This window comes from Pseudomonas sp. A014, assembly GCF_052378495.1.
Taxonomy (GTDB): Bacteria; Pseudomonadota; Gammaproteobacteria; order Pseudomonadales; family Pseudomonadaceae; genus Aquipseudomonas; species Aquipseudomonas machongensis.
In genome coordinates this window covers 901,002-955,656 of the sequence record NZ_CP199001.1, presented here as the reverse complement: position 1 = coordinate 955,656, position 54,655 = coordinate 901,002, and the positions used below count along the sequence as shown (strand labels likewise).

The following is a 54,655-nucleotide window of genomic DNA, read 5'->3' as shown; positions in this document are numbered from 1 at the left end:
CATGTAGACGTCGTTGGTGCTCAGCAGGCGCACGCTGTCGAGGCTGCCGAGCACCGACGTTTCGGCCAGGGTGTGCAGCACCAGTTGACGGTGGGTGAAGTACACGCCCTTGGGGTTGCCGGTGGTACCGGTGGTGTAGAAGGTGGTGGCCACCGAGTTCTCGTCGAAGTCGGGGAAGTCGTAATGCGGGCTGGCGGCGGCGAGCAGTTGCTCGTACTCACCGACCAGGTTCGGCAGCTCGGCGGTCTTGTCCGGGCCGTCAGTGATCAGCAGGGTCTTGTCGACCGTGGTCAGTTGCCCGGCGATGGCCTGGTAGAGGCCGACGAAATCGCTGTTGACCAGCACGAAGCGATCTTCGGCGTGGTTCATGGTGTAGAGGATCTGCTCGGGAGACAGGCGCACGTTGATGGTGTGCACCACCGCGCCGATCATCGGGATGGCGAACATGCATTCCAGATAGCGGTGGCTGTCCCAGTCCATCACCGCCACCGTGTCACCGGCCTTGACCCCGGCTTCAGTGAGCACGTTGGCCAGCCTGGCGATGCGCTCGCCGAGTTCGGGATAGGTCAGCCGCACCTTGTCGCGGTAGACGATTTCACGGGTCTTTTCGTAGCGGCTGCCAGACATCAGCAGGCGTTTGATCAGCAGCGGGTAGGTGTAGGCGCCGTCGGCGGGCTTGAGGAGGCGGGTCTGCAGCATGGGTATCCCTTTTCTGAAAAGCGTGCCGGATATTCAAGGATTTACTGTAGATCGGTGACGCGACGGTCAAATCAGCCGAAGGAATGATTTGGCGTCGCAAAGTATGAGTGGCAATGTGCGAACAGGGCGTTACAGCGCCGCAGAATCCGGAGCCGATGCGCTCCCCACCTCTGGCCTTTGCCGACGGAGCCGCCAATGTCGCGTCATGCAGTTTTTCTCGACCATCACTCCCTTGACCTGGGAGATCTCGACCTTTCTGCGCTCGAACAGCAGTTCGACAGCCTGCAACTGCATGCCGCCAGCGCAGCGGAACAGGTCAGCGAACGCCTGCAGGGCGCCAGCGTGGTGATCAGCAACAAGGTGATGCTCGATGCTGCGGCGCTTGCGGCCAATCCACAAGTGAAACTGATCCTGGTGGCCGCCACCGGCACCAACAACGTCGACCTCGCCGCCGCCCGCGCTCAGGGCGTTACCGTGTGCAACTGCCAGGGCTACGGCACACCTTCGGTAGCGCAGCACACACTGGCGCTGCTGCTGGCCCTGGCCACCCGGCTATGCGACTACCAGCAAGCGGTAAAGGACGGCGCATGGGCCAAGGCCAGCCAGTTCTGCCTGCTGGACTTCCCCATCGTCGAGCTGGAAGGCAAGACCCTGGGCCTGTTGGGGCACGGCGAGCTGGGCGGCGCGGTGGCGCGCCTGGCCGAGGCGTTCGGCATGCGTGTGCTGAGCGGGCAGATCCCCGGACGACCGGCGCGCGCCGACCGCCTGGCGCTGGATGAACTGCTGCCGCAAGTCGATGCCCTGACCCTGCACTGCCCGCTGAACGAGCAGACCCGCCACATGATCGGCGCCCGTGAACTGGCCTTGCTCAAGCCAGGTGCCCTGGTGGTGAACACCGCCCGCGGCGGCCTGATCGATGAACAGGCGCTGGCTGATGCCTTGCGCAGCGGTCACCTGGGCGGTGCGGCGACCGATGTGCTGAGCGTCGAGCCGCCGGTAAACGGCAACCCGCTGCTGGCGGCAGACATCCCGCGGCTGATCATCACCCCGCACAGCGCCTGGGGTGCGGTGGAGTCGCGCCAGCGTATCGTCGGGCAACTGGCCGAAAACGCCCAGGCGTTCTTCGCCGGTCAGCCACGGCGGGTGGTGGCCTGAAGCGCAAACCCACTCGGTCGCTACTGCCAACCCGTGCACGGTCCTCAGCACGGGTGCGGTCCCTGTAGGAGCGGGTTTACCCGCGAAAAAGACACCGCGCTGCCTGGCACGGGCTACGCCCGTGTTCGCGGGCAAGCCCGCTCCCACAGGGTGGACTGCCCCCAAGAAGCTGGACACAAATCCAACCCTTGGGGGATCGATGGGCAAATACACAGAGCAGTTCAAGCCCACGGCTATCACCGTCTACCTGGAAGGCAGTAACGGCTTTGGGCTGGCTTCTAGATTTTGAGCAAGACAGTTGCTCCTGCAGCGACCACGCCGCGTCCCGGTGCGCCAAGTGATACACTTCGCGCTTTTTCAGGAGGCGTCCGCCGATGGACCCGCGCAGTGAAGTGTTGCTCCGCCAGGCGGACCTGTTCCAGGGCCCGCTGCTGATCGCCGGCGCCGCCGCCGATGGCCTGCTCGGGCAACTGCCGCACGCGCACGCCTGGACCTGGCACGCCGGTGATCAGGCGCTGCTGGAGCAGCGTTTCACTGGCCGCAGCCACTACGGCGTGGAGGTGCCACAGGTTCCGTTCGACGCGGCGGTACTGTTCCTGCCCAAATCCCGCGACCTTGCCGCCTACCTACTCAATGCCCTGGCCTCGCGCCTGGGCGGGCGCGAGCTGTATCTGGTCGGCGAGAAACGTGGCGGAATCGAGGGCGCGGCCAAGCAACTGCAAGCCTTCGGCAAACCGCGCAAGCTCGACAGCGCCCGCCACTGCCAGCTGTGGCAGGTGACCGTGGACAATGCGCCCGAGGCCAAGCCCCTGGAGAGCCTGGCGGAGCGCTTCGAGCTGGCGCTCGAGGATGGCCCGCTGCAGGTGGTCAGCCTCCCGGGCGTGTTCAGCCACGGCCGCCTGGATCGCGGCACCGCGCTGCTGCTGCAGCATCTGGAGCAACTGCCGGTAGGCCATGTGCTGGACTTTGGCTGTGGCGCGGGCGTACTCGGCGCGACCATCAAGCGACGTTATCCACAAAGCAACGTCAGCCTGCTCGATGTCGATGCCTTCGCCGTGGCCGCCAGTCGACTGACCCTGGCTGCAAATGGTCTGCAAGGCGAGGTGATCAGCGGTGATGGCATTGATGCAGCACCCGATAATCTCACCGTGATCCTGAGCAATCCCCCGTTCCATACCGGGGTGCACACCGACTATCAGGCGGCGGAAAACCTGCTGAGAAAAAGCAGCAAAATTCTGCAAAAAGGCGGCGAAATACGCTTGGTTGCCAATAGCTTCCTGCGCTATCAACCCCTGCTCCAGGAGGCCTTGGGCAACTGCGAAATCCGCGCCGAAGCAGACGGCTTCCGGATCTACAGGGCAACACGCGGTTAAAAAATTAACGCTTGCCCAAACCGTTTCGGCTAGGCAGAATCCGCTCCGTCCTAGGGGAGTAGTCTCCCGCAAGCACCCTCTGCTTGCCCGGTACGCGTCAACACACTTGGCCCACAGGCCATGGCGCGTGCGACCTCACGGCTCACACAGATGAGCCCGGGGTTTGACAAGACCTATGACACGCACACCTTACCCGGGGCGGGGAGGCTGTACGTGTCATAGCCGTGTCGACCCGCCCCGTAGGAAGCCTGATGCTCGAATCCCTGCTCGTTCCCACCGCCATCGTTGCGCTCGCCGAAATCGGCGACAAGACGCAATTGCTCGCGCTCATTCTCGCGGCGCGCTTTCGTAAGCCGTGGCCGATCATCGCCGGCATCGTCGCCGCCACCCTCGCCAACCATGCAGCCGCCGGCGCCGTGGGGGCCTGGGTCAGCGGGTTCTTCACCGAAAGCGTGCTGCACTGGATCCTGGCTGCAAGCTTCACCGCCACCGCCCTGTGGACCCTGGTCCCGGACAAGATGGACGATGACGAAACCAGCAATGCACGCCGCTTCGGCCCGTTCCTGACCACGTTGATCGCGTTCTTCCTGGCGGAGATCGGTGACAAGACCCAGGTCGCCACGGTGATGCTGGCCGCGCAGTACCCGCACCTGATCATGGTCATCATCGGCACTACGCTGGGCATGTTGATTGCCAACGTACCAGTGGTCCTGGCGGGCAACTTCGCGGCCGACAAACTGCCGCTGGCGTTGATCCGTCGACTGGCGGCGGCAGCGTTCTTCGTGCTGGCAGCGGTCGCGGTGTATTCGGCGATGAAGACCAGTGGGTGGATTGGCTAGGGCAACGAAGACAGGGCAGGAAGGTGAGAGCGGTCCTGACTGTGGGAGCGGGCTCGTCCCGCGATCACCGGCAAAGCCGGTGCCAGACACCGCAGCACCTGGCACCGGCTTTGCCGGTGATCGCGGGACCAGCCCGCTCCCACAGGAATTGCTCCAGCCGCGGGATAGTTGAACCAGACAACTACCCCACCGCGCAGAGCGGGTTACTTCTTCGCCGCCTGGTACAGCGGCATCACCTTCGGAATCGCGGCCTGCAGCGACGCGATGCGGCTGGCCGAAGCCGGGTGAGTGCTCATGAACTCAGGCGGTGCGCCTTCGGACGCCTTGCTCATCTTGTTCCACAGGGTGATCGCCGCATTCGGGTCGTAACCGGCCCGTGCCGACAGTTCCAGGCCGATCAGGTCGGCCTCGTTCTCGTTGGCCCGGCTGTTGGGCAGGGTCATGGAGTAGTTCACCACAGTGTCGGCCAGCGCCATGCTGTCCTGGCCAAGGCCGAAGATCGCACCGGCGCCCTGGCGCGCCATCTCGATACCGTAGGCCTTGGACATCGCCTCGCGACCATGCTCACGCAGGGCGTGGGCGATTTCATGGCCCATGACCGCAGCCAGCTCAGCGTCGGTGAGCTTGAGCTGATCAATCAGCCCGGTGTAGACGATGATCTTGCCGCCCGGGCCGCAGTTGGCGTTGAGCTCATCGCTCTTGATCACGTTGACCTCCCACTTCCATTGCGCGGCATCCGGCCGGAATTGCGGGGCCTGGGCAATCAGGCGGTCGGCAATGACCTGCACACGCTTGGCATCGGCACTGCTCTTGTCCAGCACGCCCTTGCTCGACGCTTCACCGAGGGTCTGCTGGTACGACTGCGCATACATCTGGTTGACCTCATCGGTCGACAGCATGCTGAACATGTACTGCTTGCGCTCGACGCCAACCGCTCCGCCGCTGGTGGTATTGACCGCCTGGCAACCACCCAGCAGAACGCTGGCGCTCAACAGGCTGATCACGAAAGACTTACGCATGAAAACACTCCCTTTTTACATGCCGCGTATCCTAGGCCCACTCGCCTGACCCTGCCAGAGCCGCAGGGAAGATTTCTCTCATCTTCCCCTCATGCTTTCCCTCGACCACGCCGATAACAAAAGAAAACGACCTCCTTGCGTGGAGCTTTCCAGTAATGAAGTTCAAGTCGATCCAGTTTTCCGTGGCGGCCCTGGCCGGTGCCATTGTATTGAGCATTGTCGCGGCGCTGGTGCTGTACGCCGTGTACTCCGGGGCCCGCACCCAGGACCTGGTACAGCAGCGCACCCAGCAGCAGTTCGAAAGCGTGATCGAACAGCGCCTGTCGGCCCTGGCCCGCACCCAGGTGAGCGAGATCCAGCGCGGCCTGGAAGCGCCGCTGCTGATCAGTCGCAGCCTGGCCACGGTCAACGCCATGCTCGGCATGCAGGACGTCGACGGCAAACCGCTGATGCAGATCGACCGCGCCTACCTGAACAACCTGCTCAAGCGCACCGTGGAGGTCAACCCGACGGTGCTCGGTGCGTATCTGGGCTGGGAACCGAACGCACTGGATCACGCCGACATCAATGGCGAACGCTACCTGCCCTGGTGGTTCCGCAACGCCGACGGCAGTCTCGGCCAGGACCGCCTGGTGGACGTCAACGACCACACCGTGCTGTCGACCGGGGTACGCGCCAGTGAGTATTACCTTTGCCCGAAGGAAACCAAGAAGGCCTGCGTGATCGACCCGGCGCCCTACAAGGTTGGCGACAAGATGGTGATGCTCGCTTCGTTCGTCGAGCCGATCATGGTCAACGGTCAGTTCCAGGGCATCGCCGGGGCCGACCTGTCGGTGAACTTCATCCAGGACCTGCTCAACGCTGCCGACCGCCAGCTGTACAACGGCGCCGGCGAACTGGCACTGGTGTCGAGCAACGGTCGTCTGGTCGCCTATACCAAGGACGCCTCCAAGTTCGGCGAGAAGGCCAGCGACGTGCTGGACCCGGCCGAAGCCGCAACCCTGGCCAGTATCAGCGGCGAAGACCTGCAATATAAAGTCGACACCGCCAAGGACCGTATCGAGCTGTTCCTGCCGTTCAAGGTCGCCAGCACCGACGCGCGCTGGGTCCTGCTGCTGGAAATGCCGCTGAGCACGGTCATGGCCGACGTCAACCAGCTACAGAAAGACCTCGGCGAGCAGCGCCGTACCGACATCGCCGGCATGACCCTGGTCGGCCTGGGCATCGCCGCCCTCGGCCTGCTGGTTATCTGGCTGCTGGCCCATGGCATTGCCCGTCCGCTGAAACAGATGGTGGCGATGCTCGACGACATCGCCCAGGGCGAAGGCGACCTCACCCGCCGCCTGCAGAGTGACCGCGCCGACGAGCTGGGCGCCATCGCCAAAGGCTTCAACACCTTCCTGGCCAAGCTGCAGGCGATGATCAGCCAGGTGGTGACCTCGGTACAGAAAGTCAGCGACTCCTCGGAGCACACCGCCGACATCGCCATCCGCACCAACCAGGGCGTGCACAGGCAGATGGCCGAGATCGACCAGGTAGCCACCGCCGTGCAGGAGATGACCGCCACCGCCCAGGACGTGGCACGCAATGCCACCCACGCCGCGCACGCGGCCAGCAATGCCGACCAGGCTGCCAACCAGGGCATGCAGATCGTGCGCGACACCTCGCAGTCGATCAGCATCCTGGCCAGCGAGATCGGCCGTGCAGTGACCGTGGTGCAGACCTTGGCCCGCGACAGCGAGAACATCAATGCCATCCTGGTGACCATCCGCGCCATCGCCGAACAGACCAACCTGCTGGCGCTCAACGCTGCCATCGAGGCGGCCCGCGCCGGAGAGCAGGGCCGCGGCTTCGCCGTGGTCGCCGACGAGGTGCGCAACCTGGCGCAGAAGACCCAGCAGGCCACCCAGGAAATCCAGCAGATGATCCAGCAGTTGCAGCAGGGCACCCGCGATGTGGTCAAGGTGATGGAAGACAGCCAGGGCAAGACCGACGACAGCGTGCAGCAGGCCAGCCGTGCTGCCGAAGCGCTGGAGAGCATCACCGAGGCCGTGTCGGTGATCAACGACATGAACACCCAGATCGCCAGCGCCGCCGAACAGCAGAGCGCGGTGGCCGAGGACATCAACCGCAACGTCATCAACATCGGCCAGGTGGCCGGCGAAGTGGCCGGCGGGGCTGACGAATCGAGCCAGGCCAGTGCCGAGCTGACCAAGCTGGCCGAGCAGCAGCGGCGGTTGATCAATCAGTTCAGGGTTTGATTCAAATACCGAGTCGCTCTTTTCGCGGGCAAGCCCATCTCTGTGAGGAGTGGGCTTGCCCGCGAAATGCTCGCCATAAATCTCAAGCCGGAGTCAGGCACTCCGGCCCATCGAGCTTCGGATCATTGACCAGATGCGCCAGCGCCCGCTCGCGCAACGCCGCTGGAGGGCTGGCCAGCAGCTCGTGCAGGCGCGCCAGCGGTGTGTCGGGATCCAGCCAGGCGGCCTGCCCGGCCTCATCGAGAATCAATGGCCGACGCTGGTTCATCGCCGCCTGAGTGACCACCGCACAACTGAGCCAGACCTGCTCCTGCACCGGATACGCCTCCCACACCGCGGCATAGAACAACGACGCGCCCTCCCCCGGCGTAACCCAGTACGGGCGCTTGCGCGCCGTTCCGCGCCACTCGTAGAAGCCGTTGGCCGGCATCAGGCAACGGCGCTGGCGAAATGCATCACGAAACATCGGCTGCTCGGCGAGGGTCTCGGCGCGGGCATGGGCGGGGGTGCGGGACAGGTCGGTGAGCCAGGCCGGGGTCAGGCCCCAGCGTGCCCTGGTCAGCTGCAACTGGCCGTCGAGCCGGCGTTGAATCAGCACCGACGCCCCAGGCGAGATGTTCCATTGGGCCTGCTGGTCGGCGGGAAATCCGGGCAGGGCGGCAAAAGCCTGGGACCAGCGAAAGAGGGCGTAACGTCCACACATAAGACAGCAAACCTAGCAGATCAGGGTACCGGGGATACTCTCCGGCTCGTCCCCGGCAAGGGGCTGGGCGGCATTGTACTCATCGATCAGCTGCCGTGCGTACCCGGCCTGTTCATCGGCAACCGCCAGGGCCAGCAAGCCCTGCATCGGCAGATCGCCCATGGCGCCGACCAGATCGCCGCCGATCAGGTGCACCTGGACGCCTTCGCTGGCCAGCATGCCTACCAGCATCTGCGCCTCCATCAGGCTCTCGGGTTCGTAGATGCGGCGCATCAGGCATCGTCCTCGCGGCGTACTTCGAGCATCCATTCGTCACCATGCACCTGCAGGATGAACACGATGGGCTGGCAGCACACCTGGCAGTCCTCGGTGTAGTGCTGGTCGCCACCGGAAATATCGACCGTGGTTTCCACACGCTCACCGCAATAAGGACAGTCATAAAAGTCGATTTCGAGCATCGGGGGCCTGCGCAGTGACTTATGCGTATAATTGCCGGTCTGTTTACGGGGTCCGTGTGTGTCCGAGCCGTTTTTTTCGGCCCCGCCCCTACTTTATTACTCTAGCCGTTTCCAACAAGAGAGCATGATGGGCGAATTCGATGCCATCCGACCTTACGACGACGCTGAAGTGCCTGCCGTGCTGGCACGCCTGCTCAGCGACCCGGCATTCCTCGATATCCTCACCCACTTCCGTTTCCCGCGTATCGCGGGCGCCTTCGGCTGGCTGCTCAAGCCGCTGATCGCCCGGCGCCTGCGCAAGGAGTTCGCTGGCGTGACCAGCGTCTCGACCCTGCAGGACAAGGTCGAATACTACGTCGACCGCACCATCGACCGAGCCACCGACGGGGTCACCTACACTGGCGTCGAGCAGCTCAAGTCGGGCAGTGCCTACCTGTTCCTGGCCAATCACCGCGACATCGTCATGGACCCGGCGTTCGTCAACTATGCGGTCTATCACGCCGGCCTGCCGACGCCACGCATCGCCATCGGCGACAACCTGCTGCAAAAGCCGTTCGTCAGCGACATGATGCGTCTGAACAAGAGCTTCATCGTGCACCGCTCGATCAGTGGCCGACGCGAGAAGCTCGCGGCTTACCAACTGCTGTCGGCCTACATCAACCATTCGATCCGCAACGACAGCGCCTCGATCTGGATTGCCCAGGCCGAAGGCCGTGCCAAGGATGGTGACGATCGCACCGATTCGGCGATCCTCAAGATGTTCCACATGAGCCGCAAGGACGAGCCGTTCGGCGCAGTGATCCAGAGCCTGAACCTGATCCCGGTGTCGATCAGCTACGAATACGACCCCTGCGACCAGGCCAAGGCGCGCGAACTGTATATCCGCGCCACCACCGGCACCTACAAGAAAGTGCCCGGCGAAGACGACAACAGCATCGCCCAGGGCATCACCGGCTACAAAGGCCGGGTGCACATCAACTTCGCACCGCCGGTGACCGAGTACCACGAGGACACCAAGCAACTGGCCCTGGCCATCGACCGGCAGATTCTCGGCGGCTACCGGCTGTTCCCGGTCCACTACCTGGCCTATGCGATGTGGGACGGGCAGGACGCGGCGCTGGAAGTACCCGCCGCAGAGAAAGTGTTTGCGGCCGAGGAGCTGGCACGCGCCAAGGAGGAGTGGCAGCGTCGCCTGGAGGCCTGCCCTGCGGAGCACCGGCCATACCTGGTGCAGCAGTATGCGACGCCGGTGCGCAATCAGTACCAGGTCAAGCGCCAGGCCGAGGTGGTTTGAGACGAAGCCGCTCCCGCAGGAACACCGCCGCGTTCATGAACGGCGCCATACCTGCAGGAGCGGCCTTGTGCCGCAGAAAAGCTGTTCAGATCCAGGTGCTGAACCACGACAACAGCAGCGCCATCGCCAGGCACGAGAAGCCCAGGATGTAGTAGTAGCGCGGTACACGCAGGTCGAACGCATCGACCAGCCCTTCCTCGGCAGCCAGGCTTTCACGCACATCGCTCTGGCGACGCCGCGCACTGTGCAGCAGCAGGCCGCCGGGGCAGGTGATGAACAGCGCCAGGACATTGATCAGCTTGGCGGGATGGGCGGCCAGGAACCCCCAGAGGACTTGCAGGGACATCGCGCAACCTCGAAACGACGATAAGCAAAGCCCGGCATTCTACCCAAGCTCCACCCAACCTCCCGTTTTTTGCGACCAAGTGTCATTAAATTTCATCTGTCACACGCTCGTCATCCAGACAGGCCACCCTGTCGGCCTTTCCAGACCGGAGCTTGTCATGCTGCACGCCGAAAACCAGGACCGTCTCTACCTCGTCTCGCAGAGCGACGAGCAGCAGGCACTGATCGACGGATTCGCGATCAATGTCCACGACCAGCGCTGGCTGGTGTATTGCGCCCTGGGCGGACACGCGCACCAGGACCTGCCGGAGGTCGATATGGACACCGGGCTGAGTATGCTGGATTTCGGCATCGAGGCGGCCTGACCGCCCACTCGCGACCCAGTGGGAGCGGGCTTGCCCGCGAAAAGTACACCGCGGTGCATGGCACCGGCGAAGCCGGTGTTCGCGGGCAAGCCCGCTCCCACAGGGACCACGTCTACCAGGGGTTGGGCATCGTCCGACCAAAGAAAAACCCGCTGCCTGTCGCCAGGCAGCGGGTTTTGTTCATTCAGGCGGCGTGCTTATTCAGCCAGGACCTGACCGATGGTCGGGTCCTTGAACAGCCGGGTCAGCGCATCGCTGAGTACGTCACTGACCAGCTTGGTGTTGGTTTCCTGGTTCGGCGCCATGCCGAAGCGCTGGTCAAGCGAGGCGCCGTAACGGCCGCTGTAGCGACGGTTGGCGTTGGACACGTCGGCACGGAAGGTGGCACCGATGGTGGCCTCGGTCACGTACATCTTGTCCTTGGGCGACTGGTACTTCAGCTCGGCCAGGGTCACGGTCAGCTGTGGCGCGCTGCCGGCCCCCGAGGTGGGGGTGAAGCCGAGCAGGCGTACTGCCGCTTCGGCCTGGGCCTGCAGCTTGGGCACGACGTCATTGCCGTTGACGGTAATGGTGCTGGTCTCGGGGTACATGCCACCCCGCGTGCCCAGCGACTGCGAAGCACGGCCGTCGACCACCCGCACGACCACCGGCTGGCCACGACCTACCGGATTGAGCTGAGCGGTGAGCTTGGGTTGCGGGCTGAGTTGCTGCGGGCTGTGTGCACAGCCGACCAGGCTCAGGGTGGCCACCGCCATCAAACCGAACAACAGACGTTGCAGCATGCGCATTTCTCCAGAAAAAGCGGCAAAGGCCCACAGTATACCCAGCCTGGAGCAAGCCAGTCATCGGCCCGCAGCTGCTGTCACAATGGTTTCATGGCCCCGGCGTTATCCTTGCCCCAGCCCGATCAAACAGGACTCGCCGCCATGGCCTCGCTCTGGACCTTGCTCTTCCAACGCCCGCGCCACAACACCTACGCCCGCCTGGATGCCGATGGCAAATGCCTGGCCTTCAAGCAGTGCCACCAGGCACCGAGCGGCGTTGGCTGGGTCCAGGTCAGCGAAGCGCACCTGGGCTGGCTGGGCCATCCGTTGCCCAACAGTGCGCGGATTTGCGTACCTGCAAGCCGCCGTTGGCAGCAACGCATCCTCCCCGCCTGACAAACGCTGCAATAAAAACCCAAGAAGAACGACCTTTCTGCCCGCGACCTCGTTATAATCTCCCCCCGATTATAAGGACGTCTCCTGATCGGGCCCCGCACTCGCCGCTTGACCCCGGCACCTTCACCGCTTCGCCCACAGAGAGCCTTCCACTCAGGTCTTGCATTGGCTGTCGTGCCTGCTGTCTCTGGCCGTCTGCTGCGCATGAACCTGCGGGTTGCCACCGCGCAGTCCACTTTTGAGGTTCACGACTCCAAAAGAGCGTGAAAAAACGGTTTTTCACAACTTCACGAGAGTGTGGCGAGCAAATGAACAGTCTGGCATGTGCAAAAGCGGCAGATACGTCTCGAACAGCCCTGAACAGACGGCAAAAGCGCTCATCCTGGATGGGAGCCTGAGGCCGGTCCATAACGCACGACGGAACACTTGACCATAAGTCGAATTGCCGCACCCGTGGCAAATGGCGTTCAATTATCGAACACCCAAGACTGATTGGCGGTGTCCGCGGAAGTTGCAAGAACTGCGAAGAGTCGGACATGGCGATCCTGGCCAACCCAGGGGTCCTATGCTGTCAATTAGGTGCTGTAGATTGTGGAGACGCGTTAATGGCGCAGAACGAATCGGTTGATGTGGTACTGGTAGGCGCGGGCATCATGAGTGCCACCCTGGCCGTACTGCTCAAGGAGCTGGACCCTGCGATCAAGCTGGAAGTCGTCGAGGCGATGGACTCCGGGGCCGCGGAAAGCTCCAACCCCTGGAACAACGCCGGGACCGGCCACGCCGGCCTGTGCGAGCTGAACTATACGCCCCAGGCCGCCGATGGCAGCATCGACATCAAGAAGGCCGTGCACATCAATACCCAGTTCGAGGTGTCCCGCCAGTTCTGGGCCTACCTGAGCAAGAAGGGCGGCTTCGGCTCGCCGCGCGACTTCATCAATCCCGTGCCGCACCTGAGCTATGTCGAAGGTGACAAGGGCGTGCAATTCCTCAAGAAGCGCTTCGAGCTGCTCAAGCAGCACCACGCGTTCTCCGAGATGGAATACACCGAAGACAAGGCGCTGATGAACGAGTGGATGCCGCTGATGATGCCTGGCCGCCCGGCCGACCAGCACATCGCGGCCACCCGCGTGCTCAAGGGTACCGACGTCAACTTCGGCGCCCTGACCAACAAGCTGCTCAAGCTGCTGGGCGACAGCCCCAATGCCCAGGTCAAGTACAGCAAGAAGGTCACCGGCCTGCGCCGTAAAGGCGACGGCTGGACCGTGAGCATCAAGGACGTCAACAGCGGCAACAGCCGTGAAGTCGACGCCCGCTTCGTCTTCCTCGGCGCAGGTGGCGCGGCGCTGCCGCTGCTGCAAGCGTCGGGCATCCCGGAGAGCAAGGGGTTCGGCGGTTTCCCGGTCAGCGGCCAGTGGCTGCGCTGCGACAATCCGGAGATCGTCAAGCAGCACCAGGCCAAGGTCTACAGCCAGGCCGCGGTCGGTGCCCCGCCAATGTCGGTGCCACACCTCGACACGCGCGTGGTCGACGGCAAGAAATCCCTGCTGTTCGGGCCTTACGCCGGCTTCACCACCAAGTTCCTCAAGCATGGCTCGTTCATGGACCTGCCGCTGTCGGTGCGCATGGGCAACATCGGCCCGATGCTGGCGGTGGCCCGCGACAACATGGACCTGACCAAGTACCTGGTCAGCGAAGTGATGCAGTCGATGGAGCAGCGCCTGGAATCGCTTCGCCGCTTCTACCCCGAAGCGAAAGCCGAGGACTGGCGCCTGGAAGTGGCCGGTCAGCGCGTGCAGATCATCAAGAAGGATCCGAAGAAAGGCGGCATCCTGCAGTTCGGCACCGAGCTGGTATCGGCCGCCGATGGCAGCCTGGCTGCGCTGCTTGGCGCCTCGCCGGGCGCGTCGGTGACGGTCTCGATCATGCTCGAGCTGATCGAGCGCTGCTTCCCCGAACAGGCCAAGGGCGCCTGGGCTGCCAAGCTCAAGGAGATCTTCCCGGCTCGCGAGAAGACTCTGGCCGCCGATGCCGCGCTGTACCACAAGATCAGCGCCGACAACGACGTGGCCCTGGACCTGGCACAAAACAGCCCGGCCAAGCACTACGCCTGAAACGGCTGAAACGAAAAAACGCCCCGAGGGGCGTTTTTTTGTGCCTGGAATCCCTGCCGCGAACAGGGCAGGACCGGCTCGAGGATCAGCCGCGGGCGTTAGCGATGATCTCGATGTACTCGGGCGCGTTGCGCTGGTCGGCGATCACTTCGGCGAAGGTCTTGCCGTGCTCGTCCTTGCCATCGACATCGTATCCAGCTTCAACGAAGAAGCCGACGAAACGCTCGAAGTCATCGATGCGCAGGCCACGGTAGGCCTTGATCAGCTTGTGGTGCGACGGCGAGGTCAGGCCATCGGCCGGCTCGAACTGAAGGAACGTCTTGATGTAGTCGTCGCTGATCTCGTCACCGATAACCTGCTTCTTGTCTTTACGCATTGCCGACTCCAACTGGGCCATCACGGGCATTTCAAAGGCGGGCAGTGTACCGCTGGCTGCCCATGCGCCTCAACGCGTACGTACGGTTCCAGTGTGCAGGTCGGCCCAGACATGGCCGTTGGCGTAACTGAGGAACTGCACGTACAGCGTCTCGTTGCGCAGCAGGTCCATGATCACCCGGTAATCGGCCTGTGGATAATTCAGCGTCAGGGTACGGGTCTTGTCATCGTAGGTCGGCCGCTTGAGGCTCTTGCCGCCCTCGCCGTCGAAGGTGACCAGCACCTGCGCGATGGTTGCCCCCTTGCTCATGGGCTTGCCCTTCAGGCGCAAGGTCAGGGACGAGGTGATGGGAATCGGCTGCTGGCTGGACTGACGCTGGGCACCGACCACCACCGAGTAATCGGTGACCTGCAGCAGTTGTTGCGACTCGGGTTCTTCCTGGCGCAGCGAGAGGTCATCAGGCGGGAGGAACTGGCTGTGCAAAGGCGCTGCCGACAGCGGCAGGCTCAGCGCCAGCAGAAGGGGAAAGATCGCGCGCATGAAGGGCTCCTTGGCATAGGGGAGCACTCTAGCACGCCTGATCGATCGCTACTGGCAGCGTACGCTCAATCGAACTGCGCGCGCATCCAGGCCTGGTACTGTGCCACCCCGTCCTCACCCTCGCGCGGTGCCCAGTAGGCATGCTCGCCGTCGCCTACCGGGCGGTAGGGGCCGGACTTGCATTCGAACAGGATGCTGTCATCTTCGAGCACCACCAACCCGTGATAGGTGCCAGGCGCCAGGTCGACCCCCAGGCAATCGCCGCCGGCTTCGAGCACGCGCTTGTCGCACACCGCGCCCTGCTCGTCGAAGATCAGCAGCCCCAGACGCCCCTTGAGCACCACCAGCGCCTCGGCCTTGTCATCCTTCAGATGACGGTGCGGCGGAATGTAGGTACTGGTCTGCAAACCGATTGCCATGCGGTGGCAAGGTTCTTCCATCTCGTGAAAGTTGTGGTGCTGGCGGCCGCGCGGACTGGCAGCGGCCTTTTCAGCCAACGCCCCGAACAAGGCCTGATCCATGAAAGACGGCTTGCGCATGATCACATTCCTTTTACGGCGAAGATGCCATTGGCGTTGCGCCAGTAACCCTTGTAGTCCATGCCATAACCGAAGATATAGCGATCGACGCACGGCAGGCCGACGTAGTCAGCCTTCAAGTCCGGGCTGGCCTTGCGGTCGTGGTCCTTGTCGATCAGCACTGCGGTATAAACCGAGCGCGCACCAGCATGCTTGCAGAAGTCGATGATGGCGCTGAGGGTGTGGCCTTCGTCGAGGATGTCGTCGACGATCAGCACGTCACGGTCGATGAAGGAGATTTCCGGCTTGGCCTTCCAGAACAGCTCACCGCCGCTGGTCTGGTTGCGGTAGCGGGTCGCGTGCAGGTACGAGGCCTCCAGCGGGAACTGCAGGTGGGTCAGCAGTTTGCCGGCGAAGATCAGGCCGCCGTTCATCACGCAGAAGACCACGGGGTTCTTGTCGTGCAGGTCTTTGCAGATCTGCTCACCGACCTGGGCGATGGCCGCTTCGACCTGGGCTTCGTTGTACAGGCAATCGGCCTCGTTCATCACTTGGCGGATATGCTCGAGATCGGCGGACATGGCGCTCTCCAGGAGGTGCATTTTGGAAAAGCGGGCAAAGGTACGCATCCGCTCGTCCCAGATCAAGCATTTATGGACTAACGTGCTCAATGACTGCACGACAGCAAGGACTGAATAGATTAACCTAGCGCGGTTTTTTTGCCCGCCTCCCGGAGCCCTCCCCCTATGCCCATTCGTGAGATCCGCCATCCGCTGATCCGCCACAAGCTCGGCCTGATGCGCCGCGCCGATATCAGCACCAAGAACTTTCGCGAACTCGCCCAGGAAGTCGGTGCGCTCCTGACCTACGAAGCCACCCAGGACCTGCCGCTGGAAACCTACGAGATCGACGGCTGGTGCGGCAAGGTCCAGGTCGAGAAAATCGCCGGCAAGAAGATCACCGTAGTGCCGATCCTGCGGGCCGGCATCGGTATGCTCGATGGCGTGCTCAGCCTGGTCCCGGGCGCCAAGGTCAGCGCCGTGGGCGTGGCGCGCAACGAGGAAACCCTCGAGGCGCACACGTACCTGGAAAAACTCGCGCCGGACATCAACCAGCGCCTGGCACTGATCATCGACCCGATGCTCGCCACTGGCGCCTCGATGGTCGCCACCATCGACCTGCTGAAGAAGGCCGGTTGCCGGGAAATCCGCGCCATGGTCCTGGTCGCGGCGCCCGAAGGTATCGAGGTGGTCGAGAAAGCCCATCCGGACGTACAGATCTACACCGCGTCCATCGATCAGCGCCTGAACGAGCACGGTTACATCGTTCCGGGCCTCGGCGATGCCGGCGACAAGATCTTCGGCACCAAGCAGAAGGACGCCTGACCATGCAGGACGGCTTCAACGACCCGCTGTGGCGCCAGGTCGTCTCGGGCGCGCAGATGCTCTTCGTGGCATTCGGCGCGCTGGTGCTCATGCCGCTTATCACGGGCCTGGACCCTAACGTGGCACTGTTCACCGCCGGTATCGGCACCTTGCTGTTCCAGCTGGTCACGGGCCGTCAGGTGCCGGTGTTCCTGGCATCGAGCTTTGCCTTCATCACCCCGATCATCCTCGCCAAGGGCCAGTTCGGCCTGGCCGCGACCATGGGCGGCGTGATGGCAGCAGGCTTCGTCTACACCTTCATGGGCTTGATGGTGAAGATCAAGGGCACGGGGTTCATCGACCGCATGCTGCCTCCGGTGGTCATTGGCCCGGTGATCATCTCCATCGGCCTGGCCATGGCGCCGATCGCCGCCAACATGGCCATGGGCAAGGGTGGCGACGGCGCCGCGCTGATGCCCTACAAGACCGCCATGCTGATCTCCATGCCAGCGTTGCTGACCACCTTGATCGTCGCCGTGTTCGGCAAGGGCATCTTCCGCCTGGTACCGATCATTGCAGGCGTGCTGGTGGGCTTTGCCCTGTCGTTCGCCTTCGGCGTGGTCGACACCGCGAAAATCGCCGCTGCCCCCTGGCTGGAACTGCCCAACTTCACGGCGCCAGAGTTCAACTGGCAGGCGATCCTGTTCATCGTTCCGGTGGCCCTGGCGCCGGCGATCGAGCATATCGGTGGGGTAATCGCGGTCGGCAGCGTGACCGGTCGCGACTACCTGAAAAAGCCCGGCCTGCACCGCACCCTGTTCGGTGACGGCCTGGCCACCACGGCTGCCGGCCTGTTCGGCGGTCCGCCCAACACCACCTACGCCGAAGTGACGGGCGCGGTGATGCTGACCAAGAACTACAACCCTAAGATCATGACCTGGGCTGCAGTGTTCGCGATCACCCTGGCGTTCATCGGCAAGTTCGGCGCGCTGCTGCAGAGCATTCCGGTGCCGGTGATGGGCGGCATCCTCTGTCTGCTGTTCGGTTCGATCGCGGCAGTGGGCATGAACACCATGATCCGCCACAAGATCGACCTCTCCGAGGCGCGCAACCTGGTGATCGTTTCGGTGACCCTGGTGTTCGGTATCGGTGGTGTGCTGATCGGCAGCGGCGACGGCCCGGACGACTGGGGCCTGAAGGGCATCGCCCTGTGCGCCGTGGTCGCCATTGCCCTGAACCTGATCCTGCCGGGCAACGACGGTTGGAAGAACAAGAAGCTGGATGACCAGTTGCCTTGACCAGGCGTTGAACCGAATCGGCCTCTTCGCGGGTTTACCCGCGAAGAGGCCATCACCCAATCAAGCCCTCTCGCACATCCCTGCCAATACCTGCGCCCACTGCGGGTGATCGTTCAGGCACGGCACCAGCACCAGTTCCTCGCCCCCCGCTTCGATGAACTGCTCCTTGCCACGATCGCCGATCTCCTCCAGCGTCTCGATGCAATCGGCAACGAAGGCCGGGCACATCACCAGCAGTTTCTTCACCCCCGCCTTGGCCAGCTCATCAAGCCGCGTTTCGGTATAGGGCTCGATCCACTTGGCCCGCCCCAGCCGCGACTGGAACGAGGCTGACCACTTGCCATCGGGAATTCCTGCCGCCCTGGCGAACGCAGCAGCGCTGGCCAGACACTGCGAGCGATAGCAGACCTTGCGCACCTGGGCACAGGCCTTTTCGCAGCAGTTCGCGCTCTGGAAACAATGGGAGCCGGTCGGGTCAAGCTTCTTCAGATGGCGCTCGGGCAGGCCGTGGAAGCTCAACAGGATGTGATCGTATTCCTGCTCCAGGTATGGGCGCGCGCTGGTGACCAGGGCATCGATGTACTCGGGCTCGTCGTAGAAAGGCTGCAGCACCCGCATGTCGAACGGCAGTTGGCGGTCGGCGACGGTCTGGCGAGCCAACTCCACCACCGTGGTCACGGTGCTGTCGGCGAACTGCGGGTACAACGGCGCCAGGGTCACCTTGCGCACACCCTGCGCAGCAAGACGCTCCAGCACTTCTGGCAGCGCCGGTTGACCATAGCGCATGGCGATTTCCACCGGACCATGCGGCCAATGCGGGGTGATGGCCGCCTGCAGGCGGCGGGTCAGCACCACCAGTGGCGAACCCTCGTCCCACCAGATCGACGCATAGGCGTGGGCGGACTGCTCCGGGCGCTTGATCAGGATCAGCGACACCAGCAAGCGCCGCACCGGCCAGGGCAGGTCGATCACATACGGGTCCATGAGGAACTGGTTGAGGTAGCGGCGCACATCGGCGACCGAGGTGGATGCCGGTGAACCTAGGTTGACCAGCAGCAGGGCATGATCGGTCATGCAGCGTCCTATATCAGAGGCGGTCGGACAGGTCGTCCAACGCCGATTGCAGATCGTTGAAGCGGAACGTGAAACCTTCGGCCAGCAGGCGCACCGGGCGCGCACGCTGGCCACCCAGCAGCAGGGTCGACAACTCGCCCAGGCCGGCCTTGAGCACCAGCGCCGGCAGCGGCAGCAACGCCGGGCGATGCAGTGCCCGCCCCAGACGCCTGGCGAACTCGCGGTTGCGTACCGGCTCCGGCGCGCAGGCATTATAGGGACCGCTGGCTTGGTTGTGCTGCAAGAGAAAATCAATCAGGCCGATCTGGTCCTCTATATGGACCCACGGCATCCATTGCCGACCGTTGCCGATCGGCCCACCAAGACCCAGCTTGAATGGCAGGCGCAGGCGCGAAAGAAAGCCTCCATCGCTGGCCAGTACCAACCCGGTACGCACCAGCACTACGCGCATGCCGAGGGTTTGCGCACGTTGTGCGGTCTCTTCCCAGGCGATGCACAGCTGACTGGCGAAATCTTCTTTCACCGGCTGCGAGGCCTCGGTCAACTCACGCTCGCCACCATCGCCGTACCAGCCCACAGCCGAGCCCGAAATCAGCAACCCGGGACGCTGCTCGCGGCGCTCCAGCCAGCTCAGCAACTGCTCGGTGAGGGTGACACGACTGGCCCACAACAGTTGCCGGCGTGCCGCCGTCCAGGGTCGATCGGCGATGGGGGCGCCGGCCAGGTTGACCACCGCGTCCAGCGGATCGTCCGCCTCCAGCTCCTCCAGCCGTGCGATGCCGCGCACGGCGCTGCCGCAACGCTTGGACACCTGGCCAGGGTCGCGGCTCCACACCGTCAGGCGATGACCTTGGCTGAGCCAGAGCTGGCACAAGTGTCGGCCGATCAACCCAGTACCGCCTGTCAGCAATATATGCATGGCTGTGTCCTCACAAGCTGCGGCCATGGTCTATTTTTAAGATCAAGGCACTTTTTAAACCGATAGCTCTCGGATAAACATAGGCCAACCTGTCCTATCGAGCGGAATAACCTTATACAAAACTTCTGTATTGTACAGGTTTGTCTGACAGCGTAGTCTGCTTAAAGCAAGGTTCGAAGAGGCCATCATGACAGTACCTATTGCCATTATCGGTGCCGGTATCGCCGGTCTGTCCGCCGCCCAGGCCCTGCAGAAGGCCGGACAGAGCGTTCACTTGTTCGACAAGGGCCACGGCAGTGGCGGGCGCATGGCCAGCAAGCGCAGCGACGCCGGCGCGCTCGACCTCGGCGCCCAGTACTTCACCGCTCGCGACCGACGTTTCGTCGAGCAAGTCCAGCAATGGGTTGCGGCCGGCTGGGTCGCGCAGTGGAAGCCGCGGCTCTACAACTACCGCGACGGTGAACTGACCCCCTCTCCCGACGAACAGACCCGCTGGGTCGGCGTGCCACGCATGAGCGCCATCACCCGCGGCCTGCTCAAGGATGTCACGGTCAACTTCGGGTGCCGTATCGCCGAGGTGTTCCGCGGCAAGCAGTACTGGCATCTGCAGGACACCGAGGGCTGCAGCCATGGCCCGTTCAGCCGGGTGGTGATCGCTGTGCCAGCACCGCAGGCCACGCCCCTGTTGGCGGCCACGCCCAAGCTCGCCGCGGTCGCCGCCGGGGTGCAGATGGAACCCACCTGGGCCATCGCTCTGGGCTTCCAGACACCACTCGACACCCCGATGCAAGGCTGCTTCGTGCAGGACAATCCACTCGACTGGCTGGCACGCAACCGCAGCAAACCCGGCCGCGATGAGCAGCTGGACACTTGGGTGCTGCATGCGACCTCCAGCTGGAGTAGCGAACACCTGGACCTCCCCAGGGAGAAAGTCATCGAGCAGTTGTGGGGCGAGTTCGCCGAACTGGTCGGCTGCGTGGTGCCAGCCCCCACCTTCGCCCTCGCCCACCGCTGGCTCTATGCCCGCCCCGCCGGTAACCATGAATGGGGCACCCTGGCCGACGCCGACCAGGGCCTGTATGCCTGCGGCGACTGGTGCCTGTCGGGACGCGTGGAAGGTGCCTGGCTCAGCGGCCAGGAGGCAGCGCGGCGCTTGCTCGAACACCTCGAGTGAAGTTGTACAAGAAATTTGTCTTGCATAAGTTTTTCGATGTGCTGGAATAGACCTGTACAACATTTTTGCCTTGTACAGGTCTACGGAGGCCACGATGAACTTTCCCCACTCGACAGGCAAACCCCGCATCGCCATCAGCGCCTGCCTGGCCGGGCAGGACGTGCGCTACAACGGCGGACACAAAGCCTCGGACCTGTGCCAGTCCCTTGATGAGCATTTCGACTGGCTGCCGCTGTGTCCGGAAGTTGCCATCGGCCTGGGCATTCCCCGCGACGCCATTCGCCTGGTCGGCGATCCGCAGGCCCCGGAAGTGATCAACCCGCGCGATCCCGGTACCGATCTCGCACCACCCCTGCGTGCCTACGGCCAGCAGATGGCCGATGCGCTCGACGACATTTGCGGCTATGTGTTCATGCAGAAGTCGCCGTCCTGCGGGCTCGAGCGGGTCAAGGTCTATCAGGACAATGGCCGTCCCTCCGTGCTGGGCGGGCGCGGCGCCTATGCCCAGGCGTTCTGCGAGCGTCGCCCGGACCTGCCGGTGGAAGAGGAAGGCCGCCTGCACGACCCGGTGCTGCGCGAAAACTTCATCAGCCGCGTCTACGCCTATGCCGACTGGCAGCACCTGCTGGCACAAGGCTTGAGCCGCGGAGCCCTGATTCGTTTCCACTCACGCTATAAATACCTGCTGATGGCCCACAACCCGCAGGCCTACCGCGAACTCGGCCGCCTGCTGGGCAGCATGAGCCGCGACGACGACCCGCTGCAGATCGGCCCGCGCTACTTCAGCCAGCTGATGCAGGCTCTGCGTCGCTGCGCCAGCCGCGGCACCCACAGCAACGTTCTGCAGCACCTGTGCGGCTATCTGCGCGATGCCCTGGACAGCAGCGACAAAGCCGAACTGCAGCGCCTGATCAACCAGTACCAGCAGGGTTGCGTGCCGCTGGTGGTCCCGCTGACCCTGCTCAAGCACCACCTGCGCATTCATCCCGACCCTTATTTGATGCAGCAGGCCTATCTGCAACCGCACCCGGAAAACCTGGGCCTGCGCAATGCACTCTGAAGACAGCTTGCCGATCGGCGAACTGGCCAGACGCACCGGCGTCAACCCTGTCACCTTGCGAGCCTGGGAACGGCGCTACGGCCTGCTGGTGCCGGAGCGCACACCCAAGGGCCATCGTCTTTACAGCACACTGCATATCGAGAGAGTGCAGGCCATCCTGCAGTGGCTGGAGCGCGGCGCCTCGGTAAGCCAGGTGCGTGATCTGCTCGAAAACCGCAACGAAGCCTCGCCAAGGCTGGAGGGTGACTGGCAAGCTCGCTGCCTGCAACTGATCGAGGCCATTGCCGACCTTGCTCAACGCTCGCTGGACCAGCAACTCAACCAGGCCATGGCGCTTTATCCCGCCTCGACCCTGTGCGAGCAATTGCTGCTGCCGCTGCTCGAGCGCCTGGAGCAACGCTGGCGCAAGCACTTCGACGCCAGCCTCGAGCAGGCCTTCTTCCACACTTGGCTGCGCAGCAAGCTGGGCGCGCGGGTCTACCACGACAACCATTCGCTCGAGGGGCCGCCCGTGCTGTTGGCCACGACCCTCGACGCCCCCTTCGATGCTCAACTGTGGCTCTGCGCCTGGCTGCTCAGCAGCAGCGGCTTTGCCGTGGAAGTGCTCGAACAACCGGTCGGCTGCAAACAACTGCTGCACGCAATCGCCCGACTTGCCCCCCGCGCCCTGGTGCTGCACCTGGGGCCGCGTATCGACCTCCAAGCACTGGCCCCGCTGCGGGATGTAACGCTGATGAAACTCCTGGGAGGCGCCAGCGTCTTCATTAACGAGGAGCGACTGCGGAGCCTGGAACTTCCGGCGCTGCAGCTCTTCGAGACTCCGCAGGGGGCATTGCGCCTGCTTCAGCAATCACGCTGAACCCGACTGTCAGAGACCCTGAGATGCAATTGATCTGGCTGCGCAGCGACCTGCGCATAAGCGACAACACCGCCCTCTCCACCGCCAGCGCACAGGGGCCGACCATTGCCCTGTGGATCGCCAGCCCCGAGCAATGGCAGGCGCACGACGATGCGCCGAGCAAGGTCGACTTCTGGATACGCAACCTGCGCGACCTGCGTCAGGCTCTCGAACGCCTGAATATCCCGCTGCTGATCCGCCATACCGACACCTGGCAACAGGTGCCCGAAACCGTGCTGGAGGTTTGCCGCATGCACAAGGTGCAGACGGTGCACTGGAACGATGAGTACGGCGTCAACGAAAGCCAGCGTGACCAGCGTACCCAGTCTTTGCTGGAGCGCTCCGGCGTGGCCACCCGCACGCACCTGGACCAGCTGTTCTTCCATCCCGGCACCCTGCTGACCAAGGCGGGCAACTACTTCCAGGTCTTCGGCCAGTTTCGCAAGGCTTGCCTGGAACATCTGCATCGCAGCCTGCCAACCCTTGCCCATCCCGTGAAACCACAGGCCCCGCTGGGCATCGCCAGCGACTCGATCTCCAGGCACATCGAAGGCTTCGACACGCCCGCTAAGGCCTTGCGCGACCACTGGCCTGCCGGTGAAGACGAGGCTCAGGGCAGGCTGTCGCGCTTCGTCGACGAAACCATCGACGACTACCAGACCCTGCGTGACCTGCCGGCCAGGCCCGGCACCAGCCAACTCTCGCCCTATCTTGCCGCCGGCGTGATCTCGCCGCGCCAATGCCTGCACGCCGCACTGTCGAGCAACCGTGGCGAATTCGACAGCGGCAGCCAAGGTGTACGGACCTGGATCGACGAGCTGCTCTGGCGCGAGTTCTACAAGCACATCCTGGTGGGCTATCCTCAGGTCTCGCGCCACCGCCCCTTCCGCGCCCCTACCGAGGCTCTGCCCTGGCGCGATGCGCCCGAGGATCTGGAGGCGTGGGAACAAGGCCGCACCGGTTTCCCGTTGATCGACGCAGCCATGCGCCAGCTGCTGCATACAGGTTGGATGCACAACAGGCTGCGCATGGTGGTAGCCATGTTCCTGAGCAAGAATCTGCTCATCGACTGGCGCAAGGGTGAGCGGCATTTCATGCGACACCTGATCGACGGCGACCTGGCGGCGAACAACGGCGGCTGGCAGTGGAGCGCCTCCACCGGCACCGATTCGGTGCCCTATTTCCGGATCTTCAACCCAGTGACCCAGTCGCAGCGTTTCGATCCAAAAGGACGCTTTATCCGCCATTGGTTACCAGAACTCACCCATCTGGATGACAAACACATTCATTTGCCTGTGAAATCTTCCGGACTATTTGATACAAATGAATACATCAGCCCGATCGTCGATCTGGACAGCAGTCGCCATAGGGCACTGGCGGCATTCAAGGCGCTACCCGCCTCCACCAACTGAAGGACACGGTATTGAGTAGTACGCGCAGGTTCTGGGTGACAGGGGCCAGCAATGGCGTAGGCCTCGCCCTGGTCGAACGGCTGCTCGAAGAGGGTCATCGAGTCGCCGCCAGCGGAAAGAATTGCCAGGAACTCGACACGTTGGCCGAGCTGCACGAGGCACGCTTGCTGCGCCTGCCCGTGCACGTGCACGAGCTGGCCGAGGCGCAGGCGGCGGCCGAGCAATTGCAGTCGCACTGGGGTGCACTGGATGTCTTGATCGTCAATGCCGGCACGTGCGACTACCTGCCAGACAGCCTACCTGCCAACGCGATAATGGAAGCCATCGTCAGCAGCAACCGGCACGCCAGCGAGCATGTCTTGGCCAACGCACTGTCCTTGTTGGCCAGAGGCGACAGGCCACAGGTGATGGCGCTGTTCAGTCGCTATTCGACGCTGCAGCTGTTTGCGCCAGCGCAGAACCCGGCAGGGCACAACAACCTGCCCCAGTGGTTCCGCGAGCAACGCAAGGTCCTCGACGATCTGACGGTGCAGCTTACGGTGGTCGCGCCGCAGTCGCTCAAGGCGCCGGTTAGCAGCAGCATGGCGATACCTGAATCCTGGACGGCGCAGAGCGCAGCAGAGGAGTTGGTGCGCAGGCTCGATCAACCCGAGGCCGAATTGGTGCTCGAAGTGTTGGATCCGACCTTGCTGTGGCCACTGCCCAGGGAAGCCTGAGGTAAATCCGGGGCGCTACACGCCCCGGTGATCCGGGTCAGAGCGCCATTCGATAATGCAGCGAATAGCTCTCGACGCCATCATTTGGCTGCTTGATCCCGGCGTTGGAGTAGTGGATCGCGCGAACCCCGATCTCGTGCCCACCTGCAAAGCGCAGGCCGAAACCGATGCGGTCCTCGAACTGGAACGACGAGCCCAGGTCATTGCTTTCCAGCTTGGTCCGCGAGAATGCCGCCACACCGATCCCCGCCTCGATGTAAGGTTTGACCGAGTCCCCGGCGAACTCGTAAACGAACACCGGCGCGAACGACAGGCTGTGATTGCTTGCTCTCTCGTCGCCATCCCAGAAGGTGTAGGCACCGTCCCAGTACCCAGTAATACGGCCTACGCTGGTCTGCCACCAACTGGCATCCCAGGTCGACTGCAGCCCCAGTCGGTAAACCATGGTGCTGTCGCCGGTCTGCCCCACCGACAACGAGACATCGGCCGCCTGCGCCGATACCGTCTGCCCCAACGCCAACGCGGCAACCACTGCCACTCCAAGCAAATGCCTCATGAGCCCGTCCTTCTTCCTGGTGTTGTTATCAAGTGTCTGCCTGTAAGTCAGGCTCAATGATAGAAATCAGCACTGGGACGATAGTTCAGCTTTGCCGGGGGAAATTTCACATTTTTTTTACAAGTCGAACGCACTGACCTGTTCGACCGAGGCGCCCCACAGAAGCGGGAGGATCTTGTGCAAGTGCTGCGTGTCGCCACTGCTGCAGAATTCGGCCTCACGCGCAGGCCCGTCGGCCAGCAGGTCGCGGGCCAGCAACAGGCGTTGCAACTGACGCGCCACGGCAGCACCGGTATCGATGATCGCCACCTCGGCCGGCACCATGTCGGCCAGCAGCGGGCGCAGGAAGGGATAGTGCGTGCAGCCGAGGATCAGCGTGTCGCAGCCGGCAGCCAGCAGCGGCTGCACGTAGCCGAGCAACATCTGGCGTAGCAGTGGACTGTTCAGGTCACCGGCCTCGATCAGCTCGACCAGCCCAGGGCATGGCTGGGTGACCACCTGCACATCGTTGGCAAAGCGGTCGAGCAAGGCGGCAAATTTTGCACTCTGCAAAGTGCCGGTGGTAGCCAGGACGCCGACCACACCGGAGCGTGTCGCCGCAGCGGCCGGCTTGACCGCAGGCTCCATACCCACCAGCGGCCAATCGGGGTAGCGTTCGCGCAAGTCGGCCACGGCCGCCACGGTCGCGGTATTGCACGCCAGGACCATGGCCTTGGCACCGCGTGCGTGGAAGAACTCGGCGATGCGCCGGCAGCGCTCACGGATGTAGTCGGGGGATTTCTCGCCATAGGGTACGTGGCCGCAATCGGCGACGTAGAGCAGCGACTCGTGGGGCAGCAAGCGCCGAATCTCGGCAAGCACCGACAAGCCACCGACCCCCGAATCCATCACGCCCACCGGCGCCGAGCGATCAGCCATGGCGATCGCCGCACACCGTGCAGGCCGGGTCTCGCTTGACCCGCAGCTCGCGCATGCGCGTGCCGAGGGCATCGATCAGCAACAAGCGGCCCACCAGGGGCTCGCCGAACCCGGCCAGCAGCTTCAGTGCTTCCAAGGCCTGCAAGCTGCCCACCAGCCCCACCAGCGGACCGATCACGCCGGCTTCGCTGCAGGTCAGCTCGGCCTCGCTGCCATGGCCATAAAGGCAGTGATAGCAAGGGCTGTAGTCGCGCCGGGGGTCGAACACCGACAACTGCCCCTCCAGGCGAATGGCCGCGCCGCTCACCAACGGCTTGCCAGCAGCCACGCATGCGGCGTTGACCGACTCGCGAGTGGCGAAGTTGTCGGAGCAGTCCAGCACCAGGTCCACCGCCGCCACCGCCGCAGCCAGCGAGTCGTCGTCCAGGGCATGGCGATGGGCGACCAGGGTGACCTCCGGATTGATCGCCTGCAGACGCTGCAACGCCGAGTCGACCTTGGTCATGCCGACGCTGTCGCTGTCATGGAGGACCTGGCGTTGCAGGTTGGTCAGGTCGACCGTGTCGAAGTCGGCCAGGTGCAACTCGCCCACGCCAGCAGCCGCCAGGTAGAGCGCGACGGGCGACCCCAGGCCACCGAGCCCGACCACCAGGGCCTTGCTCTGCTTGAGCCGCAACTGGCCGTCGATATCCACCTGCGACAGCAGGATCTGCCGGCTGTAGCGCAACAGTTCCTGGTCACTCAGCATGGCAGGCGCCCCAGGGAAATACGCTCATGCCCACCCAGGTCGCGGCGGCTGTCCACCTCGATGAAACCGCTACCAATCAACAGGTCACGCACTGCGCCAGCCTGGTCGTAGCCATGCTCGAGCAACAACCAGCCGCCGGGCAACAGGTGCTGCGGCGCCTGGGCGATGATCAGGCGCAGATCGTCAAGGCCATCGGGGCCGGCCACCAGCGCACTGCTGGGCTCGAAACGCACATCGCCCTCGCTCAAGTGCGGATCTTCGGCGGCAATGTAGGGCGGGTTGCTGAGGATCAGGTCGAAACGCTCGTCGGCCAGGGCGTCGAACCAGTGACTACTGCGCACCTGAACATTCATCAGGTGCAGGCGCGCGCGGTTGCGCTCGGCCAGGGCCACGGCCTCGTCGATGCGATCGACTGCCGTCACCTGCCAGGCCGGGCACTCGCTCGCCAGGGCCAGGGCGATGGCGCCGCTGCCGGTGCCAAGGTCAAGCACCCGGGCAGGTTTGGCAGGCACCCGTTCGAGCGCGGTTTCCACCAGCAACTCGGTGTCTGGTCGAGGAATCAGGGTGTGCGGCGCGACTTCAAGGTCAAGCTTCCAGAAGCCCTGCTGACCGAGAATGTACGCCACCGGCTCACCTGCGCGACGGCGTTCGAGAAAGGCCGCGAAGGCCTGCGCCGCCTCGCTGCTGACGATACGCTCGGGCCAGGTGTGCAGGTAGCTGCGCGACTTGCCCAAGGCAGCGGACAGCAACAACTCGGCGTCCAGGCGCTCGGTGGGCGAATCGGGCAATTGCGCATTGCGCAGCAGGCTGGCGATGATGGTCATCAGTCCCCCAGGGCGGCCAGTTGATCGGCCTGGTATTCGGCCAGCAAGGGTTCGATCACCGCATCCACGCCACCAGCGAGTACATCGTCGAGGGAGTAGAGCGTCAGGTTGATGCGATGGTCGGTGACCCGACCCTGCGGGTAGTTGTAGGTGCGGATGCGCTCGGAGCGGTCGCCCGAGCCCACCAACAGCTTGCGCTCGCTGGCAATCGCATTCTGCGCGGCGCTGGTCTGCATGTCGTTGAGCTTGGCCGACAGCCACGACATGGCGCGGGCGCGGTTCTTGTGCTGGGAACGTTCTTCCTGGCACTCGACGACGATGCCGGTCGGCAAGTGGGTGATGCGGATCGCCGAATCGGTCTTGTTCACATGCTGACCACCCGCACCCGAGGCGCGATAAGTGTCGACGCGCAGGTCGGCCGGATTGATCTCGATCGCGGCCTGCTCGTCAGGCTCGGCCAGCACCGCCACCGTGCAGGCGGACGTGTGGATACGGCCTTGCGATTCGGTTTCCGGCACGCGCTGCACCCGGTGCGCCCCGGACTCGAACTTGAGTTTGCCGTATACGCTGTCGCCCTCGACGCGGGCGATGATTTCCTTGTAGCCGCCGTGTTCACCCTCGTTCTCGGAGAGAATCTCCAGGCGCCAGCCACGTTTCTCGGCGTAGCGCGAGTACATGCGGAACAGATCGCCGGAAAAGATCGCAGCCTCGTCGCCGCCGGTGCCGGCACGGATCTCGAGAAACACGTTGCGCCCGTCGTTGGGGTCCTTGGGCAGCAGCATGCGCTGAAGCTGCGACTCCAGGACGACGAGTTGCTCCTTGGCTTCGCGCACTTCCTCCACGGCCATCTCACGCAGGTCCGGGTCGCTGTCCTTGAGCAGCGCCTGGGCGCCCTCCAGATCCTCCTGGACCTTGCACCACTCCTTATAGGCGACGAACACCGGCTCGACTTCGGCATATTCACGGGAATAGGCGCGGAAACGGGTCTGGTCGGAAATGACTTCGGCATCACCCAGCAGGGCGGTGAGTTCTTCGAAGCGGTCCTGGAGGATGTCCAGTTTTTTCAGCAGCGACGCTTTCATTGCGTGGGTTTGTCCGTCGAGCCCTCGTGGAGGGCAAAGAGTTCCTGGGCCATGGCCAGCGCATCGACGCGGCCTTCGGCAGAGAGCTTTTTAAGTTGCACGCTGGGCGCGTGCAACAGCTTGTTGGTCAGGCCGCGCGCCAGCTGGGCGAGTACTTCTTCGGGGTTACCGCCGTTGGCCAGCAGGCGCTGGGCTTTTTGCAGTTCCTCATCGCGCAACCGCTCGCTCTGCTGGCGGTAGGCCTTGAGCACGTCCACCGCAGCCAGCTCGCGCAGGCGCGCCATGAAATCATCGGCACCGAGATTGACCAGCTCTTCGGCGGCCTGTGCTGCACCCTGGCGGCTCTTGAGGTTTTCGGCGACGACTTCGTGCAGGTCGTCGACCGTATAAAGATAGACGTCGTCCAGCTCGCCCACCTGCGGTTCGATGTCCCGCGGCACAGCGATGTCGACCATGAAGATCGGCTTGTGCCGGCGCTGCTTCAGCGCGCTCTCGACCGCGCCCTTGCCGAGAATCGGCAACTGGCTGGCGGTGGAACTGATGACGATGTCACTGTTGGCCAGTTCCTGCGGGATGTCCGCCAACAGCACGGCATGGGCACCGAACTGCTCGGCGAGGATGCTGGCGCGTTCGAGCGTGCGGTTGGCGACGACGATCCGCTTGACCCCCTGCTCATGCAAGTGGCGGGCGACCAGGGTGATGGTTTCGCCGGCACCGATCAGCAGGGCCTGGCTGCGGCCCAGGTCGGCGAAGATCTGCTTGGCCAGGCTGACGGCGGCGAAGGCGACCGAGACCGGGTTCTCACCGATGGCGGTGTCAGTGCGCACCTGCTTGGCGGCACTGAAGGTGGCCTGGAACAGACGCCCGAGCAACGGGCCGATGGTGCCGGCCTCACGGGCCACTGCGTAGGCCGACTTCATCTGGCCGAGGATCTGGGGCTCGCCCAGCACCAGCGAGTCGAGCCCGGAGGCGACACGCATCATGTGTTTGACCGCATCGTGCTCTTCGTGAACGTAGGCACTGGCACGCAGCTCGTCGAGGCTCAGGCGGTGGTAGGCGGCCAGCCATTGCAGCACGGCGTCGGCGCTGAGCTGGTCCTGCTCTATATAGAGCTCACTGCGGTTGCAGGTCGACAGGATCGCCGCCTCGCGGCTGGCGGTCAGTCGGCAGAGCTGCTGCAGGGCATCGACCAGCTGCTCGGGCGTAAACGCCACGCGCTCGCGTACGTCTACCGAGGCAGTCTTGTGGTTGATACCGAGGGCGAGAAAGGCCATGCAAGGTCGCTGGTTGGGACGGGAAGCCGATAATTGTCCTACTTCGCAGGATTCAGGACAACCACCGTTCGCTATTGTCGTGATGAGCCTGGGCTATCGTGAGGCCTGCAGGCATGGCCCGAACCCGGCCAGGCATCTGCCGCAAACACTTGTGACAGTCGGCCTGGCCCCGAACATCACGCGCTCAGCGCGGTCACACACTTCGCGGGTGGGTTTGCCCCCGCGCTTGTGTCATCATGCTCCGACCGCCGGTTAGTCCACCAAAGCCTCTATGAACAGACCCTACGCATTGCTGCTTGCCTTCGCCCTGCTCCAGGGCTGCCAGAGCCTGATCCCGCACAAGAGCGAGGATCAGCAAGCTGTTGCCGAAGCCGACAAGCCCGAGGCGAAAACCCCTGTGGTGTATGGATCGTTCAAACAGGACACGCTCTACAGCCTGCTGGTGGCTGAACTTGCCGGCCAGCGCAACCGCTTCGACATTGCCCTGGCCAACTATGTCGACCAGGCACAGAAAACCCAGGACCCGGCCGTCTCCGAGCGTGCCTACCGCATCGCCGAGTACCTCGGGGCCGATGAACCGGCCCTCGACACCGCGCTGATCTGGGCCCGCAACGACCCGCAGAACCTCGACGCCCAGCGCGCCGCGGCGATCCAGCTGGCCCGCTCCGGCCGCTACGACGACGCCATGGCCTACATGGAGAAAGTGCTCCAGGGCCAGGGCGATACCCACTTCGACTTCCTCGCCCTGTCTGCCGCCGAAACCGACCAGAGCACCCGCGACGGGCTGATGCAAAGCTTCGACCGCCTGCTGGTCAAGTACCCGGACAACAGCCAACTGGTCTTCGGCAAGGCCCTGCTGCTCAACCAGGACGGCAAGACCGAACAGGCACTCGAACTGCTCGAAAGCCATCCGCCACGCAATGGCGAAATCGCGCCGATCCTGCTGCGCGCGCGCCTGCTCCAGGCCCTGGACCGTGGCGGCGAAGCCCTGCCACTGGTGCGCGGGGCGATTCGCGACAATCCGGACGACAAGCGCCTGCGCATCACGTATGCCCGCACGCTGGTCGAACAGGACCGCATCACCGACGCCAAGGCCGAGTTCGAAAGCCTGCTGCAACAGTACCCGGATGACGACGAACTGCGTTATTCGCTGGCGCTGGTGAGCATGGAGAACAAGAACTGGGACGAGGCCGAAGGCTACCTGCAGGAGATGGTCGAGCGCGACAGCAACGTCGACGCCGCGCACCTGAACCTCGGGCGCATTCGCGAAGAACGCGGCCTCCCGGCAGCGGCCCTGCGCGAATACGCGCTGGTCGGCCCAGGCCCGGACTACCTGGCCGCGCAATTGCGCCAAGCCGATATCCTGATCGCCAACGGCCGCAGCGCCGAGGCCTCGCGCCACCTGGCCGAAGCCCGCGAAGCACAGCCCGACTATGCGATCCAGCTCTACCTCATCGAGGCCGAAACCCTGGGCAACAATGGCAAGGAAGCCCAGGCCGACCAGGTACTGCAGCAGGCCATCAAGCGCTACCCCGACGATCTCAACCTGCTCTACACCCGCGCCATGCTCGCTGAAAAGCGCGACGACCTGCCGCAGATGGAAAAAGACCTGCGCGCCATCATCGCCCGCGAACCGGAAAACGCGATGGCCCTCAACGCCCTGGGCTACACCCTGGCCGACCGCACCACACGCTATGGCGAAGCAAAAGCACTGATCGACAAAGCCCACCAGCTCACCCCGGACGATCCAGCAGTGCTCGACAGCCTGGGCTGGGTCAATTATCGCCTGGGCAACCTGGACGAGGCCGAGCGCCTGTTGCGCCAGGCGCTGGAGCGCTTCCCCGACCATGAAGTCGCCGCCCACCTCGGCGAGGTGCTGTGGGCCAACGGCAAGCGCCGCGAAGCGCGCCAGGTCTGGGCCAAGGCCTTCGCCGAACAACCCGACAGCCCTATCCTGCGCAAGACCGTCCTGCGCCTGACCGGATCCGAGAACCTTTAAATCATGCGTTTGCGTCATCTCATCACCTTCGCCCTGATCGCCCTGCTCACCGGCTGCGCCGGTTTCGGCACCCGTGAAGCCGTCCAAGGCAAGGGCAGCCCGCAACAGTGGCGCGAGCACAAGCAACAGCTGAGCACCCTCGACGGCTGGCAGATCAACGGCAAGGTCGGCATCCGCGCCCCGCGTGACTCGGGCAGCGGCACGCTGTTCTGGCTGCAGCGCCAGGACTACTACGACATTCGCCTGGCTGGGCCCCTGGGTCGCGGCGCCGCACGCCTGACCGGCCGCCCCGGCGGCGTGGTGCTGGAAGTGGCCAATCAGGGCCGTTACGAGGCAGCGACCCCCGAAGCCCTGCTCGAAGAGCAGCTCGGTTGGCGCCTGCCGGTATCGCATCTGGTCTGGTGGGTGCGCGGTCTTCCGGCCCCGGACAGCAAGAGCCAACTGACCCTCGACGGCGACAGCCGCCTGGCCCGCCTCACCCAGGACGGCTGGGAAGTCGAATACCTGAGCTACATCGAACAGAACGGCTACTGGCTGCCCGAGCGCCTGAAGCTGCACGGCGAAAACCTCGACGTCACCCTGGTGGTCAAGGACTGGCAACCCCGCCAGCTGGGACACTGATCCGATGCAAAGGCTCACCCTGCCCGCCCCGGCCAAGCTCAACCTGTGGCTGCACATTACCGGCCGACGCGACGACGGCTATCACGAGCTGGAAACCGTGTTTCAGTTCCTCGACCACGCCGACCAGCTGAGCTTCGAGCTGCGTGACGATGGCCTGATCCGCCTGAACACCGAGATCGCCGATGTCCCCCACGACAGCAACCTGATCGTGCGCGCAGCGCGCAAGCTGCAGGAACAGTCCGGCGCACAGCTGGGTGTCGACATCTGGCTCGACAAGGTCCTGCCCATGGGCGGCGGTATCGGTGGCGGCAGTTCCGATGCGGCCACTACCCTGCTCGCCCTGGATCATCTGTGGCAGCTCGACTGGCCGGTCGACCGCCTGGCTGCGCTGGGGCTGACACTGGGGGCCGATGTGCCGGTGTTCGTACGTGGTCATGCCGCCTTCGCCCAAGGCGTGGGCGAACAGCTGACCCCGGTCGATCCGGAAGAACCCTGGTATGTCGTGCTGGTGCCGCAAGTGTCTGTCAGCACAGCGGAAATTTTTTCGCATCCAGAGTTGACACGTGATTCCCTCCCCCTTAAGATGCGCCCCGTTCCCGAGGGAAACAGTCGAAATGACTGCCAACCGGTGGTAGAGCAACGTTATCCAGAAGTTCGCAATGCGCTGAATTCGCTGGGTAAATTTACGGAAGCTCGAATGACCGGCACTGGAAGTTGCGTGTTTGGGGCCTTCCCAAGCAAAGCCGAAGCTGATAGAGTTCTGGCCCTTCTTTCAGAGACCCAAGCAGGGTTTGTGGCAAAAGGAAGCAATGTTTCGATGTTGCATCGCAAGCTGCAAAGTCTGATCAAGAAGTCGAGCGCATAAGCGTTCGCAGCAACAGATACAGGGGCGTCGCCAAGCGGTAAGGCAGCAGGTTTTGATCCTGCCATGCGTTGGTTCGAATCCAGCCGCCCCTGCCATTTTCCTTATACTCATCCAGGTTACCCTCAGCCTTCAGGTACTGCGCGTGTCCAAGATGATGGTCTTCACGGGGAATGCCAACCCCGATCTGGCTCGGCGTGTCGTACGTCAGCTGCATATCCCACTGGGTGATGTTTCTGTCGGTAAATTCTCCGACGGCGAAATCAGCACTGAGATTAATGAAAACGTCCGCGGTAAAGACGTCTTTATCATTCAGCCGACCTGCGCTCCGACCAACGATAATCTGATGGAACTGGTAGTGATGGCCGACGCCTTCCGCCGCTCCTCAGCTTCCCGAATCACCGCCGTGATTCCTTACTTCGGATACGCCCGCCAGGACCGCCGTCCGCGTTCGGCACGTGTAGCCATCAGCGCCAAAGTCGTCGCTGACATGCTCACTGTCGTGGGTATCGACCGTGTTCTCACCGTCGACCTGCACGCTGACCAGATCCAGGGTTTCTTCGATATTCCTGTCGACAACATCTACGGTTCGCCCGTACTGGTCGACGATATCGAAGACCAGCGTTTCGATAATCTCATGATCGTCTCCCCCGACATCGGTGGTGTGGTGCGTGCACGCGCCGTCGCCAAGTCGCTGGGTGTCGACCTGGGTATCATCGACAAACGCCGCGAGAAAGCGAACCACTCCGAGGTGATGCATATCATCGGCGACGTCGAAGGGCGCACCTGCATCCTGGTAGACGACATGGTCGACACCGCCGGCACCCTGTGCCACGCGGCCAAGGCCCTGAAAGACCACGGCGCTGCCAAGGTCTACGCCTATTGCACTCACCCGGTTCTGTCGGGTCGTGCGATCGAGAACATCGAGAAGTCGGTGCTCGACGAGCTGGTGGTGACCAACACCATCCCGCTGTCCGCCGCTGCTCAAGCCTGTGACCGTATCCGCCAACTGGATATAGCACCGGTAGTCGCTGAAGCGGTCCGCCGCATCAGCAACGAAGAATCGATCAGCGCGATGTTCCGCTAAGCGGAACGCACGCTGACGAAAAGCGCCCCGCCCCGGCATCGATGTCGGGGCGGGGCTTTTTTGCCATCCCCGTCCGGCGCTGGTCGCAAACGCCCTCGGGGGGCTATTTTGGAGAAACAAAATGACTGATTTCACCCTGAACGCCCAAGCGCGTACTGACCTGGGGAAAGGTGCGAGCCGCCGCCTGCGTCACTCGCTGAACATCCCTGCCGTTGTCTACGGTGGTAACAAGGACGCCGAGTCCCTGACCATCCTGGCCAAGGAAATCACCAAGCTGTTCGAAAACGAAGCTGCCTTCAGCCACGTTCTGGAACTGAACGTCGACGGCAAGAAGCAGAACGTCATCGTCAAGGCCCTGCAGCGCCACCCGGCCAAAGGCTTCATCATGCACGCCGACTTCGTTCGCGTCGTTGCTGGCCAGAAGCTGACCGCCAAGGTTCCGGTTCACTTCGTTGGTGAAGAAGCCCCGGTCAAGAAAGGCGGCGAGATCTCCCACGTAGAATCCGAGATCGAAGTTTCCTGCGAAGCCAAGGACCTGCCTGAGTTCATCGAAGTCGACCTGTCCAAGGCCGAAATCGGCACCATCATCCACCTGTCGGACCTGAAAGCTCCGAAAGGCGTAGAGTTCGTCGCTCTGGCCCACGGTGATGACAAAGCCGTTGCCAACGTTCACGCTCCACGCGTGTCCGCTGAAGCTGCTGAAGAAGGCGCTGCCGAGTAATCCACTCGCACGCCGGCGTTGATCGGGTTACAGTGCCGCGCGCACCGTAACCCACCAACTCCAAGGAAAGAGCCCCTGACGTGACCGCCATCCAGTTGATCGTCGGCCTGGGTAACCCCGGCCCCGAATACGAACAGACCCGGCATAACGCAGGGGCTCTTTTCGTTGAACGCATTGCCAGCGCCCAGCGCGTTTCGCTGTCCGCTGACAAAAAGTATTTTGGCCTGACGGCTAAGTTCAGCCATCAGGGCAACGATGTTCGCCTGCTGATTCCCACCACCTACATGAACCGCAGCGGCCAGTCCGTGGCGGCATTGGCCAATTTCTTCCGTATCAAGCCGGAAGCGATCCTGGTGGCACATGACGAACTCGACCTGCCTCCCGGCGTCGCCAAGCTCAAGCGTGGCGGCGGGCATGGCGGGCATAACGGCCTGCGCGACATCATCGCGCAGCTCGGTAACCAGAACGACTTCCACCGCCTGCGGCTTGGCATTGGCCACCCGGGCGACGCCAAACTGGTCTCCAACTTCGTCCTGGGCCGCGCGCCGCGCGCCGAGCAGGAGAAGCTCGACGCCAGCATCGATTTTGCCCTCGGCGTGCTGCCGGACGTGCTGGCCGGCGACTTCGCCAAGGCCATGCGCGAACTGCACAGCCAGAAGGCCTGACTTTCTAGAAAGGGGAATTCCCATGGGTTTCAATTGCGGCATCGTCGGCCTGCCCAACGTCGGCAAGTCCACCCTGTTCAACGCCCTGACCAAATCCGGTATCGCGGCGGAGAACTTCCCCTTCTGCACCATCGAGCCGAACAGCGGCATCGTGCCAATGCCCGACGCACGCCTGGCGGCGCTGGCCGAGATCGTCAAGCCGAACCGCATCCTGCCGACCACCATGGAGTTCGTCGACATCGCGGGCCTGGTCGCCGGCGCCTCCAAGGGTGAAGGCCTGGGCAACAAGTTCCTCGCCAACATCCGCGAGACCGACGCCATCGCCCACGTGGTGCGCTGCTTCGAAGACGAGAACGTGATCCACGTCTCCAACAGCGTCGACCCCAAGCGCGACATCGAGATCATCGACCTCGAACTGATCTTCGCCGACCTCGACAGCTGCGAGAAGCAACTGCAGAAGGTCGCTCGCAACGCCAAGGGCGGCGACAAGGAAGCCCTGGCGCAAAAGGCCATTCTGGAAAAGCTGATCCCGCACTTCACCGAAGGCAAGCCAGCGCGCAGCCTGATGAAGAACATGGCTGAGGACGAAAAGGCTGCGATCCGTGGCTTCCACCTGCTGACCAGCAAGCCGGTCATGTACATCGCCAACGTTGCCGAGGACGGCTTCGACAACAACCCGCACCTGGACGTGGTCAAGGCCATCGCCGAGGAAGAAGGCGCGGTCGTGGTGCCGGTGTGCAACAAGATCGAAGCGGAGATTGCCGAGCTGGAAGACGGTGAGGAGAAGGACATGTTCCTCGAGGCCCTGGGCCTTGAAGAGCCTGGCCTGAACCGCGTGATCCGCGCCGGCTACGAGCTGCTCAACCTGCAGACCTACTTCACCGCCGGTGTACAGGAAGTCCGCGCCTGGACCGTCCGCGTTGGCGCCACCGCCCCGCAAGCGGCCGGTGTCATCCACACCGACTTCGAGAAGGGCTTCATCCGCGCCGAAGTGGTCGCCTATGACGACTTCATCCAGTTCAAGGGTGAAAGCGGAGCCAAGGAAGCCGGCAAGTGGCGCCTGGAAGGCAAGGACTACATCGTCAAGGACGGCGATGTGATGCACTTCCGCTTCAACGTCTGATCGCGCTGCAGGAGCATTCGGTACGCCGTCTCACTCCGAGCCAATAAAAAACCGCGCCCTTGCGCGGTTTTTTATTGGCTGTGCAAGCCTTAATAGTCAACGGGTGCCGGCTGACTGAACATCATGGCCACTGTTAATGCAACTGGAATTGACAAGTCCAATCCAACCTCTTTATCCCGCCCACATCAACCACCATCATCGACATACGGTGTGCCCCACGGCCTCAAGGACCCGCTCATGTCGATAACAAAAACCCTCAGCCCTGCCCTGCTTGCCATGTCGCTGGTCACGGCAAAGCCCGCTTCGGCAAGCGACACCGCGACTCAGCCCGTCACCTCGCCTCTGCAACTGTTCGTGACCCTGCCGGTCAAGCCCGACCACCTCGAACGCTTCCTGGCCACCATGCACAAGGAAGTGGCCGGTGCGCGCTCCGAAGCGGGCAACGTCGCGTTCGATGTCTACGAAGACGCGCAGCATCCCAGCCGCCTGTACCTGTTCGAGCATTGGCACACTGCCGAGTCGTTGGCCTCGCATACCAAGCAGCCTTACTACAAGGCGATCCGCGCCCAGGAGGCCGATGACCTGGGCGGCACGGTCGAGGAACGCAAACTGCGGGAGCTCTCCCCCGCCGCGCCTGCACGGTCTAAGGCCCCCACCCAGTACAGCGTGTTGAGCACACTGCATCTGGCGCCAGGCAAGTTCGAACAACTCGCCATCCAGTTCGCGGCTCAAGCTGGGGCGATTCGCAGCGCCCAGGGCAATCTGGGGCTGGCGCTCTATCAGGATGAGGAAAAGCCCGATGAGCTGCTGCTGATCGAACGCTGGAGCGACCGCACCGCCCATGACGCCAGCGCCTCTTCGCCGGCCGCTCGACGGCTCCTGGCCTCGCTGAACGAGGTGACTGACACGCAGGTGCTGCAATTGCGCCTGATCGACCGCTCCACTGCCGACCATTGACGCAAGCAACGCTGCGAGGGCCCGAACATGACCAGCATTCCCCGCGACACCCCGTCATCCGCCCGCAATTTTCAGGCACGCCTGGAGCCGGTGTTCTACGCCCTGCTGCGCGGTGTACTGGGCATCGTCATGTTCACCCACGGGCTGCCCAAACTGCTGGGTGACTCACATGGCTCGATGGCCGATCCGATGGCCAGCTCGACCCACCTCATCGGCAACGTGATGGGCCTGCCGTTCGCTGCCGAACTGGCGTTTCTGGTGATGCTGCTGGAAACCGTCGGCGCGCTGATGCTCGTCGTCGGCGTGCTGACCCGGCCCGTTGCCCTGGCCATGGCCGCGGAGATGGTCGGGATCAGCTACGCCCTCGGTCCGACCTGGCCGTGGGTGGACCGGGGCATCGAATACCCGGTCATTCTCGGCAGCCTGGCGTTGTACATGGCCATCCGGGGCGGCGGACGCTTTGCCTTGGACCACAAGTTGTGGCACGGGCGCTAAGTGCAACGCGGCCCGTTCAGGCAACGCTCGCCCCCCCACCTGGCGCCTGGTCCACCGCCTGCAACAACTCGATGAACGCCTCGGCCTGGGGCGACAGCACATGACGGCGCAGGCTCACCACGCCGTCACGAATCTGCAGGGCTTCAAGGTCCGGTGAGATGTCCACCGGCTTGAGCTGATGCAATCTAGCCCCCTCCTCTGCCGCCAGACTCAGTTGCAGCTGTGATGCACAGCCGATGGCATCGGACTGCAGGACGATATCCAGCAACGGCCGCCCGTTCTCGCACTCCACCGCCGGCAGGTAATCACGACGCCCCGAGTACTGCAGCACGAGGCTGCGCACACCGAAGGAGCACACCATCGGGAAGACGAGCAGTTGCTCGCGGGTAACACCTTCCTGGGTTGCCAGTGGATGGTCGTGACGGCAGAAAAAGCACCAGCTGCGCGGCTGCAACTGACGGATGCGGTAGTTGGGGTCGAGCTCGAAGCTTTGCGAACTGGCGATGAAAAACTCGATTTCTTCGGCCATCAAGCGCCTGTTGAGGTTTTCACGGGTATCGACGACGAAATGCGCGTTGACCTGCGGTTGCAAGGCGATGAAGCGCGCCAGCGTGCGCGGCACCAGGCCGGCAGCCGGTGCCGGAGCGCAGCCGAAGTACAGCATGTCGCGATCAGCGCTGTTGAGACGGCTGATCTTCTCACCGAGCTCTTGCGCCTTGCCGAGGATGTCCAGTGCATACGACAGCAGCAGTTGCCCCTGTGCTGTCGGCGGCAATCCCTTTTGCTCGCGCTCTAACAGCTTGCAGCCGGCCTGATGCTCGAGGGCCTGGATGCTGCGGCTGAAGGCCGGCTGCGAGAGGCTCACGGCCTGTGCCGCGAGGGAAAAACTCCGGTGATTCATCAAGGCAACGAAATGCCGGAGATTCCTCAGCTCGTAATGCATTTGATGCATGACCTCTTTTGCAAAAAGCAATTGTGTATGCGGGTGGGGGATCTTAGTCTTAAAGAACCAAAACAAACAAATATTTATATTTTAATAACTTTCTGGAATATTAACTGCCGTTACTCCGGATACAGCAGGACAGCCACCATGAGTATTGCGAAAGAAGACACTTCAGCAACTGAACGCGAATACAGCGCCGATGTGCTGGTCATCGGTGGCGGCCCAGCCGGCGCGTGGGCGGCGATCGGCGCTGCCGCCAAGGGCGCCAAGGTCATCCTGGTCGACAAAGGCTATTGCGGCGCCTCCGGGGCTACCGCGCCCTCCGGCACTGCCGTGTGGTGTGTGGCGCCGGAGGCCGAAGCCCGCAAGGTCGCCAAAGCCAGCCGCTATGCCATGGGCGGCGAGCTGGCCGAGCCGCAGTGGATGGATCGCGTCCTGGAGCAGACCTGGCGCAATCTGGAGTTGCTCGCCGAATGGGGCTATCCGTTCCCGGTGGACGAACAGGGCCGCCAGCGTTGGGTATCGCTGCAGGGCCCCGAGTACATGCGCCTGATGCGCAAGCGGGTCAAGCAGGCGGGTGGGCGCATTCTCGATCACAGCCCGGCGCTGGAACTGCTGGTCGATGAGCACGGCCAGGTCAGCGGCGCCACCGGCATCAGCCGGCAGAAGCAGCAGCGCTGGAGCGTGCGTGCCGGGGCAGTAGTGCTGGCCACCGGCGGCGTGGCTTTTCTCAGCAAGGCGCTGGGCTGCAATGTGCTGACGGGCGACGGCCACCTGATGGCTGCCGAAGCAGGCGCGGAGTTTTCCGGGATGGAGTTCTCCAATGCCTACGGCCTGGGGCCAGCCTTCGCCTCGGTGACCAAGTCGGCGCTGTACTCATGGGCCACGTTCTACCATGCCGATGGCCGTGAGATCGAAGGGGCAGGCTCGGCGCGAGGTCGCGGCGTGATCGCCAAGACCTTGATGAACGAGCCGGTGTTCGCCTGCATCGACCGAGCCGATGCCTCTACCCGCCAATGGATGCGCTCGGCGCAACCGAACTTCTTCCTGCCCTTCCAACGCATGGGGCTCGATCCGTTCAGCGATCGCTTCCCCGTGACCTTGCGCCTGGAAGGCACCGTGCGCGGCACCGGCGGCCTGCGTATCTGCAACGACCAGTGCGCCACCTCGGTACCCGGGCTGTATGCCGCTGGCGATGCTGCAACTCGCGAACTCATCTGCGGCGCCTTCACCGGCGGCGGCAGCCGTAACGCCGCCTGGGCGCTGTCCTCCGGGCTATGGGCCGGGGCCGGGGCCGCCGAATTCGCCCGCGACCAGCGCAGCAGCGCCATGCGCCGCCTGCTACAGTCCGGTACGGTCGGGCTGCGAGGGCAAGGCAAGCATGCCTTCGACCCGGAAGCGACGATCCGCGCCGTCCAGGCCGAAGTCTTCCCGTACGAACGCAACTGGTTCCGCCAGGGCGAGCGACTCGACGCTTCGCTTGGCCGCCTCGACCCCCTGTGGCAGCAGCTGCGCCAGGCCGCGCCCGCCAGCCCCGAACACCTGCTGCGCGCCCGTGAAGCGGCCGCCCTGCTCGCCACCTCACGCTGGATGTACCGCAGCGCTTTGGCACGCACCGAAAGCCGGGGCATGCACCGGCGCGACGATCATCCCCGGCTCGACCCCGGGCAGCGTCACCGCCTCATCAGCGGCGGCCTCGACGAGGTCTGGACCGCACGCGAAACACTCGGCCCCGCCGACCACAGCCTGCTGCCGGAGAAAGCCGCATGATCGAACTGATCAGTGCCGACCGCTGCACCGGTTGCAACATCTGCGTGCTGGTGTGCCCGACCGACGTGTTCGAGGCGGTGTCCGGCCAGGCACCGCTGATCGCACGACAATCCGAGTGCCAGACCTGCTTCATGTGCGAGGTCTACTGCCCGGAAGATGCGCTGTTCGTCTCGCCACTGGCCGATGAACAGGCCGCAGTGGACGAACAGCAACTGACCGCACAGGGCTTGCTCGGCGGTTACCGCGAAGCACTCGGCTGGGGCAAGGGACGTCACTCGACCGCTGCCCTCGACGAAAGCTACCAGTTCATCAAAGGCATCTAGAGGCTGTCGCCGCGGGATCACCTGCGCCGTTTCAGGCCGTCCATGCCGGCGGGCAACTGGGCATCGGGGAAGTGCGTCGAGAGCGTCGTCTCGCGCCACTGCTCCAGTTCTTCGGCACGCGCACGCTCGTCGAGCCCATAAACGTACAACGCATCGCCACCGAGCAGCAGGCGCAGCGGCAGGTCGTCGCGGCGCGACAACTGCACGATCAGTTCGGCGATCTTCTGCGGGTCCCCCACTTCGTTGCCACCGTAGCCCGCCAGCAGGCGCAGCACATGGCCGACGGTCACATCGTAGTCTTCCAGCATGCCCTCGACCGGACGCTTGGCCTCGCTCGCCCAGTCGGTGCGCATGCCACCGGGCTCGAGGGTGCAGACCTGTATGCCCAGCGGCGTGACTTCCTTGGCCACCACATCGCTGAAACCGCCCACCGCCCACTTGGCCGCCTGGTAGGCCGAAAGGCCGGGCGTCGAGGTGCGCCCCCCCACTGAAGACACCTGAAAGATATGGCCGCTACGCTGCTTGCGCATCACCGGCAGAACTGCACGCGTCAGGTTGACGACACCGAACAGGTTGGTCTCGACCTGCGCACGAAAGTCATCCGCAGCCATCTGCTCGAACGGCGCGGTATGGCCATAACCCGCATTGTTGACCAGTACATCGAGGCGGCCAAAGGCATCGAGCGCAAGCTGCACCGCGTTCTGCGCGGCCTGCTCGTCGGTGACGTCCAGGGCAACGACCCGGACCTGCTGCTCGCCGTACTGCGCCACCAGATCGTCCAGGCGCCGTGGGTCACGGGCGCCAGCGACCAGAACATCGCCGTTGCGCAGTACTGCTTCACTGATGGAACGACCCAGGCCACGAGCCGCACCGGTTACAAGCCAGACTTTGGACATGATTCGACTCCTTCGTCGATGATATGAGTGATTAATCACTCATTTAAAGAGCATAAAAAAACCTGTCAGCGCCCCCCAAGGGCCGCCCACAGGGCATTGAATCCAGCCGTACGATAAGCCTCGGCCTGATCGGGTGACTGCTTGATGAACTCCATGGCCGTCTCGGCCATGGACACGAACATCGCGCCATAGAACGCCTGCGCCTGCTCTGCCGGCAACCCGCTGGAAGCCGTGCGCTCGCGCAGCAGTGCACCCACCTCATTGAAGCCCTCGCTCCCTGCAGCACGATGCTCGGCATCGATGCGCCCGCTGACGCTCAACTGGCGCAATGCCTCACGCGCCGCAGGGCTGTCGATACCCCAGTCGACGTAACCGTTCCAGGCATGTCGAATAGAGGCCTCGGCCGTCGCGTCACGGGGAAAGTCAGCCATCATGGCCAGGCGCAGACCGGCCTTCAGTTCCAGGTACAAGGCGTTGAGCAACACATCCTTGTTTTCGAAGTAGGTGAACACTGTCCCCTCGGCCACACCCGCCAACCGCGCAATGCGCGCGGTGGTGGCGCTCAGGCCATCCTCGGCAAGCGCCTGGCTGGCGGCGGCGAGGATGGCGTTGCGCTTGTCGTGACTGCGGGGACGGGCCATGGCGATGCGGACACTTAACTGAGTGAGCGCTCAATCATATTCATATTCGCCTCCAACGCAAGCCCTCCCGACCTGCGGTACCCTTGCCGACCCAGCGCAAAGAGCACCGCAGCGTCACCGATCAGCCGTTGCGGAACAGGAAGCTGTAGGCGTTGAGCGCCGGCACGCCGCCCAGGTGCGCATACAGTACTCGCGAACCCTCGGGGAACTCCCCATCACGCACCCTACCGATCATCCCCGCCATCGACTTGCCTTCGTACACAGGGTCGGTCAGCACACCCTCCAGTCGGCCACACAGGCGGATCGCCTCCAGCGTGCCCTCGTTCGGCAGCCCATATTCGGGATAGGCATAGCGGGTATCGAGCACTACATCGTCCTCGGTGATCTCGCGGCCCAGGTCCACCAGCTCGGCGGTGTGACGAGCGATGCGCAGGATCTGTGCCTTGGTCTGCTCCGGCTTGGCTGACGCGTCGATGCCGATCACCCGCTGCGAGCGGCCATCGGCGGCAAAACCGACCACCATGCCCGCCTGGGTGCTGCCGGTGACCGAACAGACCACGATGTAGTCGAACTTGAAGCCCAGCTCCGCCTCCTGCTGGCGCACCTCCTCGGCAAAGCCGACAAAGCCCAGCCCGCCGTAGGGATGCTCGGAGCACCCTGCCGGAATCGGGAACGGCTTGCCGCCCTTGGCGCGAACATCAGCCATTGCCTGCTCCCAGCTGGGGCGGATACCGATGTCGAAGCCCGCGCTGTCGAGCCGCACATCGGCGCCCATGATGCGCGACATCTCGATATTGCCGACGCGGTCATACACAGCGTCGGAGTAGTTCACCCAGTTTTCCTGCACCAGCACGCACTTCATGCCCAGGTGCGCGGCCACTGCGGCGACCTGACGCGTCTGGTTCGACTGAATGCCGCCGATCGACACCAAGGTGTCACAGCCTTGTGCCAGCGCTTCAGGGATCAGGTATTCGAGCTTGCGTGTCTTGTTGCCACCAAAAGCCAGGCCGCTGTTGCAATCCTCGCGCTTGGCATAGAGCTCGACCTTGCCGCCCAAGTGGGCACTCAAGCGCTTGAGCGGGGTGATTGGGGAGGGTCCGAAGGTCAGCGGATAACGCGTGTAGCGACTCAGATTCATGGCTGTGCTCCCAATTGCGAAACGCGCGGATCGCGGGCTCCGATAGGGTCAATGCTAGGGAGGTTGGCCAAAAAACGGGTTGCAAGTTTTCCCTGAATTTCGAGCTATTGTTTTATTGAAAAATGATTTCACATCACTTTGTTGTGAGGCTCAAGCATTGAAAGCAACAAATGAACGCGAGCAAAAAAAGCCGTCACTGTCCGGCCCACCACAGCTAGACCGTATCGACCGCGCGATCCTGCGCGCCCTGCAGCAGGACGCCTCGATCGCCAACGTGGCCTTGGCCGACAAGGTCAAGCTCAGCGCCCCGGCCTGCCTGCGACGGGTCGAACGCTTGAAGCAGGCGGGGTTGATCAAGGGCATCGTCGCCCTACTGGACAGCGAACGTCTCGATGCTGGGATGGTGGTACTGATCGGCGTGGTGCTCGACCGCTCCACCCCGGAATCCTTCGCCGCGTTCGAAGCGGCCGCGCAGAAGGTCTCCGGGTGCATGGAGTGCCATGTGGTGACGGGGGAGTTCGACTACTTCATGTTGCTGCGCACACGCGACAGCCAAAGCTTCAACCGCCTGCACGCCGAACAGTTGCTGTACCTGCCAGGAGTACGCCAGATCCGTTCGTTCATGGGCTTGCGCCAGGTGCTTTCGACGACACGAATCGTGTTGTAGAGGGGAGATTGCGCTGTTCTTTTCGCCAGCAAGCCCGCGAAGAGAACAGCGCAATCGGTGATCAACACGCCCAAGGCACTGGCGCCTCAGCCTCGATGCCATAGCGCGCGATGGCCTCGGCACACCGCTGGCGTTCCAACACACCGTCATCGGCCAGGCTCGAAAGCGCCGCCAGCACGATCTGCCGGCTGTCGACCTCGAAGAAGCCACGCAGTTGCTCACGACTGTCGCTGCGCCCGAAGCCATCGGTGCCCAAGGCAACGAAACGATCCTGCACATACGGCGCAACCAGGTGCGGCCAGGCGCAGACATAATCGGTCGCGGCGATCACCGGCGCGCCCTTGGGCAGGCACTGCACCAAGTGACTGGCCCGCGCCGGCTCCTGCGGATGCAGCCGGTTCCAGCGCTCCACCTCCCGTGCCTCGCGCGCCAGCTCGCTGAAACTGGTGGCGCTGAACACTTCGCAGGCCACGCCCCAGTCCTGCGCCAACAGGCGTGCCGCCGCCTGCACCTCGCGCAGGATCGTGCCTGAGCCCAGCAACCGTACCTTGCCAGTAGCCCCCTCCGGCATGTGCTGCTCCAGTCGGTAGAGCCCCCGGATGATGTCGCCTTCGACCCCGTCCGGCAGGCTTGGCTGTGGATAACTTTCGTTCATCAGGGTCACGTAGTAGAACGCGTCTTCCTGCGCTTCGAGCATGCGCCGCATGCCGTGGTCGAGGATCACCGCGAACTCACCGGCAAACGCCGGATCGTAGGCACGGCAGTTGGGCACGGTCGAGGCGATCAGCAGGCTGTGGCCGTCCTGGTGCTGCAGCCCTTCGCCACCCAGGGTGGTGCGCCCAGCGGTAGCGCCCAGCAGGAAACCACGGGCGCGCTGGTCGGCGGCAGCCCAGATCAGGTCGCCGATGCGCTGGAAGCCGAACATCGAGTAGTAGATGTAGAACGGCAGCATCGGCAGGCCATGGGCGGAATAACTGGTGGCCGCCGCCACCCACGAGCTGATCGCCCCCGCCTCGCTGATGCCTTCTTCGAGGATCTGCCCGTCCAGCGCCTCGCGGTAGCAGAGGATCGAACCGATGTCTTCGGGCTCGTAGCGCTGGCCGACGCTGGAATAGATACCGATCTGCTTGAACAGGTTGGCCATGCCGAAGGTACGCGCCTCGTCGGCGACGATAGGCACTACCCGCGGCCCGAGCTGGCGGTCCTTGAGCAGCCCGCCGAGCATGCGCACGAAGGCCATGGTGGTGGACATTTCCTTGCCATCGGCCTGGGTGGCGAACGCCGCGTAGCTGGACAGCGCCGGCACCGGCAGCCCCTCGGCCTGGCGTGGCCGCGACGGCAGGTAACCGCCCAGTGCCTGGCGACGTGCATGCAGGTAGCGCATCTCGTGGCTGTCGTCGGCGGGCTTGTAGAAGGCCAGGGCCTCGGTCTGCTCATCGCTCAATGGCAGGTTGAAGCGATCGCGGAAGGCCATGAGTGCCTCGCGGTCGAGCTTCTTCTGCTGGTGCGTGGTCATCTTGCCCTGCCCCGCCTCACCCATGCCGTAGCCTTTCTTGGTCTGCGCCAATACCACGGTCGGGCGACCATCGCCTTGCTGGGCGGCATGGTAGGCGGCGTGGATCTTCACCATGTCGTGCCCCCCGCGCTTGAGCCGGTCGATCTGCTCGTCGCTCATGCCCTGGGCCATCCGGGCCAGCGCCTCGCTCTGGCCGAAGAAATGTTCGCGGTTGTAGCGCCCATCCTTGGCGGCGAAGGTCTGAAACTGCCCATCGACGGTAGCCGACAGCGTGCGCTCCAGCTCGCCGCTTGCGTCGCGGGCGAACAGGCCATCCCAATCCGATCCCCAGACCAGCTTGATCACCCGCCAGCCAGCACCGCTGAACAATGCCTCCAGTTCATCGATGATGCGCCCGTTACCACGTACCGGGCCGTCCAGGCGTTGCAGGTTGCAGTTGACCACCCACACCAGGTTGTCCAGGCGCTCGCGCGCCGCAAGAGTGAGCGCCGACATGCTTTCCGGTTCATCCATCTCGCCGTCGCCGAATACCCCCCACACGCGCCGCCCAGCGCCCTGACGCAGGCCCCGGTGTTCCAGGTAGCGCATGAAGCGCGCCTGGTAGATCGAACTGATCGGCCCGATGCCCATGGAGCCGGTGGGAAACTGCCAGAAATCGGGCATCAGCCAGGGATGTGGATAACTCGACAGGCCCTGCACATCGCGGCGCCGTGCAGTGATTTCCTGTCGATAGTGCTCCAGCTGCTCAACCTGCAAGCGGCCCTCGAGGAAGGCCCGGGCGTAGACACCCGGCGCCGAGTGCGGCTGGAAGAACACCAGGTCGCCAGTGCCCGGCGTATCGCCGCCACGGAAGAAGTGGTTGAAGCCGACCTCGAACAAGTCGGCAGCACTGGCGTAGCTTGCAATATGACCGCCCAGCTCACCGTAGGCCTGGTTGGCGCGCACCACCATGGCCAGCGCGTTCCAGCGCATGATCGAGGCCAGACGTTCCTCGGTCGCCAGATCGCCCGGAAAGGCCGGCTGCTGCTCGACGCCGATGCTGTTGATATAGGGCGTGCCATGCCCTGGCTGCCAGCCGACGGCATGATGCCGCGCCAGGGCCGCAAGCCTGTCGAGCAGAGCCCGCGTGCGCGGCGCGCCTTCGTGTTCGAGCAGCGACAGTAACGCGTCGCGCCACTCATCCAGGCCCTGGGTGTCGATGTCGTCCTCGGCGGACGGCTCGCGCAATGATCCTGCAGCTTGATGGATGCTCATGACAGCACTTGCACCTCGGTGTACTTGTTGGAGGGGGACGGTTTCAGACCGCCAGGAAGCGTTCCTCGAGAATTCGCTTGACCAGCATCCGCGCAACATCGACGACCTGCTCGACCTGTGTCACGGGCGAGCCCTGGCGATTGAGCGCGGGATCGAGCTGCAGGCAGCGCAGCTCATGGCCACACACTGAGCCTAGCCATGCCAGGCGCACCTGCCCGTCGCTCTCGAGGTCCAGCAGGTAGCAACGCTTGGAGACCGCTCGCAACAGGGCGCTGGCCTCGCATGCCGACTCGGCGGCAAGCGTGCGCTGCCCATCGCCTGCTGCCAGCCAGTTGGCCTGCAGGCCGTCCATGTCCTGCACGTGCAGATGGGCAACTTCGTTCCAGCCCTCAAGCGCAGCGTGCAACCCGATGCTCAAAATCTCGGGCAACGCTGCGCTGGACACCACCACCACCGCCACGTCCTGCGATGGCGCCTTCACCCACCTTGCGAATCTGGAAATCGCCAGCATGGCCTGCTCCCTCTCGTCGGGTCTGTGCGCATGAAACCTGCTCCAAAACGATACTCAGCGCACGATTGAATTTCATACCTATTCTTACCCGTGAACAGGAACAACCTTCCAAGCTTCAACCCCCAACTGAAGGCTGTCCCGTCATGTCTTCGTAAAGCAGGTAATCATCCCGGCAGCCGCACAGACCTGACGGCAAGCGGGCTACACACCAGACCGAGGAAACGCGATGAAAGAGCCCGCCAAGCCCATCGAGGTCAACACCCACGAACGCAAGATCCTGCGTGCACTACAAGCCAACGGCCGAATCAGCAACGCGGAACTGGCGAAGAAAGTCGGGCTGAGCACCACCGCGTGCTGGAACCACACCAAACGGCTGTTCGATGCGGGCGTGATCAAGGGGGTCCATGCTCACATCGATCCGAACGTACTGCAGCAGGGCACCGTGGTGCTCATCGGCGTGGTGCTGGATCGCTCCACCCCCGAGAGCTTCGCCGCGTTCGAAGCGGCCGCGCGCAACCTGCAGCAGGTGCTGGAATGCTGGCTGGTGGCGGGGGATGTGGACTACTTCCTGAAGATCCGCGTGCGTGACCTGCCGGCCTTCAACCACATGCACAATACGCAGATCATCGCCCTGCCTGGGGTGCGCCAAGTGCGCACGTTCTTCGTGCTCAACGAGGTGAAGTCCGGCGGTCTCATCTCGATCTGAGGCAACGCCACCCGCCTTGGTAAACCGTCCCAGGCGTGCATCCATTCCTTCTTTTTCGAGCTGTGCCCCGACGCTCTAATGCCGGGAGCGGTGCGTCGAAGACGCTCCGCTTCCCCCAGGAACGGAGCGTCCCATGCCACTCATCAACGCGTTCATGCAATTGCCAGGTCTGGCGGTGGCCTTGCTGTATACCGGGCTCGCCAGCGCACAGCCAGCCGACCCGCAGACCGAGACCCTGCAACTGGAAAGTCGTGCGGCACAGTGCGCACCACATCTGGAGAGTCTGGAGCGGCTGCTCGTCGACAGGATTAATGGCCTGGAGCCCGCGATGGGTGAAAGGCTACGACAGATTCCCGAAATCGAACGTCGTATAGCACGCCTACGCCAGCAGCTGGACCAAGAGCGCCAGGACTACGAAAAACTGCCGTGGCGCCCAGAGCACCGCATACGTCTGGAAGCGCTTGAAAACGAAATCTGGAGCAACCAGAGCGCCATCCGTTCGACCCAGCTCGACGAGCGCAACCTGACGGTGATGAAACCGGCACTCAGCAGCACCCGCCAGCAACAGAGCGCCCTAATCCTGCAACTGGACGCATTCGCCGCCGCACGCCATGACTGTGAACACCCCCAACACAGCCCTCAGTGCTACGCAGAGGAGGTCGCACCGCTGCACCCTCTGCTGAAGTCGGCACTCGACGACACCCATGCGCTGCTCGAAACGCTCTGGTCACCGCTCAGCAATGTTGTCTTCTATTCGATGGCATGGATAGACGACTGCGCTGCAACAGCCCCCCCGGGATTCGGCCAACAGCCATCCCTCTAGTTCCACGCCCCCGCTGGATAGTTCCCCAAATCTCAGAAGAGGTCCACCATGTCTGAACTCACCCCATTCATCAGCCGCAGAGCCCTGATCGAAAAAAACATCCGTCAGGAACTGACAACCCATGGCGCATCCCAACCGTTGAGCCTGCCAACTGTCGACAGCCCGCTCGTGGCTCACTACGTGAACAGGATCGAAGGCTCCTATGACTCATCACGCGCGAAAATCGATACGGACCACGCCATCGAGCTGCTCTACATCGCCTACAACACCACGCCCCAGCGCAACGGCGAAATCCGCGTCAAGATCAACAGCATCATGGACAAGCTGCTCAAAGCACAGCAGGACAGCGAACGCCAGATCAGGGCCGCCAGCACTGCCGCCAGCCGTCTCACCCGAAAGCTCAACCGCGGCCTGACCGGCTGGACCGCCGCCAAGGAAACCGGTGACATCGCGCAGATCAAGCGCTTCGTAAACAAAGAACTGATGGACATGGCCAACGAGATCAAAAACTCGGCCATGGCGGTCAACGCGAGCCTGCAAACCATCGTCGACCGCTACGATGGCATCATCGATGACACCCACGAAGTGACCGCCAGCAGCGAGATGGCCTTGAGCACAACACTTGAGGCCAACGAAAAAGTTCGCCAGGAAATTCTTCAGCACAAGGCTCGCAGCAAACAACTGGAATCGCTGATAGCCGACATGCAACAACAGGTCAAGCGCTACGAGTCCCTCGCCCGCGACTATGCAGATCAAGCCAAGTCTTCCGAGGAGCGCGCCTTCTGGGCAGGCATGCTGCGTGGTGCTGCGCAGGTGATATCGGCCGCCATGCCACTGGCGGCCATGGCTGCCAGCGGCGGCAGCTCGTCTCTGGTCGCCGCGGCCTCAGTCGCCGCAGGCGTCGGAAAAGGCGCCAACGGTGCCCAGGGCAACGCCACTGGCGACCTCATCCGCCTGAAGAAAGAGCGCTCCGAGCATCGCGCCGAACTGGCGTTGATACAGGAGGAGGTGGACAAACTGCAGACGTCGATCTCAGGTTATCAGGCGCAGAAAGGCAAGGTGGCCGACACCGGCAAACTCAAGGTGCTGGAGAACCGGATCACCGAAGCCGAAGGGCTTCTGGTCAAGGCCAAGGCCAAGTACCAGGAGGCCAAGGAGCACCTTGGTTCACTGGAGTCCGCGCTCCAGACTCTGGCCTCGGCAGCCGGTGATATCAGCGATGCCAGCCGGGCACAGGCCAACAACCTGCGCCAGATGCAGCTGCAGATGCTCGATAATGCCGACAAGTACGAGACCGCCAGGCGCGAACAGGCAGCCGAACTGCTGGAAGTTTCCGTGCTGATGGCAGGCAAAGGCAGCGAGCAGGAGATCATCGAGCTGGCGATCAGGTCACTGAACCTGAGCGTGAGCGCCCTCAAGCGCACCCGTGAAATCGTCGTGGAAATAGCGTTCTTCTTCCGCTCGTTCTGCGACTTCATGGAGGTCATCCGCCAGGATGCCCAAGAGCAGATCGAAGAGTTCGAAGATGCCGAAGACATCGACTCGAACCGCGACTACCTCTTTTCGCAATTGTGTGAGTCCACCGACGCATTCTTCATCAGCCAGACCGGGCAGTGGATCGCCGTCGGCATTGTCTCCGATCATTTCGCCCTGACATTCAAGGACGGCTGGAGCAAGCTCAACAAACTGTCCGGAAAGTACATCACCAACGATGAACTGCCCGCCTATCTCACCGAGGCGGCGGGCAAGCTGGACATGATCGCAGCCGATCGCAATGCCGCCAGCCACGAGCGTCAGGTGTACCTGGAAAACTACCGTAACGAACTCAACGCCGATTAATGGCCGCCCGGCGGGGGCAAATAATCAGTTCAGAAAATCGTGAACTGATTATTTGCCCCCGCCGATTTTTCCCCTTGGCACGTCTCTCCAGAATCGCCTCACCACAATCACAATAACCGTGAGGCCACTCCCGTGGACCAGACCCTCCAGGTACGGCAAGCTGCCGCCGACCTCGTCGACGCCTTTGCCAGTAACGACACCGCCCGCTATTTCGCCTGTTTCAGCGAAGACGCCACCTTCCTGTTCCATACGCTGCCCCAACCGCTGCTGTCTCGGCGCGCCTATGAAGACCTTTGGGCTCAGTGGCAAGCCGACGGCTTTGCCGTGCTCGACTGCGCGTCGAGCAATGCCCACGTGAGCCTGCAGGGCGATCTGGCGATCTTCATGCACGACGTGGCCACACGCATTCGCATTGCCGAGCAGGAACAGGCGCTGAACGAGCGCGAGACCATCGTGTTCCGCCTGCAAGGCGAGCGCTGGCTGGCGTGCCATGAACACCTGTCGGTCGCCTCCTGCGCCTGACCTTCGACAACGGCCTTGCCGCACTGCCATCGCACCCACAACAAAGCCTGCCACAGGCCAACAACACTCGCGCTGGAGCATCACCATGAGCCACTCGACCGGTATCGAGACCAATGGCGTCGAACAGATCCCCGACGATCAACGCGACGCCACCCCGCTTGACCTGTTCCGCCTGATCTTCGGCGGTGCCAATACCTTCGCCACCGCCGTGCTCGGCAGCTTCCCGGTACTGTTCGGGCTGTCCTTCCAGGCGGGGCTGTGGGCGATCCTGCTCGGCGTCGGGGTCGGTTCGCTGATCCTTGCACCCATGGGGCTGTTCGGCGCACTCAACGGCACCAACAACGCCGTCTCGTCCGGTGCGCATTTTGGCGTACACGGACGCATCGTCGGCTCGTTCCTGTCGTTGCTGACCGCCGTGGCGTTCTTTTCGTTGTCGGTGTGGAGCTCGGGCGATGCCCTGATCGGAGGCGCCAAGCGCCTGGTCGGACTGCCCGAAACCGACCTCACCCTGGGTCTGGCCTATGGGCTATTCGCAGTGCTGGTGCTGGTGGTATGCATCTTTGGTTTCCGCTTCATGCTGTGGGTCAACAAGATTGCGGTATGGGCTTCGAGCCTGCTGTTCCTGCTCGGCATCGCCGCCTTCGCCGGCCCGTTCGACGCGGGCTTCGCCGGCAGCGTCAATCTCGGCCAGCCGGGCTTCTGGGCCGCCTTCGTTGGCGCCGCGATCCTCGCCATGAGCAACCCGGTGTCCTTCGGCGCGTTCCTCGGTGACTGGTCACGCTACATCCCGCGCCAGACCCCGAAATCGCGCATCATGCTGGCGGTGATCCTGGCCCAGGCCGCGACCCTGATCCCGTTCCTGTTCGGTCTGTGCACCGCGACCCTGGTGGCCAGCCAGGCGCCGGACTACATCGCCGCCAACAACTATGTCGGCGGCCTGCTGGCGATCTCGCCGGCCTGGTTCTTCCTGCCGGTGTGCCTGATTGCCGTGATCGGCGGCATGTCCACCGGCACCACCGCGCTGTATGGCACCGGGCTGGACATGTCCAGCGTGTTCCCACGCCTGCTCAGCCGCGCGGCCGCCACCCTGCTGATCGGTGTGCTGGCGATCGCCTTCATCTTCATCGGCCGCTTCGCCTTCAACCTGGTGCAGAGCGTATCGACCTTCGCCGTGCTGATCATCACCTGCACCAGCCCGTGGATGGTGATCATGATTCTCGGCCTGATCACCCGCCGTGGCTTCTACCACGCCGACGACCTGCAAGTGTTCACCCGCGGCCAGCGTGGCGGCCACTACTGGTTCCTGCACGGCTGGAACTGGCGCGGCATGGGCGCCTGGATCCCCAGCGCCGCCGTGGGCCTGTGTTTCGTCAACCTGCCGGGACAGTTCGTCGGCCCGCTCGGGGACCTGGCTGACGGCATCGACCTGAGCCTGCCGGTCACCCTCGGCATCGCCGGCGTGCTGTACCTGATCCTGCTCAACCTGTTCCCCGAACCTGCCGGTGTCTACGGCCCGCGCGGCCCGCGCTGGGTACGCTGCAAAAGCGCTCCCGTGACACCCGTGACCACTGCCGAAATGGCCTGACTGGAATCCGACCATGACCACTCCCCACTACATCGACGGCCGCTGGGTCGAAGGCCAAGGCAACGACAGCATCAGCGTCTACGATCCCTCTCTGGGCGCACCTTTCGCCGAGCTGAGATCGGCCAGCAGCGCCCAGGTCGACGAGGCGGTACAAGCCGCACGCCGTGCCCTGCCCACCTGGAAGAGCCGCCCGGCCGCCGAGCGCGCGACCCTGCTACGCGGATTTGCCGAGCAACTCGGTGCCCGCCGCGAAGAACTGATCGCGCTGCAGATGCGCAACAATGGCAAGCCGCGGCACGAGGCCGAAATCGATCTGGACGACGCGGTGGCAACCTTCGCTTACTACGCCGAGCTCGCCGAACAACTGCCGCAGAAGAACCGCGACGTCCCCCTGGCCGCTCCAGGCTTTACCGCACGTACCCGCCTGGAAGCCGTCGGCGTGGTCGGCCTGATCGTGC

The 54,655-nt window shown here is 63.5% G+C and carries 58 protein-coding genes, 1 tRNA gene, 1 pseudogene and 1 riboswitch (2 of these 61 only partly in view); of the genes and pseudogenes, 35 read left to right on the top strand and 25 right to left on the bottom strand.

The window, feature by feature from the left end:
- Nucleotides 1-699, bottom strand: the beginning of a protein-coding gene (locus ACTYOL_RS04565; RefSeq protein ID WP_200602690.1) for a fatty acid--CoA ligase. Its footprint begins 984 nt before the window's first position; only the first 699 of its 1,683 coding nucleotides appear in the window; its start codon is at nt 697-699; the stop codon falls past the left edge of the window.
- A 195-nt stretch (nt 700-894) separates the two neighbouring features.
- Here ACTYOL_RS04565 and ACTYOL_RS04560 point away from each other — a divergent pair, with 195 nt between their 5' ends.
- From ACTYOL_RS04560 to ACTYOL_RS04550, 3 genes are all read left to right on the top strand, one after another.
- On the top strand, nt 895-1,854 hold the full coding sequence (locus ACTYOL_RS04560; RefSeq protein ID WP_153772568.1) for a 2-hydroxyacid dehydrogenase: 960 nt from the start codon (nt 895-897) through the stop codon (nt 1,852-1,854).
- Nucleotides 1,855-2,228: 374 nt separating this feature from the next.
- A complete protein-coding gene (locus tag ACTYOL_RS04555) occupies nt 2,229-3,227 on the top strand; it encodes a methyltransferase (protein ID WP_444757592.1) in 999 nt (332 codons plus the stop codon).
- A gap of 40 nt (nt 3,228-3,267) precedes the next feature.
- A riboswitch (yybP-ykoY riboswitch) is annotated at nt 3,268-3,392 on the top strand.
- 86 nt (nt 3,393-3,478) lie between these two features.
- Nucleotides 3,479-4,066 (top strand): TMEM165/GDT1 family protein, encoded by a 588-nt coding sequence (locus ACTYOL_RS04550; protein ID WP_054895644.1) that lies wholly within the window; start codon nt 3,479-3,481, stop codon nt 4,064-4,066.
- Between the two features lie 203 nt (nt 4,067-4,269).
- Here ACTYOL_RS04550 and ACTYOL_RS04545 read toward each other — a convergent pair whose 3' ends face one another.
- Nucleotides 4,270-5,085 carry a M48 family metallopeptidase gene (locus ACTYOL_RS04545; RefSeq protein ID WP_054894582.1) on the bottom strand — a complete coding sequence of 272 codons (816 nt, stop codon included), beginning with the start codon at nt 5,083-5,085 and terminating at the stop codon, nt 4,270-4,272.
- 155 nt (nt 5,086-5,240) lie between these two features.
- Between ACTYOL_RS04545 and ACTYOL_RS04540 the strand changes: the two are divergent.
- Together ACTYOL_RS04540 and ACTYOL_RS04535 are read left to right on the top strand one after the other, a co-directional pair.
- Nucleotides 5,241-6,491: pseudogene (locus ACTYOL_RS04540) on the top strand (HAMP domain-containing protein); the annotation flags it as partial.
- A 12-nt stretch (nt 6,492-6,503) separates the two neighbouring features.
- Entirely contained in the window at nt 6,504-7,346 is an 843-nt protein-coding gene (locus ACTYOL_RS04535; protein ID WP_444758128.1) for a methyl-accepting chemotaxis protein, read from the top strand.
- Nucleotides 7,347-7,428: 82 nt separating this feature from the next.
- Here ACTYOL_RS04535 and ACTYOL_RS04530 read toward each other — a convergent pair whose 3' ends face one another.
- The 3 genes from ACTYOL_RS04530 to ACTYOL_RS04520 are packed head-to-tail and all read right to left on the bottom strand — an operon-like array spanning nt 7,429 to nt 8,507.
- Nucleotides 7,429-8,049, bottom strand: a complete 621-nt coding sequence (locus ACTYOL_RS04530; RefSeq protein ID WP_200602688.1) for an SOS response-associated peptidase — start codon at nt 8,047-8,049, stop codon at nt 7,429-7,431.
- 12 nt (nt 8,050-8,061) lie between these two features.
- Nucleotides 8,062-8,322 (bottom strand): putative signal transducing protein, encoded by a 261-nt coding sequence (locus ACTYOL_RS04525; protein ID WP_054894585.1) that lies wholly within the window; start codon nt 8,320-8,322, stop codon nt 8,062-8,064.
- A complete protein-coding gene (locus ACTYOL_RS04520) occupies nt 8,322-8,507 on the bottom strand; it encodes a CPXCG motif-containing cysteine-rich protein (protein ID WP_054894586.1) in 186 nt (61 codons plus the stop codon). The genes ACTYOL_RS04525 and ACTYOL_RS04520 overlap by 1 nt, the downstream gene beginning before the upstream one ends.
- 127 nt (nt 8,508-8,634) lie before the next feature.
- On the opposite strand from ACTYOL_RS04520, the gene ACTYOL_RS04515 reads away from it, so the two are divergent.
- Nucleotides 8,635-9,801, top strand: a complete 1,167-nt coding sequence (locus ACTYOL_RS04515) for a 1-acyl-sn-glycerol-3-phosphate acyltransferase (RefSeq protein ID WP_054894587.1) — start codon at nt 8,635-8,637, stop codon at nt 9,799-9,801.
- A gap of 85 nt (nt 9,802-9,886) precedes the next feature.
- On the opposite strand, the gene ACTYOL_RS04510 is transcribed toward ACTYOL_RS04515, so the two are convergent.
- Entirely contained in the window at nt 9,887-10,147 is a 261-nt protein-coding gene (locus ACTYOL_RS04510) for a hypothetical protein (RefSeq protein ID WP_054894588.1), read from the bottom strand.
- Between the two features lie 157 nt (nt 10,148-10,304).
- Here ACTYOL_RS04510 and ACTYOL_RS04505 point away from each other — a divergent pair, with 157 nt between their 5' ends.
- Nucleotides 10,305-10,511 carry a hypothetical protein gene (locus ACTYOL_RS04505; RefSeq protein ID WP_153772571.1) on the top strand — a complete coding sequence of 69 codons (207 nt, stop codon included), beginning with the start codon at nt 10,305-10,307 and terminating at the stop codon, nt 10,509-10,511.
- A gap of 197 nt (nt 10,512-10,708) precedes the next feature.
- On the opposite strand, the gene ACTYOL_RS04500 is transcribed toward ACTYOL_RS04505, so the two are convergent.
- Nucleotides 10,709-11,293, bottom strand: coding sequence for a YajG family lipoprotein (locus ACTYOL_RS04500; RefSeq protein WP_054894590.1), 585 nt, complete (start codon nt 11,291-11,293; stop codon nt 10,709-10,711).
- Between the two features lie 144 nt (nt 11,294-11,437).
- On the opposite strand from ACTYOL_RS04500, the gene ACTYOL_RS04495 reads away from it, so the two are divergent.
- Nucleotides 11,438-11,671 carry a hypothetical protein gene (locus tag ACTYOL_RS04495; RefSeq protein WP_153772572.1) on the top strand — a complete coding sequence of 78 codons (234 nt, stop codon included), beginning with the start codon at nt 11,438-11,440 and terminating at the stop codon, nt 11,669-11,671.
- Between the two features lie 605 nt (nt 11,672-12,276).
- Complete coding sequence (gene mqo / locus ACTYOL_RS04490) at nt 12,277-13,782, top strand: malate dehydrogenase (quinone) (protein ID WP_153772573.1); 1,506 nt, start codon at nt 12,277-12,279, stop codon at nt 13,780-13,782.
- A gap of 85 nt (nt 13,783-13,867) precedes the next feature.
- Here mqo and ACTYOL_RS04485 read toward each other — a convergent pair whose 3' ends face one another.
- The 4 genes from ACTYOL_RS04485 to ACTYOL_RS04470 form a co-directional block, all read right to left on the bottom strand.
- Nucleotides 13,868-14,158 (bottom strand): PA4642 family protein, encoded by a 291-nt coding sequence (locus ACTYOL_RS04485; protein WP_054894593.1) that lies wholly within the window; start codon nt 14,156-14,158, stop codon nt 13,868-13,870.
- 69 nt (nt 14,159-14,227) lie between these two features.
- Nucleotides 14,228-14,698, bottom strand: coding sequence for a hypothetical protein (locus ACTYOL_RS04480; RefSeq protein ID WP_054894594.1), 471 nt, complete (start codon nt 14,696-14,698; stop codon nt 14,228-14,230).
- A gap of 65 nt (nt 14,699-14,763) precedes the next feature.
- A complete protein-coding gene (locus ACTYOL_RS04475; protein ID WP_444757591.1) occupies nt 14,764-15,237 on the bottom strand; it encodes a WbuC family cupin fold metalloprotein in 474 nt (157 codons plus the stop codon).
- 2 nt (nt 15,238-15,239) lie between these two features.
- Nucleotides 15,240-15,797: a hypoxanthine-guanine phosphoribosyltransferase gene (locus ACTYOL_RS04470; protein ID WP_054894596.1), complete on the bottom strand. Its 558-nt coding sequence runs from the start codon at nt 15,795-15,797 to the stop codon at nt 15,240-15,242.
- A gap of 165 nt (nt 15,798-15,962) precedes the next feature.
- Here ACTYOL_RS04470 and upp point away from each other — a divergent pair, with 165 nt between their 5' ends.
- Nucleotides 15,963-16,601 carry a uracil phosphoribosyltransferase gene (gene upp / locus ACTYOL_RS04465; RefSeq protein ID WP_063542927.1) on the top strand — a complete coding sequence of 213 codons (639 nt, stop codon included), beginning with the start codon at nt 15,963-15,965 and terminating at the stop codon, nt 16,599-16,601.
- Nucleotides 16,602-16,603: 2 nt separating this feature from the next.
- Nucleotides 16,604-17,878: a uracil-xanthine permease family protein gene (locus ACTYOL_RS04460; RefSeq protein ID WP_054894598.1), complete on the top strand. Its 1,275-nt coding sequence runs from the start codon at nt 16,604-16,606 to the stop codon at nt 17,876-17,878.
- A 60-nt stretch (nt 17,879-17,938) separates the two neighbouring features.
- On the opposite strand, the gene hemH is transcribed toward ACTYOL_RS04460, so the two are convergent.
- Nucleotides 17,939-18,952, bottom strand: coding sequence for a ferrochelatase (gene hemH / locus ACTYOL_RS04455; protein ID WP_063542925.1), 1,014 nt, complete (start codon nt 18,950-18,952; stop codon nt 17,939-17,941).
- A gap of 13 nt (nt 18,953-18,965) precedes the next feature.
- Nucleotides 18,966-19,871, bottom strand: coding sequence for a TIGR01777 family oxidoreductase (locus ACTYOL_RS04450; protein WP_444757590.1), 906 nt, complete (start codon nt 19,869-19,871; stop codon nt 18,966-18,968).
- A gap of 187 nt (nt 19,872-20,058) precedes the next feature.
- Here ACTYOL_RS04450 and ACTYOL_RS04445 point away from each other — a divergent pair, with 187 nt between their 5' ends.
- From ACTYOL_RS04445 to ACTYOL_RS04425, 5 genes are all read left to right on the top strand, one after another.
- Nucleotides 20,059-21,045, top strand: coding sequence for an NAD(P)/FAD-dependent oxidoreductase (locus tag ACTYOL_RS04445; RefSeq protein WP_063542920.1), 987 nt, complete (start codon nt 20,059-20,061; stop codon nt 21,043-21,045).
- Between the two features lie 94 nt (nt 21,046-21,139).
- Nucleotides 21,140-22,105, top strand: a complete 966-nt coding sequence (locus ACTYOL_RS04440; protein WP_153772578.1) for a YbgA family protein — start codon at nt 21,140-21,142, stop codon at nt 22,103-22,105.
- Nucleotides 22,095-22,964 carry a MerR family transcriptional regulator gene (locus ACTYOL_RS04435; RefSeq protein WP_444757589.1) on the top strand — a complete coding sequence of 290 codons (870 nt, stop codon included), beginning with the start codon at nt 22,095-22,097 and terminating at the stop codon, nt 22,962-22,964. The genes ACTYOL_RS04440 and ACTYOL_RS04435 overlap by 11 nt, the downstream gene beginning before the upstream one ends.
- A 23-nt stretch (nt 22,965-22,987) precedes the next feature.
- Complete coding sequence (gene phrB, locus ACTYOL_RS04430) at nt 22,988-24,415, top strand: deoxyribodipyrimidine photo-lyase (RefSeq protein WP_444757588.1); 1,428 nt, start codon at nt 22,988-22,990, stop codon at nt 24,413-24,415.
- Nucleotides 24,416-24,426: 11 nt separating this feature from the next.
- Nucleotides 24,427-25,131, top strand: a complete 705-nt coding sequence (locus ACTYOL_RS04425; protein WP_153772581.1) for an SDR family NAD(P)-dependent oxidoreductase — start codon at nt 24,427-24,429, stop codon at nt 25,129-25,131.
- Nucleotides 25,132-25,168: 37 nt separating this feature from the next.
- Here the strand turns inward: ACTYOL_RS04425 and ACTYOL_RS04420 are convergent, their stop codons facing one another.
- The 6 genes from ACTYOL_RS04420 to hemA form a co-directional block, all read right to left on the bottom strand.
- Nucleotides 25,169-25,687 (bottom strand): acyloxyacyl hydrolase, encoded by a 519-nt coding sequence (locus tag ACTYOL_RS04420; protein WP_197892557.1) that lies wholly within the window; start codon nt 25,685-25,687, stop codon nt 25,169-25,171.
- Nucleotides 25,688-25,804: 117 nt separating this feature from the next.
- Entirely contained in the window at nt 25,805-26,605 is an 801-nt protein-coding gene (gene murI / locus ACTYOL_RS04415) for a glutamate racemase (protein WP_054894607.1), read from the bottom strand.
- Complete coding sequence (locus ACTYOL_RS04410; protein ID WP_054894608.1) at nt 26,598-27,353, bottom strand: molybdopterin-synthase adenylyltransferase MoeB; 756 nt, start codon at nt 27,351-27,353, stop codon at nt 26,598-26,600. Before ACTYOL_RS04410 ends, murI begins: the two co-directional genes overlap by 8 nt.
- Entirely contained in the window at nt 27,347-28,177 is an 831-nt protein-coding gene (prmC, locus tag ACTYOL_RS04405; protein ID WP_444757587.1) for a peptide chain release factor N(5)-glutamine methyltransferase, read from the bottom strand. The genes ACTYOL_RS04410 and prmC overlap by 7 nt, the downstream gene beginning before the upstream one ends.
- Nucleotides 28,177-29,259 carry a peptide chain release factor 1 gene (prfA, locus tag ACTYOL_RS04400; RefSeq protein WP_054894610.1) on the bottom strand — a complete coding sequence of 361 codons (1,083 nt, stop codon included), beginning with the start codon at nt 29,257-29,259 and terminating at the stop codon, nt 28,177-28,179. The genes prmC and prfA overlap by 1 nt, the downstream gene beginning before the upstream one ends.
- Complete coding sequence (hemA, locus tag ACTYOL_RS04395) at nt 29,256-30,533, bottom strand: glutamyl-tRNA reductase (protein WP_063542909.1); 1,278 nt, start codon at nt 30,531-30,533, stop codon at nt 29,256-29,258. The genes prfA and hemA overlap by 4 nt, the downstream gene beginning before the upstream one ends.
- 271 nt (nt 30,534-30,804) lie before the next feature.
- Between hemA and ACTYOL_RS04390 the strand changes: the two genes are divergently transcribed.
- The 10 genes from ACTYOL_RS04390 to ACTYOL_RS04345 all read left to right on the top strand — a co-directional run bounded on the left by ACTYOL_RS04390 (nt 30,805) and on the right by ACTYOL_RS04345 (nt 39,063).
- A complete protein-coding gene (locus ACTYOL_RS04390; protein WP_444757586.1) occupies nt 30,805-32,532 on the top strand; it encodes a tetratricopeptide repeat protein in 1,728 nt (575 codons plus the stop codon).
- A 3-nt stretch (nt 32,533-32,535) separates the two neighbouring features.
- Nucleotides 32,536-33,153, top strand: coding sequence for a lipoprotein insertase outer membrane protein LolB (gene lolB, locus ACTYOL_RS04385; protein ID WP_151926536.1), 618 nt, complete (start codon nt 32,536-32,538; stop codon nt 33,151-33,153).
- Nucleotides 33,154-33,157: 4 nt separating this feature from the next.
- On the top strand, nt 33,158-34,018 hold the full coding sequence (gene ispE / locus ACTYOL_RS04380) for a 4-(cytidine 5'-diphospho)-2-C-methyl-D-erythritol kinase (RefSeq protein WP_153772584.1): 861 nt from the start codon (nt 33,158-33,160) through the stop codon (nt 34,016-34,018).
- A 20-nt stretch (nt 34,019-34,038) separates the two neighbouring features.
- Nucleotides 34,039-34,113 (top strand) — tRNA-Gln (locus ACTYOL_RS04375).
- A gap of 47 nt (nt 34,114-34,160) precedes the next feature.
- Entirely contained in the window at nt 34,161-35,102 is a 942-nt protein-coding gene (locus tag ACTYOL_RS04370; protein WP_029614333.1) for a ribose-phosphate pyrophosphokinase, read from the top strand.
- A gap of 121 nt (nt 35,103-35,223) precedes the next feature.
- The gene (locus tag ACTYOL_RS04365) at nt 35,224-35,823 is read left to right on the top strand and encodes a 50S ribosomal protein L25/general stress protein Ctc (protein WP_054894615.1); all 600 of its coding nucleotides are present in this window, start codon (nt 35,224-35,226) and stop codon (nt 35,821-35,823) included.
- Nucleotides 35,824-35,903: 80 nt separating this feature from the next.
- Nucleotides 35,904-36,488, top strand: a complete 585-nt coding sequence (gene pth, locus ACTYOL_RS04360) for an aminoacyl-tRNA hydrolase (RefSeq protein ID WP_054894616.1) — start codon at nt 35,904-35,906, stop codon at nt 36,486-36,488.
- 22 nt (nt 36,489-36,510) lie between these two features.
- Nucleotides 36,511-37,611, top strand: a complete 1,101-nt coding sequence (ychF, locus tag ACTYOL_RS04355) for a redox-regulated ATPase YchF (protein WP_444757585.1) — start codon at nt 36,511-36,513, stop codon at nt 37,609-37,611.
- A 237-nt stretch (nt 37,612-37,848) separates the two neighbouring features.
- Nucleotides 37,849-38,568, top strand: coding sequence for a putative quinol monooxygenase (locus ACTYOL_RS04350; RefSeq protein ID WP_444757584.1), 720 nt, complete (start codon nt 37,849-37,851; stop codon nt 38,566-38,568).
- A gap of 27 nt (nt 38,569-38,595) precedes the next feature.
- Nucleotides 38,596-39,063 carry a DoxX family protein gene (locus ACTYOL_RS04345; protein WP_444757583.1) on the top strand — a complete coding sequence of 156 codons (468 nt, stop codon included), beginning with the start codon at nt 38,596-38,598 and terminating at the stop codon, nt 39,061-39,063.
- Between the two features lie 16 nt (nt 39,064-39,079).
- Here ACTYOL_RS04345 and ACTYOL_RS04340 read toward each other — a convergent pair whose 3' ends face one another.
- The gene (locus ACTYOL_RS04340; protein WP_153772617.1) at nt 39,080-40,006 is read right to left on the bottom strand and encodes a LysR family transcriptional regulator; all 927 of its coding nucleotides are present in this window, start codon (nt 40,004-40,006) and stop codon (nt 39,080-39,082) included.
- Between the two features lie 147 nt (nt 40,007-40,153).
- On the opposite strand from ACTYOL_RS04340, the gene ACTYOL_RS04335 reads away from it, so the two are divergent.
- Together ACTYOL_RS04335 and ACTYOL_RS04330 are read left to right on the top strand one after the other, a co-directional pair.
- Complete coding sequence (locus ACTYOL_RS04335) at nt 40,154-41,776, top strand: FAD-dependent oxidoreductase (RefSeq protein WP_200602680.1); 1,623 nt, start codon at nt 40,154-40,156, stop codon at nt 41,774-41,776.
- On the top strand, nt 41,773-42,099 hold the full coding sequence (locus ACTYOL_RS04330; RefSeq protein WP_197892567.1) for a 4Fe-4S dicluster domain-containing protein: 327 nt from the start codon (nt 41,773-41,775) through the stop codon (nt 42,097-42,099). The genes ACTYOL_RS04335 and ACTYOL_RS04330 overlap by 4 nt, the downstream gene beginning before the upstream one ends.
- A 17-nt stretch (nt 42,100-42,116) precedes the next feature.
- On the opposite strand, the gene ACTYOL_RS04325 is transcribed toward ACTYOL_RS04330, so the two are convergent.
- From ACTYOL_RS04325 to ACTYOL_RS04315, 3 genes are all read right to left on the bottom strand, one after another.
- Nucleotides 42,117-42,995: an SDR family NAD(P)-dependent oxidoreductase gene (locus tag ACTYOL_RS04325; RefSeq protein WP_444757582.1), complete on the bottom strand. Its 879-nt coding sequence runs from the start codon at nt 42,993-42,995 to the stop codon at nt 42,117-42,119.
- A 65-nt stretch (nt 42,996-43,060) separates the two neighbouring features.
- Nucleotides 43,061-43,636: a TetR/AcrR family transcriptional regulator gene (locus ACTYOL_RS04320; RefSeq protein ID WP_197892571.1), complete on the bottom strand. Its 576-nt coding sequence runs from the start codon at nt 43,634-43,636 to the stop codon at nt 43,061-43,063.
- Nucleotides 43,637-43,757: 121 nt separating this feature from the next.
- The gene (locus ACTYOL_RS04315) at nt 43,758-44,774 is read right to left on the bottom strand and encodes a 1-aminocyclopropane-1-carboxylate deaminase (RefSeq protein ID WP_063542893.1); all 1,017 of its coding nucleotides are present in this window, start codon (nt 44,772-44,774) and stop codon (nt 43,758-43,760) included.
- Between the two features lie 157 nt (nt 44,775-44,931).
- On the opposite strand from ACTYOL_RS04315, the gene ACTYOL_RS04310 reads away from it, so the two are divergent.
- Nucleotides 44,932-45,441: an Lrp/AsnC family transcriptional regulator gene (locus ACTYOL_RS04310; protein ID WP_153772589.1), complete on the top strand. Its 510-nt coding sequence runs from the start codon at nt 44,932-44,934 to the stop codon at nt 45,439-45,441.
- A gap of 61 nt (nt 45,442-45,502) precedes the next feature.
- Here ACTYOL_RS04310 and mdeB read toward each other — a convergent pair whose 3' ends face one another.
- A complete protein-coding gene (gene mdeB / locus ACTYOL_RS04305) occupies nt 45,503-48,211 on the bottom strand; it encodes an alpha-ketoglutarate dehydrogenase (RefSeq protein ID WP_444757581.1) in 2,709 nt (902 codons plus the stop codon).
- A gap of 43 nt (nt 48,212-48,254) precedes the next feature.
- Nucleotides 48,255-48,692 (bottom strand): transketolase, encoded by a 438-nt coding sequence (locus ACTYOL_RS04300; protein WP_444757580.1) that lies wholly within the window; start codon nt 48,690-48,692, stop codon nt 48,255-48,257.
- Nucleotides 48,693-48,948: 256 nt separating this feature from the next.
- Between ACTYOL_RS04300 and ACTYOL_RS04295 the strand changes: the two genes are divergently transcribed.
- The 6 genes from ACTYOL_RS04295 to ACTYOL_RS04270 form a co-directional block, all read left to right on the top strand.
- Nucleotides 48,949-49,428: an Lrp/AsnC family transcriptional regulator gene (locus ACTYOL_RS04295; protein ID WP_444757579.1), complete on the top strand. Its 480-nt coding sequence runs from the start codon at nt 48,949-48,951 to the stop codon at nt 49,426-49,428.
- A 133-nt stretch (nt 49,429-49,561) separates the two neighbouring features.
- On the top strand, nt 49,562-50,251 hold the full coding sequence (locus tag ACTYOL_RS04290) for a hypothetical protein (RefSeq protein WP_444757578.1): 690 nt from the start codon (nt 49,562-49,564) through the stop codon (nt 50,249-50,251).
- A gap of 48 nt (nt 50,252-50,299) precedes the next feature.
- A complete protein-coding gene (locus ACTYOL_RS04285; protein WP_153772593.1) occupies nt 50,300-52,090 on the top strand; it encodes a hypothetical protein in 1,791 nt (596 codons plus the stop codon).
- Between the two features lie 132 nt (nt 52,091-52,222).
- Nucleotides 52,223-52,612: a YybH family protein gene (locus ACTYOL_RS04280; protein ID WP_153772594.1), complete on the top strand. Its 390-nt coding sequence runs from the start codon at nt 52,223-52,225 to the stop codon at nt 52,610-52,612.
- A gap of 85 nt (nt 52,613-52,697) precedes the next feature.
- A complete protein-coding gene (locus ACTYOL_RS04275) occupies nt 52,698-54,197 on the top strand; it encodes a purine-cytosine permease family protein (protein WP_444757577.1) in 1,500 nt (499 codons plus the stop codon).
- Nucleotides 54,198-54,210: 13 nt separating this feature from the next.
- Nucleotides 54,211-54,655 carry the start of an aldehyde dehydrogenase family protein gene (locus ACTYOL_RS04270; RefSeq protein WP_444757576.1) on the top strand. The gene runs 986 nt beyond the window's last position, so the window shows 445 of its 1,431 coding nt (coding positions 1-445); it begins with the start codon at nt 54,211-54,213; its stop codon lies off the right edge, out of view.

Coding starts and splice junctions, on each gene's coding strand:
- lolB (WP_151926536.1), top strand. CDS start 32,536: ATGCGTTTGCGTCATCTCATCACCTTCGCCCTGATCGCCCTGCTCACC.
- ACTYOL_RS04515 (WP_054894587.1), top strand. CDS start 8,635: ATGGGCGAATTCGATGCCATCCGACCTTACGACGACGCTGAAGTGCCT.
- ACTYOL_RS04450 (WP_444757590.1), bottom strand. CDS start 19,871: ATGCATATATTGCTGACAGGCGGTACTGGGTTGATCGGCCGACACTTG.
- ychF (WP_444757585.1), top strand. CDS start 36,511: ATGGGTTTCAATTGCGGCATCGTCGGCCTGCCCAACGTCGGCAAGTCC.
- ACTYOL_RS04335 (WP_200602680.1), top strand. CDS start 40,154: ATGAGTATTGCGAAAGAAGACACTTCAGCAACTGAACGCGAATACAGC.
- ACTYOL_RS04345 (WP_444757583.1), top strand. CDS start 38,596: ATGACCAGCATTCCCCGCGACACCCCGTCATCCGCCCGCAATTTTCAG.
- ACTYOL_RS04470 (WP_054894596.1), bottom strand. CDS start 15,797: ATGTCCGCCGATCTCGAGCATATCCGCCAAGTGATGAACGAGGCCGAT.
- ACTYOL_RS04285 (WP_153772593.1), top strand. CDS start 50,300: ATGTCTGAACTCACCCCATTCATCAGCCGCAGAGCCCTGATCGAAAAA.
- ACTYOL_RS04500 (WP_054894590.1), bottom strand. CDS start 11,293: ATGCTGCAACGTCTGTTGTTCGGTTTGATGGCGGTGGCCACCCTGAGC.
- ACTYOL_RS04480 (WP_054894594.1), bottom strand. CDS start 14,698: ATGCGCGCGATCTTTCCCCTTCTGCTGGCGCTGAGCCTGCCGCTGTCG.
- ACTYOL_RS04460 (WP_054894598.1), top strand. CDS start 16,604: ATGCAGGACGGCTTCAACGACCCGCTGTGGCGCCAGGTCGTCTCGGGC.
- prfA (WP_054894610.1), bottom strand. CDS start 29,259: ATGAAAGCGTCGCTGCTGAAAAAACTGGACATCCTCCAGGACCGCTTC.
- ACTYOL_RS04330 (WP_197892567.1), top strand. CDS start 41,773: ATGATCGAACTGATCAGTGCCGACCGCTGCACCGGTTGCAACATCTGC.
- ACTYOL_RS04505 (WP_153772571.1), top strand. CDS start 10,305: ATGCTGCACGCCGAAAACCAGGACCGTCTCTACCTCGTCTCGCAGAGC.
- ACTYOL_RS04290 (WP_444757578.1), top strand. CDS start 49,562: ATGCCACTCATCAACGCGTTCATGCAATTGCCAGGTCTGGCGGTGGCC.
- ACTYOL_RS04390 (WP_444757586.1), top strand. CDS start 30,805: ATGAACAGACCCTACGCATTGCTGCTTGCCTTCGCCCTGCTCCAGGGC.
- ACTYOL_RS04275 (WP_444757577.1), top strand. CDS start 52,698: ATGAGCCACTCGACCGGTATCGAGACCAATGGCGTCGAACAGATCCCC.
- murI (WP_054894607.1), bottom strand. CDS start 26,605: ATGGCTGATCGCTCGGCGCCGGTGGGCGTGATGGATTCGGGGGTCGGT.
- ACTYOL_RS04420 (WP_197892557.1), bottom strand. CDS start 25,687: ATGAGGCATTTGCTTGGAGTGGCAGTGGTTGCCGCGTTGGCGTTGGGG.
- hemA (WP_063542909.1), bottom strand. CDS start 30,533: ATGGCCTTTCTCGCCCTCGGTATCAACCACAAGACTGCCTCGGTAGAC.
- ACTYOL_RS04485 (WP_054894593.1), bottom strand. CDS start 14,158: ATGCGTAAAGACAAGAAGCAGGTTATCGGTGACGAGATCAGCGACGAC.
- ACTYOL_RS04435 (WP_444757589.1), top strand. CDS start 22,095: ATGCACTCTGAAGACAGCTTGCCGATCGGCGAACTGGCCAGACGCACC.
- ACTYOL_RS04315 (WP_063542893.1), bottom strand. CDS start 44,774: ATGAATCTGAGTCGCTACACGCGTTATCCGCTGACCTTCGGACCCTCC.
- ACTYOL_RS04530 (WP_200602688.1), bottom strand. CDS start 8,049: ATGTGTGGACGTTACGCCCTCTTTCGCTGGTCCCAGGCTTTTGCCGCC.
- ACTYOL_RS04365 (WP_054894615.1), top strand. CDS start 35,224: ATGACTGATTTCACCCTGAACGCCCAAGCGCGTACTGACCTGGGGAAA.
- ACTYOL_RS04520 (WP_054894586.1), bottom strand. CDS start 8,507: ATGCTCGAAATCGACTTTTATGACTGTCCTTATTGCGGTGAGCGTGTG.
- ACTYOL_RS04555 (WP_444757592.1), top strand. CDS start 2,229: ATGGACCCGCGCAGTGAAGTGTTGCTCCGCCAGGCGGACCTGTTCCAG.
- ACTYOL_RS04325 (WP_444757582.1), bottom strand. CDS start 42,995: ATGTCCAAAGTCTGGCTTGTAACCGGTGCGGCTCGTGGCCTGGGTCGT.
- ACTYOL_RS04440 (WP_153772578.1), top strand. CDS start 21,140: ATGAACTTTCCCCACTCGACAGGCAAACCCCGCATCGCCATCAGCGCC.
- ACTYOL_RS04295 (WP_444757579.1), top strand. CDS start 48,949: ATGAAAGAGCCCGCCAAGCCCATCGAGGTCAACACCCACGAACGCAAG.
- ACTYOL_RS04340 (WP_153772617.1), bottom strand. CDS start 40,006: ATGCATTACGAGCTGAGGAATCTCCGGCATTTCGTTGCCTTGATGAAT.
- ACTYOL_RS04550 (WP_054895644.1), top strand. CDS start 3,479: ATGCTCGAATCCCTGCTCGTTCCCACCGCCATCGTTGCGCTCGCCGAA.
- phrB (WP_444757588.1), top strand. CDS start 22,988: ATGCAATTGATCTGGCTGCGCAGCGACCTGCGCATAAGCGACAACACC.
- hemH (WP_063542925.1), bottom strand. CDS start 18,952: ATGACCGATCATGCCCTGCTGCTGGTCAACCTAGGTTCACCGGCATCC.
- mqo (WP_153772573.1), top strand. CDS start 12,277: ATGGCGCAGAACGAATCGGTTGATGTGGTACTGGTAGGCGCGGGCATC.
- ACTYOL_RS04545 (WP_054894582.1), bottom strand. CDS start 5,085: ATGCGTAAGTCTTTCGTGATCAGCCTGTTGAGCGCCAGCGTTCTGCTG.
- ACTYOL_RS04560 (WP_153772568.1), top strand. CDS start 895: ATGTCGCGTCATGCAGTTTTTCTCGACCATCACTCCCTTGACCTGGGA.
- mdeB (WP_444757581.1), bottom strand. CDS start 48,211: ATGAGCATCCATCAAGCTGCAGGATCATTGCGCGAGCCGTCCGCCGAG.
- ACTYOL_RS04495 (WP_153772572.1), top strand. CDS start 11,438: ATGGCCTCGCTCTGGACCTTGCTCTTCCAACGCCCGCGCCACAACACC.
- ACTYOL_RS04475 (WP_444757591.1), bottom strand. CDS start 15,237: ATGCGCAAGCCGTCTTTCATGGATCAGGCCTTGTTCGGGGCGTTGGCT.
- upp (WP_063542927.1), top strand. CDS start 15,963: ATGCCCATTCGTGAGATCCGCCATCCGCTGATCCGCCACAAGCTCGGC.
- ACTYOL_RS04510 (WP_054894588.1), bottom strand. CDS start 10,147: ATGTCCCTGCAAGTCCTCTGGGGGTTCCTGGCCGCCCATCCCGCCAAG.
- ACTYOL_RS04535 (WP_444758128.1), top strand. CDS start 6,504: ATGATCAGCCAGGTGGTGACCTCGGTACAGAAAGTCAGCGACTCCTCG.
- ACTYOL_RS04320 (WP_197892571.1), bottom strand. CDS start 43,636: ATGGCCCGTCCCCGCAGTCACGACAAGCGCAACGCCATCCTCGCCGCC.
- ispE (WP_153772584.1), top strand. CDS start 33,158: ATGCAAAGGCTCACCCTGCCCGCCCCGGCCAAGCTCAACCTGTGGCTG.
- ACTYOL_RS04445 (WP_063542920.1), top strand. CDS start 20,059: ATGACAGTACCTATTGCCATTATCGGTGCCGGTATCGCCGGTCTGTCC.
- ACTYOL_RS04350 (WP_444757584.1), top strand. CDS start 37,849: ATGTCGATAACAAAAACCCTCAGCCCTGCCCTGCTTGCCATGTCGCTG.
- ACTYOL_RS04525 (WP_054894585.1), bottom strand. CDS start 8,322: ATGCGCCGCATCTACGAACCCGAGAGCCTGATGGAGGCGCAGATGCTG.
- ACTYOL_RS04410 (WP_054894608.1), bottom strand. CDS start 27,353: ATGCTGAGTGACCAGGAACTGTTGCGCTACAGCCGGCAGATCCTGCTG.
- prmC (WP_444757587.1), bottom strand. CDS start 28,177: ATGACCATCATCGCCAGCCTGCTGCGCAATGCGCAATTGCCCGATTCG.